The following is a 57,671-nucleotide window of genomic DNA, read 5'->3' as shown; positions in this document are numbered from 1 at the left end:
GACGACACCAGCGTGCCATCCAGATCGAAAACCAGAACGGACATTTGACCCTTCCAAAAACAGAAGCGGAACGGCGCAGATGCATTCATGCTAGCCAGCATGACGGCGGGCGGGAAAGCCGGTTCCGGAATATGAGATCGGCCTGCATCCGAACCAACGCAGGCCACCCTCAATGCCTAGCTGCATCGCCGTAGCGCCGCAAGGCATCGGCAATGCCTTCTTGTTCTAAAGTTTGTAGGCGGTGCGGAAACCACCCCAGTGACGGCCTTGAACGATGATCGGTGCGTCGATCTCCTTCATCCAGACGATGTTGCCGCCGCCCATGTCCCGTGCGTAGGACTGGATCAGGAAGGGGCGTGTGTTGCGTGCGGCGCTAAGGCCGGCGCGATCGTCGAAGATCCGTTTGTTGCGGCAGTTGGCGGTGTTCCAGGCCACATCGTCCGGCTTCTGCGGTTTGGAGTAGAGCAGATTGTGCACGGGCAGATAGCCGTTGCGATCGACCGAAGCGCAAAATGCCATGCCCTGGCCTTGACCATGAATCTCTTCCTGGATCGCGGGAAGGATTTTTTCAAGATGCGGGAGCGCGCGCGTGGAGACCTGTTGCGGATTGGTTCCGGCAATGTGCTGGTAATCAGTGTCGAAGAGGTCGTCCATGCTGAGCTGACGTTGGCTGATAAGCTCTTCCATTGCAGCGGCAATTCGTGAGGCCCCCGTCTGGACGCGTTCCACTTCAACGGCGTGGCTCGCATGAATGTCGGCAATCTTGCGCTCCAGCGCGGCCTGAAACTCTGCGTCCTTGTTGACAAAGCAACCGTGGCAGCCGTGTTCGGAAACCGCAACGATGCGCACGTCCACCTGACCGATGCCGGCAAGATCGAGACGGGCATTCATACCGGGCTTCAGGTCGGCGTCGCCTTCCGGCCTGAACAGTGTTCCGCCTTCCGAAATGTCGTGCGTTTCGATTTGTGCAGACCTGCCACCCGCAGTCACCGTTCCGGACAGTTTGATCGGAAGTCGGTCATGCTGACGGCGGTCGCCGATTTCGGTCTGCCGGATCATCATCGTGAAGCGGGATTGCAGCGCCTTGGAGGCCGTGCTCATTTCCGCTCCGGTTTCGCGCGCAAGCATGCCGCCTTCTTCTGCCTCGGCTGCAGAATCAGTAATCGTGCGCGCGGTGCGTAGCACCTCCTGAACGAAGTCTGCCGTCTGCTGTGCCTGATCCCCAATTCTACCTGTGGTTTCCACCTGGGTTTGAACGGCGTTCTCGACAGCGGCGAAGCTTGGACGGATTTTTCCGATAACCTCGATGATCTGGTTGACCGATCCGAGGCTGTGTTCCGCAGACTGGTTGAGGCGGTCGATATTTGCGACGATCTGCTCTGTCGCCGATTGGGTCTCCACCGAAAGCGCTTTCACCTCGCTGGCAACAACGGAAAATCCACGTCCGGCCTCTCCCGCACGGGCTGCTTCGATGGTGGCGTTGAGGGCCAGCAGATTGGTTTGTTTGGCGATATCCGAAATCAAACTGACGACATTGGCTATGGCGTCGATAGCGTTTTTGAGCTCCAGGACACCCTGATTGACCTCGTCAGCAACGTCACGCGCCTCCTGGGCCAACTGGTTGGAAACGCTGACCTGCACTCCAATTTCGCTGCTGGTGTTGGTCAGGTCCTGAATGGAAGCCGCCAGACCGGAAGCGTTTTCATTGGCGACGGCCGACTGGTCCACGAGAGACTGGCTGTCGCTGCGGATGGTTTCCAGTTTGTCCATCTGACCGATCAGCCGGTCCTGAACCTTTTCCGCCGCAGCGTTGATTGTCTTGGCCGCGACTTGCAGATCGTCTTCCAGACTATCGAGAACGAAGCTCGTCTGGTTGGCCTCCGGCGGTACATCCGTTCGGATTTCGGAAACATTAGCAGTTTCCTCAAGGGTAGGTATCTCTTTGTTTGAATTATTGTATTCGTAATTCTGCCGTGTTTTCAGTCGAAAAATGTTCATGAGATTCCGTGCTTTCCACACCCTAGACATTTGATTGTATTATCTATAGCTCGTCTGAAATGATGGTTAACAGAATCCGAATAGGGGTGGAGGCAGAGTGTTTACCCGTTGAAGAGGGGGAATGTCACTGGACCGGCGGATACCGGCCATGTTAAGCACCCGGCGGCCGGATGGAGATGATTGGACAGTCTTCTCCCCCATCAGGTTGGCCCTAGGAACGGTATATGAGCGACCAGTACAAGAAACTGGCGGCGGAACGCGCTGCCGACGATGTTACATCCGGAATGCGTCTTGGAATTGGGACCGGTTCGACTGCCGAGTTTTTCGTCCACGCTCTTGCGCGCCGGGTGCAAGATGGTCTGGACGTTATTGGCGTGCCGACATCCGAGCGCACACGGGAGTTGGCGTCGAGCCTCGGGATTCGCCTGACCACGCTCGACGAGATGCCGGAACTGGATCTGACCGTCGACGGAGCGGACGAACTGGACCCTCATCTGTCGCTCATCAAGGGCGGCGGGGGGGCACTGCTGCGCGAGAAGATCGTCGCGTCGGCTTCAGCCAGCATGATCGTCATCGCGGACGGCAGCAAGGAAGTCGCGACGCTTGGCCGCTTTCCCCTGCCGATCGAGGTTGTTCCTTTCGGCCTGGAAGCAACGCGGCGTGCCATCCTGAAAGTGTTTGAAGGCCTTGGCCTGCCGCAGAACCTGGCATTGCGCGGCGGATCGGAGCAGCCTTTCGTCACGGACGGCGGGCACTTTATCCTGGACGCGCAGCTTGAAAGCATACCTGAGGTCCAGACTCTGGGCGACCGGTTGGTTGCCATTCCGGGGGTTGTCGAACACGGCCTCTTCGTTGAAATTGCAACAAAAGCTTACGTGGCTGGCACAGATGGGGTAAAGACCGTCTTGCCCATCTAAGTGGTGTGGAGTTGGCTTTCCAGACTAAGATGAAAGCCGCCTAGGAGTAGAAAAATGAAGCTTATCAAATCTATCACGCGGGGAGCTGTATTGGGCGCAGCAATGATGGCCGCGGGTTTTGTCGCCTCCGGCGCGGCTGCACAGGATGCCGTTTCGGAAAGCCACCTTGCCGCAGCCAAAAAGGTTGCCGTCGTGACCAAGGTTCTGGAACCGTTCGACGACATCCTGCCGATCCTTGCCGAGCAGACCCGGACCGCTTTCATCCAATCCGAACCGACGCGCGCCGAAGAGATCGTAGAAGTCGTGCAGAATGTTGCGCTGACACTGGCTCCGAAGCGGACTGAGCTCAACAACCTGGTTTACAAGGCCTGGGCCGACAACTTCACCGAGGAAGAGTTGAACCAGCTTGCCGAGTTCTACAGCACCGACCTTGGCCAGAAGCTGACCGAAAAGATCCCGACCATCACGCAGTATTCCGTGAGTGCTGCCCGTGAGTGGCAGGACAAGATCTCCACCGAAATGGTGACCCTGGTTCAGGAAGAGCTGGCCAAGATTAACGCTGCTCAGTAAAGGCGGGGTTTCCGCATTGGCCATGCCAATGGCTGGGAACACGCTTTTAACACGAACAAGTGAGACCGGTGTCATGACCGGCTATTGGGCCGCGCAAGCGGCCCAATTCTTTTGGAATGAACCCGGACATCCCGGGCTCTGGCGTTCACTCCAGGCAGGCTTGCACACTTGTACCGCGGCCGACGTTGCCTATCTGCGGGGCTGGCGAAACTTTGCCGGACGGCGGCAGGCGGACTTTTGATCACGATGAGGCATTGATGACCGACTACGATTACGATCTTTTTGTTATTGGCGGCGGCTCCGGCGGTGTCCGTGCTGCCAGAATTGCCGCGACGCACGGTGCCCGGGTCGGTATTGCCGAGGAATACCGCTATGGTGGCACCTGTGTCATCCGCGGGTGCGTTCCCAAAAAGCTGTTCGTCTATGCCTCCAAGTTTTCCGAAGAATTCGAAGATGCGGAAGGTTTTGGCTGGACGGTCGGCGAACGTGCCTTCTCGTGGGAAAAGCTCGTCGCGGCAAAGGATCAGGAAATCACCCGCCTCGAAGGCATCTACCGGGGCAATCTCGAGCGGACCGATGTGAAGGTTCACGACAGCCGAGCGGTGATTGAAGACGCCCACACCGTGCGCCTGCTGTCCACCGGACAGACCTTGACCGCGAAATACATTCTGGTGGCGGTCGGCGCATCTCCGAACGTCGACAAAAGCCTGCCGGGGGCAGAGCATGTCATCAGCTCCAACGAGGCCTTTCACCTTGCCGAGCTGCCAAGCAAGATCGTGGTTGCCGGCGGCGGATATATCGCGGTCGAGTTTGCGGGCATCTTCAACGGCCTCGGGGTCGACACGACGCTGATTTATCGCGGCGAGGAGATCCTGCGTGGTTTCGACCGCGAACTTCGCACCGCGGTCCGGCAGGAAATGGAAAAGAAGGGCATCAAGGTGGTGCTCAACGACACGTTCTCCAAAATTGAAAAAACGGATGACGGCAACTTGATAGGTCACACCAGTGGCGGGCTTCAGCTGGAAGCGGGGCAGATCATGTTTGCCATCGGCCGCAATCCGCATACAACAGACCTCGGCCTGGAAAAGGCCGGTGTCGAAATGGACAGCGCGGGCGCCATCAAGGTTGAGGCAGACTCCCGCACGAGCGTTGAGTCCATCTATGCCGTCGGCGATGTGACCAATCGCGCCAATCTGACGCCGGTTGCCATCCGTGAAGGCCATGCCTTTGCCGACACCGTCTTCGGGAACAATCCCTGGACCGTCGATCACAGCCTGATCGCAACAGCGGTGTTCTCGCAGCCGGAAATGGGCACTGTCGGTCTGACACAGGACGAGGCGCTGCAGCGCACGCCCAATCTCGACATCTACAAGTCCAGCTTTCGCCCGATGAAACACACCTTGTCCGGACGTGACGAGAAGATGCTCATGAAAATGATTGTCGACGCGGATACCCAGAAGGTTCTCGGCGTTCACATCATGGGGCCGGACGCCGGCGAACTGGCGCAGATCCTCGGTGTTACGTTGCAGATGGGCGCGACCAAGGCCGATTTCGACAGGACGATTGCCGTTCATCCGACTGCCGCGGAAGAACTCGTCACCATGCGCGAACCAACCGAGCGCCTGCGCGGTTAATCCGTCCTATAATCCGAAGTCGCCGCGGGGCACAGTGTTCCGTGGCGGTTTCATTCTGCAGGCCCGGATGCGGCGCGTGGTTCCCGAACGTTGCCGGAAGAAGCCAACATGCCGTCCGTCCCGACCTCCATTTCCAGAGAATCCGAATAGAACGAATACCGGCCCCGACCCAGTTTCTTGGACTGGTAGAGGGCTGCGTCCGAGCGGGTGACGAGCAGCTCGGCTGTGCTCCCGTCCGTGGGCGCAATCGCGATGCCGATGCTCAATCCGATTTGCACAGTTTCTTCGCTTGAGATCGGCACGGGCAGCTCACCCGCGGCAACCAGTGCCCGGCATAGATCGCTCAGACTTTCCCGGACAACGCTGCCCCGATAGATCACCATGAACTCGTCGCCGCCGATACGGCAGACCAGGCCGGGTTTACCGACCGCCTGGGTCATGCGTTCGGCCATCGTTTTGATGACGATGTCGCCAGCAGCATGGCCATGGGTGTCGTTTACCGCCTTGAATTTGTCCAGGTCACAGTGAATGACCGCGAAGGGTTTGCCGGGAAGGTTCTTGACCGATGTTTCCAGGACGCGGTTGAATTGCAGGCGGTTTGCGAGGCCCGTCAATGTGTCGTGCAGGGCCAGGTATCTGTTGTGGCGTTCACTTGCTTGCAGCGAGGTCGTCAAATGGCCGATTCGCCAGGCAATGCCGAAGGCAAGGATGCCGAGAGCGGCGCTCAAGATCACTATAACAGGGACAACGGTCGGCCAGACGGATTCCCCGACGGTCTGACTGTCCCAGTGAAATACCCCCAACGGGTTTCCGTTTGGGTCTGTGACGAGATGATGCGGCGCACTTTCAACGGTGTCTGTCTCGGTGTCGAACCCGAAATTTGCGAAATTGAGTTGGGCATTAAGCTGACTGAGCAAAAAATCGTCGATGTAATGCGCCGACAAGAGCATTGTCGGCGGGCCATCCGGCAATGTCTCCTGATAATTGTCCGGAATGATCGGCATCGCTCCGAAAATGGCCGGCTTGCCATCAATGTGGACAAACCCCATCACCGCGTATTCGCCAGGATCTACACCTTGAAGGGACTTGTGCCCGAAACCGCCCGGCACGCGCACCCGGTTTTGCAGGTAGAGCGCCTTCTGTTTTTCATGGATGACCTCAAGCTCCGGCGTTTCGGAGATCGGACGCCGGATGACATGGGTGTAGCTGGCGAAAGATTCTGCAAGGACATGACCGTCTCCAGATATGAGCACCACTTTGCTGTGGAGATAGGTCGACCACAGGGTGTCGAAGCTGCTGCGGACGTAGTCGGGATCGAAATTGCGCACGAGCTTGTGCACCGACTCGTCCGATGAGGCGATGGCGATCTGTTCGCGAACAATGGTGCGCAGATGATCGGCGAGGGCGCTGCGGAACAGGCGTTGCTCGTTGGCAATCGCTTGTTGTCTGGACGCCTGGGAAGCAACATACCCGACGAAAAGCAGCGAAACGGAAGTCACGGCAATCAGCAAGCTGGCAAGCAGAAATGCCAGCCGGGAAATACGCTGCCGGGGAATTTTCGCGTTTTGGTCGCTATATCTACGCCGGAACTCGGTCAAGTTGCGATCCCGATTGGGTCTCTATAGGTTATTTTGTATTTTTAACACCCAAGAGTAAAGTGATCGTAATGGCGAATACATAAGAAAGACGAAAGAATATTAAACTTGAAGTTTTTTGTAAGGTTAGATTTCTGTCGATTTCGCAGAAATCGTATAAATTACAATGTCATTTAAGGCTGATGGGAGCGCGGTGTCAGCGTGAGACGTCAGCGACTTTCGGCTCCAAATGTTCGCGAAGCTTGGCTGCTTCAAGACCGTAGGGGCCGGAGAACTCAAACGTATTTCGGCCTTTTTCCTTGGCCCGGTAGAGCGCCATATCGGCCCCACGTATAAGGTCCTGCTCGTTCATGCCTGATTCCGGCGCGCTGGCGATACCAATGCTGACACCGACACCGACTTTCTGACCAGAGCCGATGTCTATGGGCTCGGCAATCGATCGGCAGATGTCGGCGGCCAGCGCAGCGAGCCTGTCTCTGTCCGTTTGCCGGGTCAGGAGGATGATGAACTCGTCGCCTCCGATCCGGCTGACAACGCCAATCTTGCTGACCAGAAGCTTCAACCGGTCGGCAACCGTGCAGATGACCTTGTCTCCGGCTTCATGCCCGTAGGTGTCGTTCACGGGTTTGAAGCGGTCGAGATCGCAGGCAAAAATCGCAAACCCGCGATCCGGCAGACCGTCCAGGGCGAAGGCCAGAGTATCGGAAAAATGATGCCGGTTCGGCAGCCCCGTCAGGGCATCGTGCCGTGCGAAGTAGCGGTTCTTTCGCTCGCTTTCCTCCAGTGAGGCGGACAGGCGGCTGATCTTCGTGGCAAGAGCAAAGGCAACGATGGCGATAAAGGATGCCAGCAGGACGATCAACGGCAAGGCCATCATCCAGATTTCGCGCCCGGGTTTGGAGTGGTCCCATCTGAAATAGCCGAATGTGGAGCCGTCCGCCGCCTGTAACAGATAGTTCGTCGGTTGCCTGCGTTCAGGCTCACCCGGATAAAACCGGAGATCCTTGTAGCCGAGCTGTTCTCTCAGACCGCTGAGCCAGTCTTCATCGATGTAAGTGGCATTGATCAAGATTGCCGGGTACGGCTCCTCCAGTTGGACGACGCCTTCGTCGGGAAGGATCGGCATGGTACTGACGAACGCCCGGGTTCCATCAATCACGGCAAAGGCGGATTGAGACGTTTCCAGCAGAGCGGACTGAGGCACATACCAGTCCGCCAGAACCGAGTTCGAACCGTTCTGGTGTCTGCGGAACGCGGCGGTGGTTCGTTCAGCAAGTTTCCGGATCGGATTGCCGGACTTCAAGTGCCTGTTTTCAAACAGAACATCATCCTTGAACGCCTGTGCGATCAATGTCCCGTCCGGTGTCACCACAAAAGTTCTGTCGAGATTGAAATCGTCCCAGAGGTCACCGACCAGGTTTTTTGCGATGAACTCGCGGTCGAGAGGGGCCTGAAGGGCGTTGAAAGTCTCATCCCACTGAGCCACCGTTATCTGATCCCGCGCAATCTGCCGGTGGAAGTCGTTCAGGGTGCGCGTGAGCTGCAGTTGTTCGGCTTCAAGGGCGCGCCTGTCGGCTTCGCCCCAGGCCATTTGGGCGATGAAGGTGAGCGAAGCTGTCGACAGGAAAATCAGGAGAGCCGCAAAGCTGTAGATCCAGACGGTAATCCGTCGGCCAGCCTTTGGCGAGTCCAGCTCTGGAGGCACCGCAGCCGGTGTCTTTTTCTTCCGATGGAACAAAAACAGTCATCCCCTCTTTCCCGGATGGGACGACTGTCTAGTGCAAGAAATTTAACACCGGGTGCGGGAAGCGTTCCTTCCGGCCTTCACCTAGCGAAAACTACCGAGACACTTAACAAAGCGTTCAATTTCCTCTTCGCAGTTGAAAGCGTGAACCGAGGCACGTACCACTGCCTCAAGGCCCCGAAGCGGCAGGTCGATGCGGGCTGAACTGGCCTGGCTGACCGAAACGTTGATGCCGGACTGACTGAGCCTTTGCTTGGTCTGTATCGGGCTCTCACCTTCCCACGTGAACGTCACGATGCCCCCCTTGCGCTGTCCCTTGTCGTGCAGGGTTGCCTCGGCGCGCGCGGATAGCTCCGACCTCAACAGCGCGCCGAGCCCGCAGATGCGTTCCCCCAGTCGCTCCATTCCGAAGCCGATGGCATAGCTCACCGCAACACCGAGACCGATCTGGCCGGCGACATAGCGCTCCCAGGTTTCGAAGCGGCGGGCATGGGGGACGAGTTCATAGCGATCCTCATCGATCCATTCAGCGGCCTGGAGATCCACAAACGGCGGTTCCACCTGGTCCAGCACGGCATCGCTGACGTAGAGAAATCCGGTTCCGCGCGGGCCGCGCAGATATTTGCGGCCCGTTCCGGACAGCATGTGGCAACCGATCTCTTTCACGTTCAGCGGGATCTGCCCGGCGGATTGGCAGGCGTCCAGCAGGTAGAGCACACCGGTCTTCCGCGCGATCTCTCCAACATCTTCAGCAGGATTGATCAGCCCGGAAAACGTTGGAACGTGGGTGAGCGCGATGAGCCTTGTTCTGGGGCCAATGGCTGCCTTCAGGGCTTTGAGGTCGATTTGCCCGAACGCATCGTCCTCCACCACATCAATCTCGATACCCTTGCGCCGTTTCATCTGCAGGAGGGCAACATAGTTGGAGACATATTCCGCACGGCCCGTCACAACACGGTCTCCCTCACGGAAGTCGATGCCGTAAAAGGCCATGTCCCAGGCGCGGGTGGCGTTTTCGACATAGGCAATTTCGTGTGGTTTGCTGCCGATCAGGGCCGCAAGGGAGGTGTAAAACGTATCCATGGCGGTGTTGGCGGCCGCTGCGGCCTCGTATCCGCCGAGGCTGGCTTCAAGGTCCAGGTGCTGCTTGACGGCGGCCAGAACCGGGGCAGGGGCCAGGCCGGTTCCGGCATTGTTAAAGTGAATGAGCTGACGTACACCCGGAGTGTCGTCCCTCAAGAGGTCGACATCCTGCTGGGAAAGAGGCGGAAAAATCATGACACCCTCGGGAACAGTTTAAGAAAGACAGCCAGGCACTAGAACAAGCACCTGATGACGATCACATATTTTGGATATGGCTCTCTAGTCAATGTTGACACCATCCCTGCCGGCGTCGAGGTGACGCCCGGCACCCTTCATGGCTGGGTGCGTGAGTGGAAGGTGTGTGGAGAGGCGGAGAACGGCCAGGGACGTTGCGCGCTGACGGTTCGCGAGCAGGAAGGCTCGCGCATCATGGGTGTGATGGCGCGTGAACCGAAGACGCGCCTGGCGGAGTTGGAGCTTCGCGAAAAACGGTATCTGAAAGTCGAGGCGGTCGGCAGCGCATTTCGATGCGATGCGGCAATGCAGCCCGGACCGGACGAGCTGTTTCTTTTCCGGGCGGCTCCTGAAAACTGTCGTTGGGGCACCGACACCCATCCAATCCTGCAGAGTTATCTGGATTGCGTTCTGGCCGGGTTCTTCCGGTTCTGGGGCGAGGCCGGGATCGATCATTTTCTGGAAACAACCGATGGCTGGCACGTGCCTGTGTTGCCGGACCGGGCGCAGCCGCAATATCCGCGCAAGATCGTTCTGGATCCGGAGCTTGCGGATCTGATCGACAGCAAGGTCAAAGCGCTCGGCGTCCGCTTTCTTACGCCTCTCGGCTAGCTGTCAGGAAGGGGTCAGCCAAGCAGCGCCTGCAGTCCGTACCCGACACCGAAAGCGATGCCCGCGGCAACAGTGCCGATTGCGGTCGTTTCCAGCCCGCAGGAAATCCAGTGGCGTTGCGACCAGCGCGCCCGCAGGGATCCAATGGCGAAGAAGGCAAGGATCGTGAGAGCGGTGGCGGTTATAGCACTGGCTGGCACAGGAAAGACGAACGGCAGCAGCGGGATCGAGCCGAAAAGAACGAAAGCCGCAAAAGTGTAGAGAGCTGCCTTGAGTGGTAAGCGCGCGGAATCCGTGAGGCCGTACTCTGCCTGCATCATGGTTTCGATCCAGATGGATTTTTTGGACGAAACCAGATCGACCAGCGTGTCCAGATCAGAGCCGTCATATCCCTTGGCACGGAATATCTGCCGGATTTCCTCGCGTTCGCCTTCGGGCGCCACGGCGATGTGTTTTTCCTCCACGGCCTTCAGACGCGCGTAATCCTCGATTTCGGATTTGGAGCCAGTGTAGTTGGCTGCCGCCATGGAGAAGCCGTCCGCAAACAGGTTGGCAGCGCCCAGGATCAGGATAACCGTCGCGGAAAGATCCGCACCGATTGAACCCGCCACGATGGCAAAGGTTGTGACGGTGCCGTCAATACCGCCATAGACCCAGTCTCTGAGGTAACTTGCGTCCGGTCCTGACGCGAGCCGGTTCGCGATGTCGTCGGGCCTGTGGCTGTGCTCCAGACGAGGTGTCGGCATGAGGTCTTCCTCTGTTGTTTCCTCCACGATGCAGCCCCTGATCCATGCGAGCAATGATCCGTCTCAAAGGCGCGGTTCTCGTGTCCGGCGAAACAGAGCGAAAATGATCCTGAAAACTGGACCAAATTTGGAGGAATGCCCTGTGGCCTTGACGGCGCATGAAGTGTATAAGGCCGCACGTTTGCCTTGAAATGGCAGGCTCAAACGAACGAAAATGTCGCGGACCGCGCGATCATGGGTGATATACACCTGCGGGTCCAGTGAGGAGTAGGAAGTATGGCGGAGAAGTGGAGCCCGGAAAGCTGGAGATCAAAGCCGATCTTGCAGGTGCCGGAATACCCGGATCAAGAGGCTTTGGCGGATGTTGAACAGCGCCTGTCGACTTATCCGCCGCTGGTTTTTGCAGGTGAAGCGCGTGCGCTGAAGAGCCAGCTTGCAAATGTCGCGCAGGGCAATGGTTTTCTGCTGCAGGGTGGCGACTGTGCCGAAAGCTTTGCCGAGCATCATCCTGACCACATCCGTGACTTCTTCCGGGTCTTCCTGCAGATGGCGGTCGTGCTGACCTATGCTGCCAGCCAGCCGGTCGTGAAAGTCGGCAGGATTGCGGGACAGTTCGCCAAGCCACGGTCTTCCAATTTCGAGAAGAAGGGCGATGTCGAGCTGCCGAGCTACCGCGGCGACATCATCAACGACATCAATTTCACCCCGGAAAGCCGCATCCCGGATCCGGGCCGCATGGCCATGGCGTACCGTCAGTCCGCTGCAACGCTGAACCTTCTGCGCGCTTTCGCGCAAGGCGGATTTGCGAACCTTGACCAGGTCCATCGCTGGATGCTCGGCTTCATTTCCGATAGCCCGCAAGGCCATCGTTACAAGGAACTGGCCAACCGGATTTCAGAATCGCTGAACTTCATGAAAGCCTGCGGCATCAACGCTGATAGCGTGCCGCAGCTTCGGTCGACCGATTTCTTCACCAGCCACGAAGCTTTGCTGCTCGGTTACGAGGAAGCCCTGACGCGTATCGATTCCACGTCGGGCGACTGGTACGCGACCTCCGGTCACATGATCTGGATTGGCGACCGCACGCGTCAGCCGGACCACGCGCATGTGGAGTTCTTCCGCGGCATCAAGAACCCGATCGGCCTCAAGTGTGGTCCGTCGCTTTCGCCGGACGGCCTGCTGGAACTGATCGACATCCTGAACCCGGAAAACGAACCGGGCCGGTTGACGCTGATCGCCCGTTTTGGCGCCGACAAGGTATTCGACCATCTGCCGCAACTCGTTCGTGCTGTCGAGCGCGAAGGCAAGTCGGTTGTCTGGTCCTGTGACCCGATGCATGGCAACACGATTTCCGCCGGTGGCTACAAGACCCGTCCGTTCGACCGTATCCTGAAAGAAGTGGAATCCTTCTTTGAGGTTCACCGAGCGGAAGGCACTCATGCCGGTGGTGTTCACATCGAAATGACCGGCCGGAATGTGACCGAGTGCACGGGCGGGGCACGCGCCCTGACCGAAGACCAGCTCGGCGACCGCTACCACACCCATTGCGACCCGCGTCTGAATGCGGATCAGGCACTGGAACTGGCCTTCCTCATCGCGGAGAACCTGAAGAAGGAACGCGACGACCGCCAGGTCGAGCCGCTTGCGGCAAGCGCCTAAAAGGGCAGCCTATTGAGAGCATTGATTGAAAGGGCGGCAGTTGCCGCCCTTTCGTATTTTTACGTATTTTCCAAGCAAATTTGCCCTGAGGTAAGCCTAGCTTAACGCTCACAGCGCATACATTCTGATGAGGAAAGCAGGTGAAGCGGGGAGAATGAGTTTTGCGTGATAGGTGGGATCTAACCAGGATTTCCTGTCTGATTGCGGAAGACAATCCCCACATGCGCTCCATTCTCCGCTCGGTTCTGGCCGGTTTCGGCATCCGCTCAGCCTATGAAGCCACAGATGGTGCGGAAGCGCTTGAAATGGTTGTCGACCGCAAGCCGGACATCGTCTTGTGCGACTGGATGATGAATCCTTTTGGCGGCAATGAATTTCTTCGCATCCTGCGTGCCGACAGGGATCTCGTGATCAGTACCACACCGGTGCTGATCGTGACGGCTCACGCCAAGCGGGCCACGATCCTGGAAGGCATCGAGATCGGCATCCACGGGTTTGTCGCCAAACCAATTGCACCCGCCATTCTGTATCGCCACATCGGCGAAATCCTGGAACGGCAGGACATGTATGGACGGTCTAAGGGGATTCTCGGCCCCGGTCAGCAGCCGCCGCTGCGCAAGCTGGACGCGACCGGCTCCGATCCTGTCGCGCCGCCGGCCCCCTCGGCCGAAGTGGACGGCCTGGCCTTGCTGTGAAGCAGCCCAGCGATAAACCGTTTGCGGCCACACATCTGGCAGAGCGTTGGCAAGCAACTTCTGGACGGGTGCAAATTCCGATTGGACGTTCACCGATCTAGCGGCTACACCAGAAAGCAATGTCACTTCCTGGTAATTTTCCGATGATTTCAGACCGTTTCAGACTGGCTGTCGCGCAGCTAAACCCGACCGTTGGCGATGTGGCCGGGAACGCAGACCTGGTTCGCAAGGCCCGGCAGGAAGCTGCCGCGCAAAGGGCGGACCTTGTGTTGACCTCCGAGTTGGTGCTTGCCGGGTATCTGCCCGAAGACCTTGTCCTGAAACCGGCCTTCGTTGCGCGCTGCATGGAAGCGGCCGAAACGCTGGCCAGAGAAACCGCCGACGGCGGCCCGGGCCTGATCCTGGGGTCTCCGTGGCGAAGCGAAGAGGGCAAGGTCTATAACGCCGCTTTGCTTCTGGACCAGGGCGAGATCAAGGCCGTTCGCTACAAATACGACCTGCCCAACTATAGCGTCTTTGACGAAAAGAGGGTGTTTGCCGCTGGTCCCTTGCCAGGGCCTGTCGACTTCCGCGGCGTGCGCATCGGCCTTCCCATCTGCGAGGACATCTGGAACGACGAGGTCTGTGAGTGCCTGGAAGAAACAGGGGCTGAGCTGCTTCTGGTTCCCAACGGCTCTCCTTATTGGGAGCACAGGGCAGAGCATCGCCTGCAAGTGGTCGTCTCGCGGGTGGTCCAGACCGGTTTGCCGCTGATTTACTGCAACCAGCTTGGCGGTCAGGACGAACTGGTTTTCGACGGCGGCTCCTTCGCGCTTCACGCGGACAGGTCGCTGGCGTTCCAGATGCCTCAGTTTGAAACGGCTCTCGGCATCAGCGACTGGAAACGGGACGGCGAGACCTGGGTCTGCGAAAACGGTTCTGTGGCAAAGCTGCCGGACCTGGATGAGGCCAACTGGCGCGCCTGCGTCATGGGGCTTGGCGACTATGTCACCAAGAACGGCTTTCCGGGGGTAGTGCTTGGGCTGTCCGGCGGCATTGACTCCGCCATTTGCGCGGCCATGGCCGTTGATGCGCTGGGGGCCGACAAGGTTCATGCGATCATGCTGCCGTATCGCTACACCTCGGAAGAAAGCATCGCAGATGCAGCTGCTTGCGCCAAAGCCCTCGGCATCCGTTATGACACCGTGCCGATTTCCGAACCGGTCGAAGGATTCCGGTCTGCACTCGGCGAGCTTTTTGCCGGCACCGAGGAAGACACGACGGAAGAAAACCTTCAGTCGCGCGCACGCGGCGTGATCCTCATGGCGGTGTCCAACAAGTTTGGCCATATGGTCATGACAACCGGCAACAAGTCGGAAATGTCGGTCGGTTACGCCACGCTTTATGGAGACATGAACGGCGGCTACAACCCGATCAAGGACCTCTACAAGACCCAGGTTTACCACCTGGCAGCATGGCGGAATGACAACCAGCCTGAAGGTCTGCTGGGGCCGGGCGGCGAGGTGATCCCGAGCAATATCATCACCAAGGTGCCAACCGCCGAACTGCGCGAAAACCAGACCGATCAGGACTCCCTGCCGCCCTACGATGTTCTGGATGACATTCTGGAATGTCTGGTGGAAGACGAGATGTCGGTGGGCGACATTGAAAAGCGTGGCCATGACCGGGCGCTGATCCATCGCATAGAACATCTTCTTTATATTGCCGAATACAAACGCCGGCAGGCGCCTCCGGGGGTGAAGATCACCGAGCGCAATTTCGGCAAGGACCGGCGATATCCCATCACCAACAGGTTCCGGGATCGCTCCTAAGGGGCCTTGAAAGGCGCTTCCCTGACGGGCGTTTCGCGGCAACTGACCGATTGAATTTGAATGGGCGCAGCAAGGAAAGTCGCCCTTATCCTTGATCAGGCGCGCCACCGCTGTCTCGAAGAATAGGCTGCTTGCCCAGACAACTGCCGCATGTTCTTCGAGACGGGCGTGATGGTTTTCCTCAGGTTGAGGATGAAATCCGATACCGCACATCGCTTTTTTATCTGCCTGCCCTTGAAAGGCTTTTGGCTCAATGCCCTATTTTTCGTTCGTGCGTGAAAACCTCCGCTGGCTTGCTGCCTGTTACCTGCTGGCGGTGTTTTCCGGCTTTGGGCAGACGTTTTTCATCTCGCTGTCGGCGGGCGACATAAGGGCGGAGTTCGGTCTCAGCCACGGTGATATCGGCTTGCTCTATATGGTTGCGACGCTCGGCAGCGCGCTGACCCTGGCCTATGTCGGCCGCAGCCTTGACCACTTCCCGGTGCAGAAGATCGCAGCCGTGGTCATGATTGGCTTGGCCTTGTTCTGCCTGGCGATGGCCAATACGTCTTCCGTCTGGATGGTCGGGCTAACCTTCTACGGTCTTCGCCTGTGCGGACAGGGCATGATGACCAACACGTCGATAACCGCAGCCGGCCGCTGGTTCACCGCGCAACGCGGCCGGGCGGTTTCAATCGCCGTTCTGGGCTTTCCCACCGCCGAAGCCCTGTTTCCGCTCTGCTTCGTTGTTCTGGCCAATGCCTTTGGCTGGAGGGGCGCCTGGACGGTATCGGCCGTGGTGCTCGCAGTCGTCGCCATGCCGGTGTTGCTGACGCTACTGGCAAAGGATCGCATACCCTCCGCATTGGAAACCGCGTCGGCCAAAGCGGAAGGCCGTCAGTGGACGAGGGGGGAAGCACTTCACGACGTTCGCTTCTGGCTGGTCAATAGCGGCGTCAACGCACCTGCCTTCATCGGCACGGCGATCTTCTTCCACCAGGTTTACCTGGTGGAACTCAGAGGCTGGACGCTGGAACTGTTTGCAAGCGCCTTTCTGCTGATGGCTTCCGGGGTGGTTTGCGCTTCTCTGGTAATTGGCCCCTTGATCGACCGGTTTTCCGCCCGTCAGTTGCTGCCCTTCGCATTGGTGCCCCTGACGCTGGCCTGTTTCGTGCTCGCCAATTTCCACGCACCGGCGGCCGCCTTTGTCTTCATGCTGCTTGTCGGCATCTCGAACGGGTTCAACAGCACGCTGGTCGGGGCGTTGTGGCCGGAGGTCTACGGAACCAGGCACATGGGGGCCATTCGATCCGTGGCCTTCTCCGTCATGGTGTTTGCTTCTGCTGCAGGCCCCGGTCTGGTCGGCTGGCTGATAGACAGGGGCGTCTCGTTCGATCTTCAGGTCACGATGATGGGACTCTACTGCCTCGTTTTCTGCGGTGTCCTCGGCTTTGTGTCGCGAACCTACCGGTCTGGAGAACATTCTTCCTAAGGTCAGATAGTTTGGGGTTGCCGTCCGGTTCATCCCCGGCTAACTCATCGCCATGACTGTCACCGTACGCTTCGCGCCGTCGCCGACCGGCCACATCCACATCGGCAACATCCGTCCCGCACTCTACAACTGGCTTTTTGCCAGGAAGATGGGCGGCAGGTTCATCCTGCGTTTCGATGATACGGACCTTGTCCGTTCGAAGCAGGAATACGCCGATTCCATCGAGACCGACCTGCAATGGCTCGGCATCGAGCCGGACTTGAAAGAACGGCAGTCGGACCGGATCGCAAATTACGATGTGGCAGCCCAGAAGCTGAAAGACGCCGGGCTGCTTTATCCGTGCTACGAAACGCCGGATGAACTGGAGCGCCGCCGGGCACGTCAGCGAGCGCTTGGCAGACCCCCGGTCTATGACCGTGCAGGCCTGAAACAGACGGCGGAAGAACGCGCCGCCCTTGAGGCGGAAGGCCGCAAGCCACATTGGCGGTTTGTTCTGCCGAACCACGACGGCAACCCGTTTGAAACCAGACGGACTGACGTTGCCTGGTCGGATCTGTGCCGGGGCGACCAGACTGTCGATCTGGCGTCCATGTCCGATCCGGTTCTGGTTCGGGCGGATGGGTCGTATCTCTACACTTTCACCTCCATTGTCGATGATATCGACATGGACGTGACCCACATCATCCGCGGCGAGGATCATGTCTCCAACACTGGTGTGCAGATTGCCATCTTCGAAGCGATGGGCGCCAAACCACCGGTGTTCGGTCACCACAACCTGCTGACGACGATCGATGGCGAAGGCCTGTCGAAACGCAAGGGTGCGTTGTCCATTGGCTCTCTGCGCGAGGACGGGCTGGAGCCGATGGCGGTCGCTTCCCTGGCTGTTCTGACCGGGACAAGCCAGGCGGTCGAGCCGGTAGCGACCATGGATGCGTTGATCGAGAAATTCGATCTGACCAGCGTCTCGCGGTCCTCCGCCAAATTCGATCCGGAAGAATTGAAATCTCTCAATGCCCGCCTGGTGCACGACTTGCCTTTCGAAGCGGTCCGGAAACGCCTTGCTGACATGGGCATTGATGCTGGAGCCGAATTCTGGGACACCGTGCGCGGCAATTGCGAGACCGTTGGCGATGCCCGTTCCTATTGGCAAGTTGTCACCGGCCCGGTCGAAAGCCGCATCGAGGACGAGGACCGGGATTTTGTCTCAGGAGCGAAGGCCTTGCTGCCGGATGGTGAAGTAACCGGGGAAACCTGGGGCGAGTGGACTTCAGCTTTGAAGGCGGAAACCGGCCGCAAGGGGCGTGGCCTGTTCATGCCGCTGCGCCGGGTGCTCACCGGCATGGATCACGGTCCGGACATGAAGGCCTTGCTGCCGCTTATTGGGCGACAAAATATTCTGGACCGACTACCCTGACAGAGGCCTTTCGGTCCGGCGCCTCGTGGTAGCCGTCGTCATCGTCCTTGAACACAGGGGAAAAGGCCGTCAGTTCCTCCTCGTCCGGTTCCTCGCGGGAACGGATCGAGAGGACCGGGAAACCGTCCTTGAACCCGGAACTTGAGGCAACTTTGTTCTCGCCGCTCTCAACTCGTGTTGCGGCGAGGTCCAGTCGTGCAGAGACGTCGAAACCCTTTTCCATGTTCATGAGGGTATCGGGATCCTCAAAACGCGGTAATTGCGTTCTATCGAGCGGAGTTCTTGCAAGCGGAGAGGGGAGGTCCTCTTCGTGCTCGAAGGTGCCGCCACGGCTCGGCTGAAGCGTTCTGCGCGGCAGGCCGGCGCTGATATCGGTGAAAAACACCCTGTTTCCAGAGCTGGTGCTGAGATCCGTCCAGGCAGACTGCGCTTTTGACTGACGGGTCTTGCGGCAGCTGCAGCCTTCCACGAATTCACTCTTGTAACGGTAGGCGAAAGGCTGTTCGGAGTAGAGATTGCCGGCAAGGGACATCATCTGGGACTGATCCCCGCCCGGGTTGCGATAGACATAGAGCTCGGTTTCGGCGGCAGGACAGATTTCCGAACACCGCGCCTCATCGTAGGCAAAATGGTTCTTGCCTGTCGAAAAGCTGACCGGGAAGAAATAGCCGTCGCAGGTTCTGACGCAAACGGTCCGGAAAGCTCCACCCGACGGAAGGGAATAGCGTTTGGTTTCGCTGCGGGTCTGGCGGCGCACGGCGGCAATTTCGCGGTCGCCCGTCTTCGCGGAGGTGCGTTCGACACGAGGCTGTTCGGCGTGTTGCTGCGGGTTGAAAATACGGGCCAGAAACGACTGCGGCCTGGTTTCGGCGCCCGTATTGCGTTGCTGGGCTTCGCGGGCCGGGGCGTTGCAATTCTTTTTGGCGAGCGATGCCTTGATCTGCCGAACGCGTCTGGTGTTTTTCGACGATCCTCCGCCTGATTTGGCAAGCTGCCGTTCAATTGCAGCGAGGTTGGCCTTCATGCGTTTGATCTTGCCGTTGAGACCTTTGCATTTGGACGAAGCGGTAGAGGCACATCCGAAATAGGTCGCGTCCCGTTCCGCCGCATTGATCGCTTTTTGCTGCTGGGACTTCGCGGTGCTCCATTTGCGGGCCGCGGGGGATTGTGCGCTGGAACGCTGTTCGAGCCGCTGAAGCTCGGCTTTCAGGCTGGAGCAGCTGGCGGCGCTTGCCGCTTGTGCGCCCAGCATCAGTCCGGCAGTGAGCGCAACAGCGCGTGCCAAAACCTTTGACCTGCCAGACCAACAACGTCTCATCACCCAACCCCTGCAGCGTGTTTTTCACGCCGTATCGGCTCCCGGCCGATCACCTGTACTATCGCTGCCGATCATATCAATAGCAACGAAAGCTCTCACGTTAGGTTAATGGCGAAACGGCAGAACCATGAAAAGTTTCAGTCGCTTTGGCCGGCTCGGGCAGCTTCGTGAAGACGTTCAAAAACCTCGTCCAGGACGGATTTCTGTTCCTCGGTCAATGCGTCTTCCAGGTTTTTTGAGTAGGCGAGCGCTTGCGGAACAATGTCTTCGTACATGGCGTTGCCTTTTTCCGACAGGCTCAAGCTCTGCTCCCTCTGATCGTTCCTGTTCTTGTCACGCACGAGAAGATCGCGTTTTTCCAGCGCTGCGACGGCCCGGCTGACCTTGGTCTTGTGCATGGACGTTGCCTGGCTGATGTCCCGGGCTGTCATGGCCTTGTGTTCGCCAAGTGTTGCAAGCACCCGCCATTCGGGAATGCCAATGCCGTATGTGTCTGCATAGATTCTGGAAAGGGACCTGCTGACGGTCTCCGCCAGATGGTTTAGCCTGTAAGGCAGAAAAGCGCCCAGCTTCAGGACTGGTTTGGCAGGTTCCTTGCCGGAGGGGGCAGCGGATTTGGGCCGTTGCTGATCGCACATGTATAAGTCGACGCCTTGGAGCTTCGTTATGCCCGATTGAGCAGGCAGATGAACAATGCCGTTATCCGGCCATTTTCTTTGACTAGCAAGTATATCCTAATGAATAATGCTGGAAAGACACCCGGGCCAGTTCCGAAAAAGTAACAGGATAGAAAGCAAGCGTGACGGAGAGCTTTATCAAGCGCAGTCAAAATAGGGCGAATGAGCCGATCTATCTGTTGATAAAGAAGGAATATTTAAGGAATTGGTAATTGAAAAATTGCGAATCAGACATCGAAACTGAGACGCTGCAGTCAACAGGAAAATGCGCGGCAACATTGGCGCAGGCCGATATATGCAGTCAGGCATCTGGCAGGAAAGCGAGACCGCAATGGTAGAGATGACAAACAGATCCGAAGTTGTTCCGGGCGAAAACGAACGGTTCGAGGAACTTGGACGCGGCTGTTATGCCTATAGTGCGGATGGCTGTTCAAACACCGGAGTTGTCATCGGCAGCAAGGGTGTGCTGATTGTCGATGCGCAGGCAACCCCGGCACTTGCCGAGAAGGTTCTGAAGAAGGTTCGCGAGCTTACGGACAAGCCGGTCAAGCAAGTCGTTCTGACCCACTTCCATGCCGACAATACGCTTGGGGCCTTGGCGTTTGAGCCCGAAGAAATCATCGCGTCCGATCTTACCAAGCGGATGATGGAAACGCGCGGCGTTGAAGAGATTCGCGTGGCGCGGGAGCGGGACACCGCGTTGTTCAACGGTCTCCCTGTACGGGCAGGCGTGAGCAAGCCGTCCATGACCATAGCCTCGTCGATGACTATCGATCTTGGCGGGGTGGAGGTTCGGCTGATGCATCTGGGCCGGGCTCATACGATGGGTGATCTGGTGGTCTGGGTGCCGCAGAGCGGCGTGATCTTTGCTGGTGATCTGGTGCAGAAAGCCGCCGTTCCCTATTGCGGAGACGCGCATCTGGCCGACTGGCCCCGCGCGCTCGACCGTATCACGGCCTTCCGGCCAACCGCGCTGATGCCGGGCCGGGGGAAATCTGCAGTCGGCGCGCAAGCCGTTGCGACCGCAGTGGAAACAACCCGCGATTTTGTTATTACCCTCCGGGATGCCGCCGCTGCATGTGTTGAGCGGGGCCTTGGGCTGAAAGAGACCTTTCAGGCGGTTTACGACGCATTGGCCGGTCGCTTCGGGTCGAGGACCGACTTTGAGTTCCATCTGCCAATCAGCGTCGCACGGGCTTATGACGAGGCGCTTGGCCTGGACCAGCCGCAGGTTTGGACGCGGGAACGGATCGTCGATCTGTACGACGCGCTGGACGGAGCGGTTGCCACTGCGGATGCCACGTCTAATCAGACTGTAGAAGACACTGCTTCGAGCGATGCTCCGTCGCAGGAAGCAGATGCCGAGGCACCCCTTGCCGGCAGCGAGGCAAAGGCGTCCGATCTCGTGTCGGACAGCGAGTTTGCCGCCTCGCTTGCGCTTGGTTCTGAAGAAGACGTTGCGGCAGATGACGAAGACATGGAACTTTCGGCAGGCGACATCGTTGAAGATGATAAGCCGTCAGACAAAGCTGAAACCGCGTCATCTGACAAAACCTCTGCCGACAAGGTTCTTGAAGACGCCCGCTAACAGCGCTTTGAAAATCCGGTAAAGACAACTCGTAAGACGCGCGCCATCTGGGCGCGCGTTTTGTTTTGTGCTCAACGCTTGATCGCGCGTTCGTGAACCCCACATGTTCTGGCGGTCGAAAATCTGGAGGATTTCTAATGCGTTTTCTGGTTGCTGCCGCCCTTGGCGCCTCTTTGCTGCTGCAAGGCATGGGCGCTGCCCTTGCGGCGGACGAGCCTGACCTGATCTTCAAGAAGTCGACCGTTTGGAAGTTTCTCACGCCCGACCACAAGCTGGCGACCTACGCGATAGACGACCCTATCGTTGACGGTGTCGCCTGCCACTTCACCGTTCCGGAGAAGGGGGGCGTTTCCGGTTGGCTGGGTGTCGCGGAAGAAGTTTCAGACGTGTCTCTGGCCTGCCGTCAGGTGGGTCCGATCACGATCAAGGAGAACTTCGAACAGGGCGAGGAAATGTTCCGCCAGCGCCGTTCGTTCATCTTCAAGAAAATGCGCATCGTGCGTGGCTGCGACGCCAAGCGGAACGTTCTTGTCTATCTGGTCTATTCCGACAAGCTGATCGAGGGTAGCCCGAAGAACTCGACTTCGACCGTTCCGTTGATGCCCTGGGGCGATCAGCCACCGCCCAAATGCGGTGACTTTTTGAAGGACTGAGGCTGAAGACTGATGTCTCTGAGGGGCGCGGATCAATCCGCGTCCAGCGTTTCCATTTGCTGGGGGCCGGGCAGTTCTGTATCCGCGCAAAAATTCTTGTAAAGCACGGACATGATGTCCCGAACCGGTTCGCTGGCGAGCTGGTAATAAATAGTTGTGCCTTCGCGGCGGGTGGTGACGAGGCCCTGCGCCCTGAGAAGCGCAAGCTGTTGCGAAACGGTTGGCATGCGCATGCCGGTTTTTTCCGCCAGTTCGCCAACACTACGTTCGTTGTCGAGGACAAGACACATCAACAGCAATCTCGGCGCGGATGCCATCATCTTTAAGAAATCAGCTGCAGCTTGTGCTTTATCTTCTAGTGCTTTGTAGTCCATGGGAAGACCTTGCCAAACATCGGAGTAAACTGCAAGCAAAGAGGCTGGAACTTCCTCTGCGTGATTGGTTGCGAGTAAGATTCCCACTGATTTCAAGGTGTCTCAACTTTAAAGATACACCCTTTGCCAGGGCAACTTGTACCGGTCTCATCAACGCTCGCGAACGTGCTTTTATATCCGACCGGCCACTGTGACAATAATATTTCCGTTGCCGCAGCCGGTGCCGGTGGTCAGGCACATGCCTTTCTGCTGAGCTTCCTGGCCAAACGCCTTGGTGCCGTCGGTGATCGCGATGATGGCCGCAAACGGGCCGCCCAGGATGATGGCGAGGAACATGAGGACGAAAAGGCGGTTCAGCATGGGGTAACTCCAGATGGCAATCCGTATCGATTGACTGGAGATTAGTGGGGCCGCCTTGAACCCATGCTGAGTGTCGTATTCAGCTAACGTTCAGATACGTAAACAGGGATAAAATTGTTATATAACAAGGGTTTGTCCTGTCAGAGGTTCTGTGTCATCGCTTCACGCAGTGCCTTTAGAAGCACTTTGTCGCGGTTGTAGATGTCTTTTCTGAAATGGGTCGATCCGTCCTTGTTCATCCATGCGGTCAGATAGGTCAGATGAATGTCTATCTCGACCTTCGGCTTGACGACTGTGCGCTCTCCGCTGTCGCGGATGGCTTCCCAGTGCCCGGGTTTTGCATCTGAATCGACCAGGAGAATATCCGCCAGGGCAAAAGGATCCGAGACGCGAATGCAGCCGTGGCTGAAGGCGCGCTCGGCCCTGGAGAACAGGGATTTGGAAGGGGTGTCGTGAATGTAGATGTTGAACCGGTTCGGGAACATGAACTTGACGCGGCCGAGCGCATTGTCCGCCCCCGGATCCTGGCGCAGGCGGAACGGAAAGTTGCCACCGGAATAGCTGTTCCAGGCAACCTGTGTCGGCGCGATTTCATTGCCTTCCTGAAAGATCCGAATACTCTTGCTGTTAAGCGCTGTCGGGTTCTGTTTCAGTTTCGGAAGGTATTCCTTGGTGGCAATGGAGTAGGGCACATTCCAGTAAGGGTTGATCTCCACATATTCCAGCCGATCGGAGAACACCGGCGTCGCATGGTAGGGCTTGCCCACGACGACCCGCGCTGTGTGAATGGTCTTGCCGTCGCGTACCACTTTCAGGTTCTGGTCTGCCAGATTGACGAAGACATAGAACTCCCCTGGATCGTCCGGCATCCAGCGCCGCCGCTCCATGTTGAGTTCCATCTGGATGAGCCTGTCCTGAATGGGGATGTTGAGCTGGGCAATCGTGTCCTTGCCGATGACGCCGTCGGTCGCAAGGCCGTGATATTCCTGAAACAGCTTCACGGCTTCCACCAGCGCACCATCGTAGATGTCGCCGGTATGGTCGGCTGCGCCTGGAATGTCCTCTTCCATCAGCCGGGTTCGCAGAACGGCAAGGCGCGGATCGCTCATGCCAGGTTTCAGAACTTCACCATCAGGCACCGACGTAAAGCCGCCGGCTGCCGCCTTTTCCCGGTATTGCGCAAGCCGCCGCTTCAGGCGGGCGTAATTGTCGGTCTGTGGGGCAAGGCTCTCCAGAAACGCTCCGAAATCCACGGCCTGTTCTGCATTTTCAAACAGGACTTTGGGATCTGGTCGGTCGGGAAACAGGTTCAGGGCCTTGTTGACCTTGTTGGGCTGGACGCGGCCTGAGGAAAGATGGGTCGCATAGCGGAGGAACTGAACGGACAGGTCCAGATCGAACTGGGCCCATTCTTCCTCACTTTGAGAGGTTTCCGAGCGCTTGATAAAGCCGAGGGGATCGTAATTGTTGGGGTTGAGTGCGTGGTCGTTCGCCGCTGCCATTGCGGCGATCGCCAGGTGAGCATCCTCCGTCAAGCCGTTTTCAGTGAACCAGATGGGGGCAAATGCGCGTTCGCCATAGTAAAGCGCCAGGCCCTCGGGCACGTCCGGCGACATCTGCGCCTGAATTGCCTTGGCAATCGGGGTTTGCGGCTCGTTGACAGCAGGGGACGGGACGACTTGAGTCTCGCTCGCCACAGGAGCCTTGGTCTGGGCTGGGGCCTCGGCGGCGGATGCCGAAAGTGGTCCTGACAAAAACGCTGTCAGTGTGAAAAGAAGACCGACATATCTGTTACGGCACGTGTAAATCATTCCCATCGGAAATGCCCCCTTTGATTCCCAGCCGGCAAAGTCTAGTGCATCTTGCGAGCAATTGAACTCAGTTCAGCTACTTTGTCCTTCTATAACGGTTCACAATTGTTTCCGTTGCAGGAGATGGTGTGCCGGTTTCGAAAATTGTCTGCCGCGGTGACGTACCTGCGCCACAACACAGGGAAATTGGTGTTCTGGCGGCAACAGCAGCCTTGACCGGGTTCTGTTTTCCGGTCCATAAAGCGCACCATGATGACGGCCACACGGAACATCATTTCGATCACCATTATTTGCAGCTAGCGACACCGCTGGCTGTGGCCGTTCCCTCTTGGCAAAATTTCCTTTGAGACGGACCGCCCGGCCAGCCGGCCAGGAGACCGTTTGACATGAGCGCCGCTGAGACAGAGATATCCGGCACTTTCAAGGGCTTGAAGCTCACCAACACATTGACGCGCCAGAAGGAAGACTTCCGGGCGATCGATGACGGGAATGTGCGTCTCTATGTCTGCGGACCGACCGTCTATGACTTTGCACATATCGGCAACGCGCGACCGGTCATTGTCTTCGACGTGCTCTTCCGGCTTCTACGCCATCTTTATGGTGCGGAGCACGTTACCTACGTGCGCAACATCACCGACGTTGATGACAAGATCAACGCACGGGCCCTGCGCGATTTTCCCGATTTGCCGCTCAACGAAGCCATTGCCCGGGTGACGCAAACGACGGCCGACCAGTTCCACAAGGACATCAAGTCTCTTGGCGTACTGGAGCCGAGCATCGAACCGCGCGCGACCCAGCATATTGGCGGCATGGTTGAGATGATCGAGGCACTGATCGAGAAAGGCCACGCCTATCGGGCAGGCGGTGAGGTGCTGTTCGACACCCAGTCCATGCCCGACTACGGCGGCCTGTCAAAGCGCAAACTGGACGAGCAGCTTGCCGGCGCCCGCATCGCGGTGGAAGCGCACAAGAAGAACCCTGGCGACTTCGTACTCTGGAAACTTTCTTCCGAAGAAGAGCCCGGCTGGGACAGTCCGTGGGGCAGGGGCCGTCCTGGCTGGCACATCGAGTGCTCGGTCATGAGTGCGCACCATCTGGGTGAAGTTTTCGATATCCACGGTGGCGGGCTCGATCTGATCTTCCCGCATCACGAAAACGAAATCGCCCAGTCCCGCTGCGCGCATGGCACCAAGGTGATGGCCAACTACTGGATGCACAACGGCTTCCTGCAGGTGGAAGGCCGGAAGATGTCCAAGTCCGAGGGCAACTTCTTCACCATTCAGGAGCTTCTGGAGACAGACAGCTTCGGCGGTCGCAAGTGGCCGGGCGAAGTGCTGCGCCTTGCCATGCTGATGACCAACTACCGTGAGCCGATCGACTTCTCCAAGCGCAAGCTGGAAGAAGCGGAAAATCTGCTGGCGCGCTGGCCCGATCCGGTCGAAACGGACGCAGCTCCCGCCGCCGAAGTGCTGGACGCCCTTCTGGATGACCTGAACACGGCAGGCGCGATCCAGGCACTCCACGCGCTCGCCGGCGAGGCTTCCAAGGATCCCGCCAAGCTGGAGGTTTTCTCGGCATCCGCTGCGCTCCTCGGCGTTCATCCGGTCAAGGCGGATCTCTCGGGGGTTGATGAAGCCGGTATTCAGGCGGCTATCGAAAAACGCCTGGAGGCCCTCAATGCCAAGAACTGGGCGGAAGCCGATGCGATCCGGGACGATCTGACGTCTCAGGGAATTCTTCTAAAGGATTCAAAAGACTCAGAAACCGGTGCTCGCGTGACCACCTGGGAGGTAAAGCGGTGAGATTGTGCCGGGCGGAAAGACGGGATACCCCCCTCTGTCCGCTGGCGCGGACATCTCCCCCGCAAGGGGGAAGAGGGGCGTATGCCGCCCAGCTTCACTCTGGCACCCGACGCTACAAGGGGCAGACGGGGAAATCTCTGAAAGTCGGACTGAGTCAGGATCTCACTGTTTGGCTCCGAGGTGCCTCACATACCTGTCTCCCCCCTTGTGGGGTAGATGTCCCTGCAAGGGACAGAGGGGGGGATGTGACCTTCGCGACATATGCCGGGTATCGATCTCGGCAAGGGGCGCGCTACATGCCGCACCAGTCTGCTTCCAAGCAACTTGGATCAAACGCCAAACGCCTGCGCTCGCAAATGACGGACGCCGAAAAGAGGCTCTGGCAGGTGATCCGGGCGCAGCGGCTGGAGGGGATTTCCTTTCGCAGGCAGATGCCGATCGAAGGGGTTATTGTCGACTTTGCGGCGCCTGCCAATCGATTGATCGTTGAACTCGATGGTTCCCAGCACGGGGAAACGCGGGGTCTGGCATGCGATGCCGCCCGTGTTCGCAAACTTCAGGCTCTTGGCTGGACGACCCTGCGCTTCTGGAATGCGGAGGTCATGCAGGACCTTGACAGTGTCTGCCGCAAGATCCTGAACGCTTGTGACAAGGAGCACCTCTGATGGCTGGTGGTGTTCACAAACTGAGCGGCGGCTGTCAGTGCGGGGCCCTGCGGTTCAAGGTCGAAGGGCCTCTGGGCGAGGCTTCCATTTGTCATTGCCGCATGTGCCAGAAAGCCCTCGGCAGCTTTTACGCGCCGCTGGTCAGCGTGCCGGAGACCTCCAGGTTTGTTTGGACACGCGGGTCACTGAAGCATTTCCAAAGCTCCAATCACGCGTACCGGGGCTTTTGCGCCGAGTGTGGCACTCCGCTGACCTACGAGGCGCCGGACGGCATCGCACTGGCTATCGGAAGTTTTGATGATCCCTCGCAGATCCCGCCGACCATTCAGTTCGGGGTAGAAGCGAAGCTGCCTTACACCGACCGCATGGGGCAAATTCCCGAACGGGTGACGGAAGACGATTTGGAGGCAGCACCTTTTCTGGCGTCGCTGGTCTCTTTCCAGCACCCCGACCACGATACGGACACCTGGCCTCCGGTTCGCACCGGGGCTAACGACAACGAATAAAAGACAGCTCAACGCTGCTCAGGAAACGGATATGACCAAGGAACGGCTTTTTCTTTTCGATACGACACTGCGGGACGGTGCCCAGACCAGCGGGGTCGATTTCTCCGTCAACGAGAAGGTTGTTGTCGCTGAACTGCTGGAGCGTCTTGGCGTCGACTACGTTGAAGGCGGCTATCCGGGCGCCAACCCGACCGATAGCGAGTTCTTCAGTGAAAAGAGAACGCGCAGGGCCACCTTCACCGCCTTTGGCATGACCAAACGCGCTGGCCGGTCGGCCGCCAATGATCCGGGGCTTCAGGAAATACTGTCCGCCAGTTCAGATGCCTGCTGCTTTGTGGCCAAGGCGTGGGACTATCATGTGCGGGTCGCGCTTGGCTGCAGCAACGAGGAAAATCTGGATTCGATCCATGAGACCGTCACCGCGGCGGTAGCTGCCGGCAAGGAAGCGATGATCGATTGCGAACACTTCTTCGATGGTTTCAAGGCCAATCCGGACTATGCGCTCGACTGCGCCCGCACCGCCTACCAGGCCGGAGCCCGCTGGGTGGTTCTGTGCGACACCAACGGCGGCACATTGCCCGACGAGATTTTCGACATCGTCACCAAGGTCCAGGAGGTCGTTCCCGGAACGCACCTTGGCATCCATACCCACGACGACACCGGCCATGCTGTCGCCAATTCGCTGGCAGCGGTGGACGCAGGCGTGCGCCAGATCCAGGGGACTTTGAATGGCCTTGGTGAGCGCTGCGGCAACGCCAACCTGATTACCCTGATTCCGACGCTCAAATTGAAACCGGCATTTTCCGACAGGTTCGAGATCGGCGTCAGCGATGAGCAGCTGAAGGAGATCACTGCGATCTCCAACGCGTTCGACGAAATCCTCAACCGGTCTCCGGACCGGCAGGCGCCCTATGTGGGCGAGACCGCCTTTGCCACAAAGGCGGGCATTCATGCCTCGGCGATCCTGAAAGATCCGCAGACCTATGAACATGTCACGCCGGAAAGCGTTGGCAACCACCGCCGGGTGCTGGTGTCGGACCAGGCTGGCAAGAGCAATCTTCTGGGCGAACTGGCCCGGGTCGGCATCGACGTCGACAAGGCCGACCCGTGTCTCGACCTACTGCTGGCAAAGGTCAAGGAGCGCGAAGCCGAAGGCTATGCCTATGAAGCTGCCGACGCCTCTTTTGAGCTGCTCGCCCGCCGGGAGCTGGGCGAGGTGCCGCGTTACTTCGTGGTCGAATCCTTCCGTGTGATGGTGGAGCGCCGGTTCAATGCAATCGGTGATCTGGTCACCGTTTCAGAAGCCGTGGTCAAGGTGGATGTGGATGGCGAGACCCGGATGTCGGTCTCCGAGGGCAACGGCCCCGTCAACGCCCTCGACATGGCGCTGCGAAAGGATCTGGGGAAATATCAGTCGGCTATCGATGGTCTGGAACTGATTGACTATAAGGTGCGCATCCTCAATGGTGGCACGGGCGCGGTTACACGCGTTCTGATCGAAAGTCAGGATACCGTCACGCACCGGCGCTGGTTCACGATCGGGGTATCCTCCAACATCGTCGACGCCTCGTTCCAGGCCCTGGTCGACTCCATCACATTCGCGCTGATGAAATCCAACGTGACCTGACCCCGGCCACGGGTTGTTCAGGCACCAGAAAGGCAATGCCATGTCGCAGACGGTGACAAGCACCGAAGCGAGCACCGAACTCCGTCACGGCCTCCTGTTCGGCCTGGCGGCTTATGGCATGTGGGGCTTTCTTCCGGCCTACTACAAACTGACGGAGACCGTTCCGGCAGACCTGGTGGTGTCGCATCGCATTCTCTGGTCGGTGCTGTTTGTCGGCCTGTTTCTCTATGCGCGCGGCCGCTGGCATGAAGTGTACGATGTTTTCCGCCAGCCGAGGGTGCTGATGGGGCTGACGGTGTCGGCCACCTTGATTGCCGTCAACTGGCTGACCTTCGTCTGGGCCATCGCTCAAAATCATGTGCTGGATATTTCGCTCGGATACTTCATCAATCCGCTGGTCAGTATTCTGGTTGGCCTGTTCGTGCTGAGGGAAAAACTGACAACCTGGCAGGGCATTGCCGTTGGGGTTGCTGCCGTTGCCGTGGTGTTGCAGGCGATCCTGGCCGGTGGCTTGCCCTGGGTGTCGCTTGTGCTGGCGTTTTCCTTTGCCGGCTATGGCTACGTGCGCAAGGTCACCCCCGTTAAGGCAACGACAGGGCTGTTTGTGGAAACCATCGTTTTGTTTCCGCTCGCAGCCGGTTACATGCTGTTGAGCCTGAGCTGGGGCGAGGATGCGCTGGTGTTGAATGATCCTCCGGTTCTGCTTGCCCTCGTGGGCACGGGGATCGTCACGGCCTTGCCCCTGATCTGTTTTTCAGCCGCCGCCAGACGCCTGCCGCTCTTCATGCTCGGGCTGATGCAATATATGGCTCCGTCCATGCACTTTCTGATGGCCGTCTATCTCTGGGGTGAGCCGCTGGACTCGACGACGCTGATGACCTTCGGAATGATCTGGGCTGCTCTTGCCGTGTTTTCCTACGACAGCTGGCGCCGCTACCGGCACTGAACCAGCGTTTGCGGGGGCAGGGTGTGTGGCCTATCCCTCAGTTGAAGCAAGACTTGTCTCTAGTCAGTGTAGACCAAGCGTCCGCGGCCACTGCGTTTGGCGGCATACAGTCTGTGGTCGGCGGTTTTCAGCGCATCGCCGAACTTTCCGCCTTCCAGCTGCGCTGCTCCGATGCTGGTCTTCATCAAGTGTTCGTCGCCGTCCTGCCGGACGGGTGACGTCTGAATAGCGTCCAGAAGGTTTTGCAGCCCTTCGATGACCTCAGTCTCTTTCTTGTCCCGGAAAACGATGCAGAACTCGTCGCCGCCGAGCCGCGAGACAATGTCGCCGTCGCCGGCGAGCTTCATCAGATGTCGGGCAAAGCTGACCAGAACCGCATCGCCGAAATCATGCCCGAGTGAATCGTTGATGGCCTTGAAGGAGTCGAGGTCCAGCAGGGCCAGCCAGTGCGCGCGCCCTTCGGAAGCCGGCCAGGACTCAATCGCCCTGGTTGTTTTCTCCAGCAGATAGCGGCGGTTGTGGAGCCCTGTGAGAGCATCCCGCATCGCCATGTTGTTGAGTTCTTCGATCCGGTAGATGTAATCGAGGTTTTGCGATACCCGCAGCAGAAGTTCTTCCGGCGGGCAGTTCTTGTCGACGAAATCCGCCGCGCCGTATTTCAGGAACCTCACCCGGTTGTCCGGATTGGCATAGGACGACATGCCGATAACGCCGACTTGTTCCGGGGCATGTACCCGGCGAGCTGCCTTCAGAAAGGTAAAGCCGTCTTTGTCCGGCATGAAATAATCCGCCAGAACCAGCTTGATGTCCTTGTGTTCCTTCAGGGTTTGAAGAGCTTCGTCGGCGGAGGCCGCCTGATAGATCTTGTAAAGATGCTTGCCGACGATGTTCGAAATCAGCTCCCGCTCGACTGCTGAATCGTCCAGAATCAGAATGCCGATCTTCGGGTTCTGAGCCAGCTTTCTGATCAGGTCCGTGACATAGTTCAAGCTGCCGGGAGAATCTTTCAGAACATAGTCGATGACGCCCTTTTCCATAAACTTGCTTCGGGTTTTCGGGTCGAACCGGCTGGTGAAAACGATGGTGGGAATGTTCCACTTTTCGCACAGGTCGACGATTTCGCCATCCGGCGCGTCCGGCAGGGTCAGGTCGACAAGAGCGAGGTCGGGTTCGCCAATCGGCAGATTGAGGCAGTTTTCGGCTTCTTCGTAGCTTCTCGCTACCATGATTTGATTGCGGCCAACTTCATGCAGTTTCTTGACGATTGCCTTCTCGAAAAATGCTGCGTCCTCAACAACAAGGGTAGTTTGCATCGAGTAGCCTGTTCTGCCAGCGTCTTACACAAGGTTCCATTCTACTTCGAGAGCTGTAACTCGAAGTGGTTCCGACAATCACAGTCGCGCGAAAGTATTACAATACATTATACATTGTAGGGTTTTACAGATCGGTTACCGTCGCGCAGGCGTCTTCTGCAGGCAGGGGTTCGCCGTTGATGGCCCGGCGCAACATGGGCAGGATATCGTCTACGGACCGGGCAACAAGATAGGGAACTTCCGTGTCCGGACGGATGTATCCCTGCGCCCGCATGTGATCCAGAAGTTCCAGCAGGGGAGACCAGAAACCGTTGATGTTGGCCAGTGCCACCGGCTTGCGGTGCTGGCCCAACTGAGCCCAGGTCATCATTTCGACAGCTTCTTCCAGCGTCCCGACGCCGCCGGGCAAGGCGATGAAGGCGTCGGCTTTCTCGAACATCAGATGCTTGCGTTCATGCATGTCCCGCGTGACGATCAGGTCTTCCAGCGTGTCGAGCATCACCTCGCGTTTTTCAAGGAAACGCGGAATGATCCCCGTCACCTTGCCGCCGGCTTCGAGCGCGGCGTTCGCCACCGTTCCCATGAGGCCGACAGATCCGCCGCCGTAGACAAGTCGAAGACCAGCCTCGGCGATGAGCTGTCCCAGACGCGTGGCGGAGGCTTCGTGTGCCGGGTCGGACCCAAAGCTGGACCCGCAATAAACACAGACGCTTGTAAGCTGATTTTGAGAAACCGTATTCATGACGCAAAGATGTGGCATTCAGACCGGCAAAAGGTCAAGCATTCTGTTTGAGCGGCCCTGGTTCTGAACCAGGTTTTCTTGCCGCGCCCGGAAAAGACGGTTATGCATGAAACGGGATCTGAAGATGGCCGGTAACAAAGCAAAACAGGGCTGGCAAAGCCAGGGGATCTGCTGAGACAGGCAGCACCCGGAAGGGTGTAAACAGGGGAACGGATTTGGAGAGCGCCGCATCAGCTGGCAGCTTTCCCGGCGGGACGCAAAATGAACAACAAGACACTCATCTGGACTTTGATCGTAGCCGTGCCCGTAGGCCTGGCTGCCCTGGTAACAGGGTATATTTACCGCGACACAGGGCATCTGCCATTTCAAAACGGCGCCGACATCGCCGCAACGCCGACCGTTTCCGGCGACAAATCGACTGCGCAGCAATCCGATGGGTCGCAAACAAACGCAGATGACACGGTAGAGAAAACCGCTCAGGCGGACACCGCGAAAGACGAGCCGGCTGTGGACGCTGCAAAAGCCGGTCCGCATTTTGACGTTGTCGGGGTGGAGCCGACCGGGGAAACGGTCGTGGCCGGCCGCTCTGTTGCAGGTGCCATTGTTGCCCTGACCGCAAACGGCAAGGTAGTCGGCAAGAGCATCGCCAACGAAGTGGGCGAATGGACCATCATTCTGGATGAGCCGTTGAAGCCGGGCGACTATGACGTTGGCCTGGAAGTGCATGACGACACCGGAAAGGCGATTGCCACCTCCGAAGAACGGCTTGCCGTTTCGCTGCCCAAAGGCGGCAAGGAACAGCCCCTCGTGGTGCTGAACACGCCAGATGGTCCGTCCGACATCCTGCAGAAACCTGCGACCGAACAACAGGTTGCCTCGGCAACGACTGCAACATCTACAGAAGAAGGCACCGCCGCGCAGGCAGAAGGACAAGCCTTAGAGACTGAATCTGCTGCCGGCAAAACACCGGCAGAAACAGCCGCGAGTGTGGCTAAAAACCAGCAATCAGCTTCCAAGGCGCTGTCCACGGCACTGAACGAAAAAGCCGCGGACGTCCAGGACCAGACCGCAGTTGCGTCTGCCGAAACGAAAACAAACGGCATCACTGCTTCCGCTTCCTCGGCTGAAGCCCAAGGCCAACCAGCCACAGATACGCCAGCTGGAGCGACAGAAGTTGCGTCAGCGCCAGCGGCGGGTGCAGCTCCATCTACCGACGCCCGCCAGCAGGCAGCGTCTGACACGGCTGATGCTGGCGGGCAGCAGGGGAGCAGCACCGTCGTTGCCTCTGCCAGCAAGGATGAAGCGGCTGCCGTTCCCGAGGCGGCTGCTGACGCCCCGACCGTGACCGTCGAAGCTGTGGAATCCGAAAAGGACAAGGTCTTCATCGCCGGAACCGGAGAACCAGGCTCATCCGTCCGCGTATATGTCGACGACGATTTTCAGGGTGAGGCCAAGGTCGGCTCGAGCGGCAAATGGCTCGTCCAGGGCGGCAAGAATGTTGACGAAGGCAATGTCGAGATTCGCGCCGATCTGATTGGCGAGGATGGCAATTCGGTCGACGCTCGTGCAGCCGTTACCTTCGAGAAGGAAGAAGACAAGCAGATTGTGCTGACAAAGGTCATCGCAAGCGGCGAGGGAGCGGGGGCTGAAGGCCAGGGGGCGGAAGTCAAGAAATCCCTGCCGGTGGTGATCATCCGCAAGGGCGACAATCTTTGGCGCATCTCCCGTCGTCTTTATGGCGAGGGCTTCCGCTACACCACGATCTACAAGGCCAACCAGGAGCAGATCCGCAATCCGGACCTGATCTATCCGGGACAGGTGTTCCTGACACCTGAGGGCGATCTGAACTGGCCGAAGCCGAAAGGAAACAACGGTTGAGAGCCGGCGGTTCCTGCTGAAGACATCGCATCACGCGACGGGACGACATTTGCCTGGCCTGACCGAACGCCGGGAAAATCGCCTAAGTCCTTGGATTATTTCTAATCTTCCAATTGAAAACCTGGGAAGGACCGGCATCGGTGCTCTTCAGACAGGGCTCGACAGGACGCCTTCGCGAAACATGAGCAACAAGGGTCGGGGGTGGAACGAGCCTCGGCCTTTTTGCCGCGGCCCCTTGTCTTTCTTGCCTTTCATCGCATATCAACGATGAAACAAATAATTGTAATGAGGAAACCGCCCCATGAGCGGGACGGATCTGCCGGCGGGTGGAAACAGCAAGGACGAAACGGAAGATCTTGCAAGCTGCGAGAAACTTGCGGCTATTTTCCGCGCGCTTGGACATCCGGCCCGGCTGGCAATCATCCAGCAGCTTGCAAGTCAAAAGGGCGCTTGCTGCGGTGAGATCGTCAGTCATCTGCCATTGGCCCAGTCGACTGTGTCCCAGCACCTGCAGGTCCTGAAGGACGCAGGGCTTCTGTTGTGTGACACGCGGGGCAGAAACTGCCACTACGCGCTCAATTGGCAAATGCTCAGGCAGGCCGAATGCCGGACGAGTCATTTCTGGGAGCGCCTGAATGCGGCGCAGCCTGAAGAGACAGAGCAGCCAGCCGGCTCACATTCGGTTTCCACGACAGACTAACCCGAACGGCCACCTTCTGTGGCCTGGAGATTTTATGTGAACGATCAGTCAGCGACCACGCCGCAAAAGCCTACGGCTGCGGCTTCCGGCAGCCAATCCGCTCAACCGCACATCCGCAAGCCCGTCAATGCAGACGATGGCAGTATCTTCGCGACGCTGGCCAATCTTTGGCCCTACATCTGGCCGTCAAACCGGCCGGATCTCAAGCAGCGTGTCCTGTTCGCCATCTTCGCATTGATCATTGCCAAGATCGTGACGGTCCTGTCGCCATATTTCTTCGCCTGGGCAACGGATGCGTTGACGGGGGAAGACTCAAACCTGCCTGCTTTTCTTGTGGCTCCGGTCATGCTGGTGCTTGCCTATAACGCGGCCCGCGTCATGGCGGTGGCTTTCAACCAGTTGCGCGATGCCCTGTTTGCCCGGGTCGGACAGCATGCCGTGCGCCAGCTGGCGATTCTGACGTTTCGCCACTTGCACCAGCTTTCCCTGCGCTTTCACCTTGCTCGGCGGACAGGCGGGCTCAGCCGGGTTATCGAACGCGGCGTCAAGGGCATTGAGTCGATTGTCCGCTTCACCATCTTGAACGGCATTCCGACGGTTCTGGAATTTGCCATCATGGCGGCGGTGATCTGGTACCAGTTCGGCTTTTTCTATGTTGTCATCGTCGCGGTGATGATTGTTGCCTATGTCTGGTTCACCATCAAAACCTCGAACTGGCGCATCAGCATTCGCCGGGAAATGAATGACAGCGATACGGATGCCAATTCCAAGGCCATCGACAGTCTGCTCAACTTTGAAACGGTCAAGTATTTTGGCAATGAGAACATGGAAGCCGAGCGCTTCGACGTGTCCATGGCAAGATACGAAAGTGCCGCCACGAAAACCTGGACGTCCCTTTCCTGGCTCAATTTCGGCCAGGCGGTCATTCTCGGGATTGGTATGGCGGCCTGCATGGGGCTGTCTGCACAGGCCGTGTTGGCGGGCGAGCAGAAAATTGGCGACTTTGTCCTGATCAACGCCCTGCTGATGCAGATTTCCATTCCGCTCAATTTCATCGGCTTTCTCTACCGGGAAATCCGTCAGGGCCTTGCGGACATTGAATCGATGTTCGACTTGTTGATGGTACCGGCCGAAATCGAAGACAAGCCGGATGCCAGCCCGCTGAAGGCTGTTGAAGGCAAGATTGCCTTCAAGAACGTACACTTTCACTACGATGCCGACCGACCAATCCTCAAGGGGATCGATCTTGAGGTTCCAGCCGGCAAAACGGTCGCCATTGTTGGGCCTTCCGGGGCAGGCAAATCGACGATTTCCCGTCTTCTGTTCCGGTTTTACGACGTCACCGATGGCGCCGTGGAGATAGATGGTCAGGATGTGCGCGACGTGACCCAGGAAAGCGTGCGACACGCCATCGGGATGGTTCCCCAGGACACCGTGCTCTTTAACGACACGATTGCCTACAACATTCGCTATGGCCGCCCGGATGCCAGCGAAGAGGAAGTTCGGGAGGCCGCGCGCATGGCGCAGATCCACGACTTCATCGAGCGGCTGCCGCAGGGCTATGACGCAGAGGTCGGCGAACGCGGACTGAAGTTGTCGGGTGGCGAAAAGCAGCGTGTCGCCATCGCCCGGACGATCCTGAAATCGCCACCGATCCTTATTCTTGACGAGGCAACCTCGGCGCTCGACACCCACACGGAACGTGAAATTCAGTCGGCCCTGGACGAGGTTTCGCAGGATCGGACGACGCTGGTTATTGCTCACCGCCTGTCGACCGTGGTGAACGCAGATCAGATCATCGTTCTGGAAGCCGGCGAGATTGCCGAGCGCGGCACCCATCAGGAACTGCTGGCCAAAAACGGTCTTTATGCGTCCATGTGGGCCCGCCAGCGCGAGGCCGACGAAGCCGAAGAACGGCTCCGGGCGGCGCGTGAAAACGACGAACTTGGCATCGTCACTCGTGGCCAGAGGGCAGACTACGTTCCGGCAAAATAAGGTGGTGGTAATACCGATGCGTCGTCATCGCGGCCAGGCAAAGCGCAGGCCGAGTTTGAGAAAGCATACGCGCCCGCAATGATGTCGATCTGTTTACGAGATGTCAGGGCTCAGCGAGCCCTCTGGTCTGTGTTTCGTTTTGTGCTGAATGACAAGCCAGGAAATGGCGGTGTCCGCTCAGGCCACTCGAACTGTTGCCTGTCTCAGGTCATTGTCACAAGCTGCCTGGTCTGTTGAAGGCATTTGAAGAGCAGGGGCAGTCGCTGCCCTTTTGAAAAACAGGCTTGAGATTGCACCTGCCAGGTGACGCAGTTCGGCGTGGCGAGCCGCGCGGGCACGGGCTTCGAAAATATCTCCTGTATGTGTCATGGCGCTCTCCATCGCTAAGGGTGTGAGCCTTTGTCTCATATTGCCAACTTTCGAAGAATGAGGCTTACATAAAAGTAATTCTTCGAAAGGGTGGGATAATGAGGCTGGAAGACCTGCAATTTTTTGTCCGTATCGCGGAACTTGGCAGCATGGCTGCGGCCGGGCGGGAAATCGGCCTGTCTGCATCGGCGGCCAGCACACGCTTGACCGGTCTCGAAAAGGCTTTCGGATCCCAGCTTTTTGCCCGCACCACCCGGCGCACGACACTGACCGAAGCCGGGCGTGTGTTGTTGCAGCACGCGCGTACTGCGGTTGGCGAAATCGAGCAGGCCCGCTCCATACTGGAAGCGTCAACGGAAGCTCCACGCGGTACGCTCCGCTTCTCCTGCAACACCTTTTTCGGTCGCAAACACATTCTGCCCTATCTGGTGGAATTCCATGACCTTTATCCGGACATTCGTCTGGAAATGGATTTTTCCGACCGGATCGTGGATGTCATCGAGGAAGGCTACGACATGGCCGTGCGGGGCGCGCCGCTTACCGATTCCTCGCTGCTCGCCCGCAAGCTTGGCGGTAATCCCCGGGCCTTGTGCGCCTCTCCGGACTATCTGGCCCGCAAAGGCGTGCCGCGCACACCGGAAGATCTTGCCAATCACGATTGTATCGCCATGGCATCCATGCCGTACTGGTATTTCAACGGACCGGACGGAGAGATTGCCTTTGAGGTCCACAGGCCCATCATGAAGGGGGACAGCGGGGATCTGACCTACGATGCCGCGCTTCACGGCCTTGGACTCAGTCTGAAATCGCTGGCGCATGTCTGGGAGGATCTGCGCGACGGGCGGCTGGTCGCCGTGCTGCAGGATTATACGATCGCCCGCACAGGGGCGATCTGGGCTGTCTATCCGCCAAGTCAGTTTGTCCCGCCCAAGGTGACGGCTTTTGTAGATTTTCTGATTTCCAAATACGGACGGCCACCCTATTGGGAGAGTGACTACCGAACGGCTTCAGCCACTAAAAACGGGTCGTAAACCGTGTGGTTTTCAAGAAAAGCCGGTTCTCTTTGCCTTGAAAAGCCACTAGAAGCGGGGCAGAAGCTAACGCGCAAAGGGTGCGTTTGGCTCTTCGCCGCGACCGCGCCTGCCGGCAGGCAGCAACCGAAAGTGAAGATAACAGTATGTCGATAGTCGATTCCGTCTCCAAGGCCATGGTGCCGATCCATCGTGAAGGCTGGCCCTTCATTGCGATTGCTCTGGTGGCGACACTCGTTATCGGCTGGTTCATCGATCCCCTGTTCTGGATCGGGCTTTTGCTCACTGGGTGGGTCTGCTATTTCTTCCGCGATCCCAAGCGGGTGACACCGGTGGGAGAAGGACTGGTGATTTCCCCGGCCGACGGTGTCGTAAGCCTTGTCGGCCTCGCACGTCCGCCTGCGGAGCTGGAACTGGGCTCCGAACCGCTGATGCGGGTCTCTGTTTTCATGAATGTGTTCAACTGCCATGTGAACCGTGCGCCCGTGGGTGGACGGATCGAACGGGTGGCTTATCGCGCCGGCAAGTTCCTGAACGCCGAACTGGACAAGGCCAGCGAAGACAACGAGCGAAATGGCCTGGTTATCGACACGGGACATGGCCGCATCGGCGTCGTTCAGATTGCCGGTCTGGTGGCCCGCCGCATCGTCTGTTTCGTGCGCGAAGGTGAAGATCTCTCTGCGGGCGAGCGGTTTGGTCTGATCCGCTTCGGATCACGTCTCGATGTCTATTTTCCGGCTGACACCCAGCCAAAGGTCGCCTTGGGCCAGACGATGATTGCCGGGGAGACCGTGCTGGCCGATTTGTCCGCGCCGCAAAGCCCGGCGCAGTCCCTGACCCGAGTAAGCTGAGGCTATCGTGAACGAAACGCCCGAGCATGGCCAATCCGAAGCCCGCAGGACACCGCGTTTCCGGCGTGTGCCGCTGCGTCTGATCATCCCGAACATGGTGACCTTGCTGGCTCTGTGCTCCGGTCTCACAGCGGTCCGCATGGCCTTCGAGGAGCGCTGGGAATTTGCGGTGGGTGCCATTCTGGTGGCTGCCGTGCTGGACGGGCTGGACGGCCGTGTAGCCCGAATGATGAAGGGCACGTCGCGTTTTGGAGCAGAACTCGATTCCCTGTCCGATTTCGTCAATTTCGGCGTAACGCCGGCCTTGATGCTCTACCTGTGGATCCTCAAGGATGCCGGCAACATGGGGTGGATCGCGGCACTGATCTTCGCAATTTCAGCGGCCCTTCGCCTGGCACGTTTCAATGTGGCGCTGGATGACCCGAACAAGCCGGCCTGGGCGTCGCGCTTTTTTACCGGGGTTCCGGCACCTGCCGGGGCGCTGACAGTGCTCCTGCCGCTTTATCTGGACTTCCTTGGCCTGTTTCCCCACTGGTTTGCAGATGATGCTTTCGTTGCGGTCTACACCATCTGCGTTGCTTTCCTGCTGATCAGCCGTTTGCCGACCTATTCCGGCAAGACGCTCGGAACGAGGGTACGCCGCGACTTTGTGCTGCCGCTGTTCCTGGTCGCCGTGCTGATCGTGGCCATGACTGTCTCCTATCCCTTCCGCATGCTTGCCGGAGGCGCGGTGCTTTATCTGCTGACCATCCCGTTCTCCTGGCGGGCGCACAGAAAACTCATTCTCGCCGATGCTTCCCTGGGTCTCGATGACGATGGCGACGAATGCGATACGGATCTCGACAACATCGCCGACAGGGACAAGGACCACGGTGGCTGACGCGCTCCTGATCGCAAATCGGGTTTGAGCGAACGGTTTTCTGGTTCAATTAGGCCTCCTCACCAAATGAGGAGCCTTCTCATGCTTGATGGAAAGACAATTCTGATAACCGGCGCCAGCAGTGGCATCGGAGCGGCTGCCGCGCGTCTTCTTGCCGACGCAGGTGCGAACCTGATGCTGGCTGCACGGCGGGGAGACCGTCTTGAAGAGGTGCGGTCGTCATTGCCTCATGCCTCAAACCGGATCGCACTGTTCGTTGGCGATGTCTGCGATACCACATTTTCCGAAGCTTCTGTGAAAGCGACGCTCGATGCTTTTGGCGGTCTCGATGCTGCATTCAACAATGCAGGCACACTTGGAGAAATGGGGCCAGTGCCGGACATGAGCCTTGATACCTGGAACCATGTCGTTGCAACCAATCTCAACAGCGCCTTTCTGGCTGCCAAATATCAGATCCCGGCCATGCGAGAGCGGGGAGGCGGTTCGATTGTGTTCACCTCGTCTTTCGTCGGCCATGGCATCGGTTTCCCGGGCATGGCCGCCTATGCAGCAGCGAAGGCGGGACTTGTCGGCCTGACGCAGGTTCTGGCCGCAGAACACGGACCGGAAAACATCCGCGTCAATGCGCTGCTTCCTGGCGGCACAATGACGGACATGGCTGGCAACGACCCGGCTTTCCACGAGTACATTGCCGGTCTCCATGCCCTCAAGCGGATGGCAGAGCCTGAAGAGATCGCCGGGGCGGCTCAGTTCCTGTTATCGGACGCCAGTTCCTTCGTTACCGGCTCAGCGATGTTGTGTGATGGCGGAAATTCCATCTTCAAAGGCTGAATGGACGCATGAAACGGTTCGGGCGGTGACCCGGACCGTTCGTTGTCGCTGACAGGTTGAAATGCGCTCAGTCGCAGGGAACATCCGCGAGCGGCACATTCACTTTGGACGCACCCTTATGAATTTCTGTTCCGTGACGGACTTACCCCACTGGTCACCGACGTATTCCTCAGCAAGGGTGAAGCCGTTTTTTTCGTAAAGCATACGCGCCGCGTCGAGACCCTTCAGCGTCCACAGGTGGATTTCGTCGAACCCGAGGCCGTCCGAATGATCGAGGGCTTTCTGGAGAAGGGCTCTTCCCAGTCCCTTACCACGCAGGCGTTCCGACAGGATGAACCAACGCAGATGGGCGATGTTGTTGCCGAGATCTTCACCGTCAATGGTGATCGATCCGATGACAGCCCCGTTCTCCAGCACGCTCCAGCTGTTGTTCATGGGATTGTCGACCCGCGGCATGAATTCGGCCATGGCTTTTGAAACCACGCTTTCAAAGGTCGGGCCCATGCCGATGATGTGGCCGTGGGTGCGGGCATGCATGCTGGCGATGTCCCCGATCATCCCGGTTTGATAGCCCTCGGCGATGGAGAATTGCGGCTGATGTTCGGCTTGCGCTTCCTGCGGGATGGCAAGAGCCTCAGCATAGGCGGACATGGCGTCGCAAATTTCCTGCGCCTTGTCGCCATTGATCCGGCCGAGAGCCCTTCGGGCTTGAGCGTCGCCATAGCGGTCAATTTTTGAAAAAGTCGCCTTTCCGGCTTCCGTCAGGTTCAGGCCAAACGATCGGCCATCACTGTCAGACCGCGTTTGCGTGATTTCGCCGCGTGCTTCCAGTGACTTCAGCAAGCGGCTGATTGTCGATTTCTCGAGTTTGAGTCTTGTCGAGATTTCCTTGGCGGTAATGCCGGGGTTCAAACCGATCTCCATCATCGCATGGACGCCTGAGCCTGACAGGTCGGTGCCGGCGATGGTCTTGTCCAGAAAACCGAATTCGCGGACCAGTTGGCGGGACGCTGCACGGATATCGCTGACAAGGGTGGGGGAATGCTGGGACATGCGTAGACCTATATAGTTGTATGTTGCAACTATATGACCGCGAAAGCAGAAGTTCAAGGGGAGACGGTTTGTTCGGACTTTGAAACCCGGATTTTCCGTCAACGAAAAAGGCCGCCAGAAACCGGCGGCCTTTTGACGAAGGTTCTTGGATCATTCCGCTGCGTGCGGAAGATCCTCCTGCGGAGGAGCTTTCGGCTGCGAAGGCGATGGCATGGACACCACCTTTGCTGCCGGGCGCTGTTCGGCCTGATCGCCGAAAGCCACCGGTTCCGGAGTTTCTTCCGCTGTGCCTTTTCCAGACTTGGACCGGAAGTAGGCGACGGTTTTGCGGAAGACGCCAGCCCACACACTCGGCACTGCGATCATGACCGGGATCATCAGCAGCGTCAGCAGCGTAGAGAAGGCGAGACCGGAGATCACCGCTGTTGCGAGCTGCACCCACCAGACCGCCGTGATGCCGCCGAATGAGGTCACCTGATTGAAGAAATCGAAGTTGATCATGGTGGCCATGGGCACCAGGCCGGCAATGGTCGTGATCGTTGTCAACAGGATCGGACGGATACGCTGGGCGGATGTTTTCAGGATCGCATCCACGGGTTCAAGGCCATCTTCAAGAAACCTGTTGTAGGTGTCGATCAGGACGATGGCGTTGTTGACCACGATGCCGGCAAGCGCAACAACCCCGGTCCCGGTCATGATGATCGAGAATGGCTGATTGGTTACGAGCATACCGAGCAACACACCGAACACCGACAGGATCACCGTCGAGAGCGTCAGGATGGTCTGGTAGAACGAGTTGAATTGGGTCAGCAGGATCAGGAACATCAGGAACAGTGATGCCACCATCGCCTTGACCAGGAACTCGCCAGATTCCTGCTGGTCCTCATCCGCACCGCGGAACTTCAGGAAGACGTTTGCAGGCCATTCCTGCGTATCCAGCCATTTCTGGAGCGCGGCAACCTGTTCTGTCGGGTTGGAACCGCTTTCCGGGTTCACTGCCGCCTTCACGAACATGGAATAGAGCCCGTCGCGGCGCACGATCTCCGACACCTTCTGGGCCGGTTGGCGGCTGATGAAATTCGCCAGCGGCACAAGCCCGAGCGGCGTCTGCAGGCGAAGCTGGTCGAACCGGTCAATGCTCCGCTCATTTTCCGGCAGGCGCACACGAATGTCCACCTCGTCCTCGCTGTCACCAGGACGATAGGTACCGATCAGGACGCCGTTGGTGACAAGCTGAACCATGTTGCCGACGGAGGCAATGCTCGCCTGGTAGCGGCCGGCCTGCTCCCGGTCGATGGAGATCTGCCATTCGATGCCGGGCAGGGGACGGTCGTCCTCCTGGTTCATCAGCGTGTCCATGCCGTTGACATGCTCGCGAATGCGGGCGACAGCGGCAACCATGTCGTTGTAGTCGGTCGACTTGATCTCCAGCTGGACGTCCTTGCCCGTTGGGGGACCGCCTTCGATCTTGCGGGTCTCCACCTTGATGCCGGGGAGGTCGCTGGTTGCGTCACGAATGTCGGCGAAGATTTCCTTCGCCACCCGGCGGCAGCAGAAGTCTGCAAGTTCGATGTTGATCTCGCCCATCACGTCCGCGGGCTTGTCCTGAACGTCGCCGACGGACGGGCCGCCGGAAGAGCCACCGGGTGTGAACGCGTTGGTGATGACGTTGTCGACACCCGGAATGGACAGGACCCTGTCTTCTACCTGCACGACGAGATCGCGGGCTTCCGCAGCCGACATGTTGCCGCGACCGGAAACCAGAACCACTGCCTGTTCCGGTTCTTCATCAATGAAGAACTGAACACCGGTCGGGTTTGCCGCGAACGCAAGGAAAATCGCCGCGCAGCTGCCGATCAGCAGCGCGATGGCGGCGATGTTTCCGAACGGATTGCCTGCAAACATCTTCAGGATGCGCACATAGACACCCGTAAATCCGCGCACCTTCCTGACGTCGAACGCTTCGGAGCCGGAAAGCGTGGCTGCCTCGGCCCGGTCGAGTGCAGCCCGTTTGGCAGCACGCGCCTGCGACCAGCGCACATAGGGGCGCAGCAGCTTGTAGGAGACGAAGGCGACGAGGACGAGGGCCACCAGCCCGCACGCGATAGCAATGCCGAAAGCAACGCCTGCGGGCACGGCGCCTTCCAGGACCATCGGAACGAACGGACCGAGTGCCACGATGACGCCGACCATGACACCAAATGTTAGCGCCAAAAGCACTGCGGCATATCGGTCGAGGAAATGCGATAGCTGCGCCAGGATGCCACCTGTCACCGGCAGGAACACCATTGCGGTGAACAGCGAGGCCGTCAGGACGATGATCACCATGATCGGCAGGTAGCTCATGAACTCGCCGGCAACACCCGGCCAGAGCAGCATTGGCAGGAACGCCACCAGCGTGGTCGCCGTCGAGGAGACGATGGGCCAGAACATCAGCTTAGCGGCGCGGATGTAAGCCTCGCGGTCCTCCATGCCTTCCTGGATCTTGCGGTCCGCATATTCGGTCATCACGATGGCGCCGTCGACCAGAAGCCCCACGGTCAGCACGAGACCGAACATGACCATGTTGTTGACCGTATAACCGACCCCGCCGAGGATCAGGAAGCCGACCATGAAGGAGGTTGGGATCGCCAGCCCGACAAGCAGGGCCGACCGCATTCCAAGCGCCGCCAGAACCAGGATCATTACCAGGAAGATCGCGGTCAGGATCGACGACTGCAGCGAGCCGAGCACTTCGTAGATGTTGTTGGACTGGTCCAGCATCATGTCGACGCGAATGGTTTCCGGCCAGTCCTTGGAAGCATGTTCGACAACTTCACGGACTGCCGCGTTGTTCTCGATAATGTTGGTTCCGATACGCTTGACGACCTGCAGCGCGATGGCCGGGTTGCCGTTGACGCGCGTATAGGCGTTGGGGTCCTTGAAGGTACGCCGGATCTCGGCGACATCCGCAAGCGTCACAACACCTTCACCGCTTTGTTTCAGCGGTAGCGTGTAGACATCTTCCGCCGTCTCGACGAGGCCGGGAACCTTCACGTTGAACCGACCCTTGCCACCGTCGATAAATCCGGCGGGAACAAGCTGGTTGTTCAGCTGCAGGGAGTTCAGCAGCTCCTGCTGGGTGATCGAGTACGATTCCAGTTTCTGGGTGTCGATCAGGACTTCCAGCAACTCTTCGCGGTGTCCGGTCAGATCCGCAGACCGTACGGTGTCGATGGCCTCGATCTCGTCCTTGAGTCGCCGGGCATGCTTGTAGAGCGTGCGTTCCGGCACGTTGCCGGACAGCGCGATGATCATGGTCGGCGCAAGCGCGAAGTTCATCTCCGTGATCGTCGGCTCTTCGGCCTCTTCCGGCAGCTTGCTCTTGGCCTGGTCGACCTTGTCTCGCACGTCCGCCAGCGCCTCGTCCTTGTTGAACGAGATGTCGAACTCCAGCACGATGCCGGCATGACTTTCGGCGGCGATCGCGGTGATTTCCTTCAACCCGTCAAGGCCGCGCAATTCCGTTTCCATCGGCCGCACGAGCAGGCGCTCGGAATCTTCCGGAGAAATGCCCTGCTGGGTGATCGAAATATAGAAGATCGGCAGATCAATGTCCGGACTGGCTTCCTTCGGGATCGAGATATAGGTGGCCACACCGGCGACAATCAGCGCCAGCATCAACACGAATACCGTCTTGGGGCGCCGAAGGACGCCTTCGAGCATGTCTATCATTGGCTCACCTCTGCCGTCTCAAAGACCGGTTGAACGAGCTCTCCATCCGAGACGTATTCCTGCCCAACAGTGATGGCGACGACCTCATGGGGAAGTCCGCCAACCCACATTCCGTCCTGATCTCCGCCCAGCACCTTGACCGGGTAGAAGACGGTCTTGTTGTTTTCGTCGACTGCGCGAATGCCCACCTGGCCCGCATCATTGAGGGTCAGGATGGCGGGCGAAATCTTGTGCGCCTTTTCTGCCGCCAGCTCCAGTTTTGTGACCGCCGTAACGCCATCCCTGGCCTTGCCGTCGGGATTAGGCAGCTCGACCTCGATGCGGAAGGTTTTCGTATCCGGATTTGCGGTCGGCGAGATGTAACGAACCTTGCCGCTGAGCGTTTCTCCCGTCACGAGGGTAACCGTTGCCGGCATGTTCAGCGTAATTTCGGAGATATTGAGTTCCGAGACTTCGCCGATGGCAATCATTGGATCAGAATCGACAACGGTCGCGCAGATGCCGCCTTGCTCTAGCTGGCCACCGATTTCAGCCATCGGGCTCTGGATGACACCGCCAATCGGCGAGCGAATGACCGTGTGCTCCAACTCCTGTTCGGCTTCTATGAGGCGTGCCTTGGCGGCATCGAGCTGAGCCTGCAGGGCCGCCACACGGGTTTGGGCGGTAAAGCCCTTGCTGTTCAGCTGCGTTGCCGCCTCATGATCCAGTTCCGCCTGAGCCAGCGCTGCCTTGGCCTCCAGAATGCGCGACTCCCGCGAGCCCTTGTCGAGGACGCACAGCACATCCCCGGCAGCAACATGAGCGCCTTCCTGTGCCGGGCGTTCCACGACATCGTCCGTTGTCTTGGACCTGACGGCGACCTTGGCTTCCGCCTCGGTGCGACCGCGCACCTCCAGAACGGCCCGCCGGTCCTGCGCTACAAGACGCTGAACCTGAACCCGAAACGTTTCATCGGTGGCCTGGCTGACCCGTAGGGCAGGCGGCGGGGTTGAGTGCTCGCTGTCGCCGACACCGCCGACAACAACCGTGCCGCTATACATCCAGAATCCGATACCCGCAGCAATGCCGGTCGCCAGGAGGTAGGAAAACTTTACTCGCATTTATCTAAAGCTCCGAAAGGTCTCGCTTACTCAGCGGCCGCCGCAACCGGCTGTACCGCTTCTTCGGCAATCTTGATCAAGGTCTCGCCATGGTCTTCCAGATAGGCGAGATTGAATTTCATGCAGGCAATCCCGTAGTCACGCGTCCATTTGGATCCGGGGTGGGCGATTACCTGGTCTTTTTCGTTGTCTGTCAGCAGGCGCAACTCGGCTTCTACCTGCGCCTTTCGCCGCTCGACCGCCCGGCGGATCACCTCGGGAGGTAGCTGCGCGGCATTGAGAGCTATGAGCAGAAAGGGAGACTTGAAGGTATCCGGAGCCTGGGGATCGCACAGGGAGTGGATGAAGTCCTCACGGCCGGCATCGGTTATGGAATAGACCTTCCGGGCGGGCTTGCCTGCTTGCGGTTCCTCGCGCACGGTCACGAACCCTTCAGACTCCAGGCGCGCCAATGCCGGATAGATGGAGCCGAAGCTCGCATCGTCGAAATAGCTGAACCGGCCTTCGGTTGATTCCTTCCGGATTTCGTATCCGGTGGCATCTCCAAAAGACAGGATCGCAAGACAGAGGCTGCGTACACTCATTCACCACTCCGCGCCTGGAGGGCGTCCTCCTGGCATGACAGCCTTCCTACGAGCCTGGTTGCGATCTGGATGATACAAGCAGCTTCGTGAGAAGTCATATGTTGGTCCGATATATCGAACAAATATATGCTTCCCTATTGGTAATCAAGAGTGCGCTGCACAATTCCCGGCTTGAAGATGAACAAACCATGAGCTGACCTTCAAATTTATCCAATTCGGTCTATTTGACAGCTTGTTGCCAGGTGACGATCGACGCTAGGCTGGCATGACAACGCAACTGAATTGGAACCACAGGGAGTGTTCGGCATGAAGACGTCAATAAAGGCCCTGGTTCGCCCGAAGCTTCCGCGTGACCCGCTGTTCCGTCTGCTTGCGGTCAATGGCCTCGCAGGAACGGCAATAGCCGGACTCGTTCTCGGGGGCATCTTTCTTGGCAATATCGGTAATCTGAGGGTTCTGGTAATGTCTGCTGAAGATCCCGTGCTGCCGGTAATCATGCTGGCATTCGGTCTGTTCATAACCCTTGGATCCGTTGTCATGGGCTCAGCTATCATGCTGCTGGGCCAAGGCGGTCAAAATGGAAATGGCAAGGGTGGGGGCGCAAGGCGCAGACCGCCTGTGTTATTCACCGGACAATTGAAGCCCGTGCCGGTTCCCGCAAAAGCCGGATACAGGCACGATCTGCGTCGGTGAACCGTTTCAGGCGGTTCGACACCTTGCGTAAACGGTCAATGAGCAAGTTGCTGGTAGACTGACGTCGTCTTGGCAGACGCCGTTGGCTTTGATCCAAGATCAGCAAACAAGGTCATGGCCGCAGCTGCTAGAAGTAGCAGCATCCCGAGGGATGAGAGCCTCATCTCACCGGTCCTTTCGATCATGACATCCTCCGTTTTGATGCAGAGGCTATACAGCCGCAGGGTATAAAGCCCCGGTAATACGTCTTGTAAAATTTTACATACATTCAATTACCTACATGAAAAACGGGCAGGGTCTCATTCCTCTGCTCCCGATGCATCCGTCTGAAGTTGCAATCAACGGACCTGCGGTGCCTCCTGAGCCATTAAACGACACGAAATCGAGGAGGCCAGCGCAAGTCCCCGCGACAGACGCCGCCATTAACCATCGACAGCGAAAAACATGTCATTTCTGCAAGGTCAGGTTGCAGCCCTCTGAGGTTTCTTATACGACCAATGGTAGTTTAACGCTTTGTTAATCAATTGTTGGGGTTGTAATGCGATTTCTGGTTCGGAACTTGCACATATTTGTTTTCACAAGTCTTTCAGCGTCTGCTGCCTTATGGGTCGCAAGCAACCCGCAAAGGGCAGCAGAGTTGGCGCGCCCTCTGGTTGAAGATGCTGTCGAGCTTCAGGTGATGGCGAAAAATGCCTATCGCGAAATCCGTGAAGTGGATCTGCGGGAAGCCGCGGATGAGGCTGTTTCCTACTATGTTGCGACGCTGCGTATGCCCAGTCTGCTATTCGAGCGGCTGGCCGATCAACTCGACGACGTCAATGACAGGCTGGAGCAGCGGACGCAGGCGGGACATTCCTCGCGCACAGGGCTCCCGACCGACCAAGATCGTCCAGTCCCGGTCAGGTCTGGCCCGCACCCGCGTCCGGGAGAGGGCCATCTCGTTTCAATATCGATCTGATTTCGAAACGAAAGGCTTCAGGCAGCCGCCAGGGCCAGCGCAATGCCCTGACCGACACCGATGCACATGGTCGCAAGCGCCAGGTTTCCGCCACGCTTTTTCAGTTCCAGTGCCGCTGTTCCGGTAATTCTGGCACCAGACATCCCCAGCGGATGGCCGAGGGCGATCGCCCCGCCGTTCGGATTGAGGATATCGCTTTCCTCGGGCAGACCAAGGTCCCGCATCACGGCAATACCTTGTGCGGCGAAGGCCTCGTTGAGTTCGATCACGTCGAATTCCGGTAGCGCAATGCCCAGGCGTGCGCAGAGCTTGCGCGTCGCCGGAGCCGGACCAATGCCCATGATTCGCGGTGGTACACCGGCGGTTGCCCCGCCAACGACGCGGGCAATCGGCGTAAGATTGTGTTTTTCCACCGCAGCTTCAGAGGCAATAAGCAACGCGGCTGCGCCATCATTCACGCCCGAGGCGTTGCCTGCGGTCACCGAGCCGTTTTCCCGGAACGGTGTCCTCAACGCTGCGAGTGACTCCAGTGTTGTGGTTCTGGGGTGTTCGTCCTTGTCCACCAGGATAGGATCGCCCTTGCGCTGCGGGATCATGACCGGCACGATTTCTTCTGCGAAACGGCCGGATTTCTGAGCCGCGGCAGCCCGCTGCTGGCTGCGCAGAGCGAAGGCGTCCTGGTCCTCGCGTGAAATCTGAAACTGTTCGGCAACGTTCTCTGCCGTTTCGGGCATGGAATCGATCCCATACTGGCGTTTGAGAAGTGGATTGACGAACCGCCAGCCGATGGTCGTGTCGAAAATGTCAGCTGACCGGGAATAGGCTGCCTCGGCCTTCGGCATCACGAAGGGCGCACGAGACATGCTTTCCACACCGCCGGCAATGGCCAGATCGATTTCGCCTGCCTTGATTGCCCGTGCCGCAGTGATCACCGCATCCATTCCCGAGCCGCAAAGCCGGTTGAGTGTCAGGCCCGGAACGGTGTCTGGCAGACCAGCCAGCAGTGCCGACATGCGCGCGACGTTGCGATTGTCTTCACCGGCCTGGTTGGCGCAGCCATAAAAAACGTCGTCTACCTCCGCCCAGTCCGTATCCGGATTGCGCTCCATCAGCGCATTGATCGGAATTGCGCCAAGATCGTCGGCGCGGACTGAGGACAGCATGCCTCCATAGCGTCCGATGGGAGTGCGGACATAATCGCAGATGAAGACATGGTGCATGGGTGAATTCCTGTCCGTGGCAGTGAGAACGGCGTTTGGAGAAAGTCCGATTTGGATGAAATCTTGCCGTAAAGCATTTATCAAGGCAAAGACACATCACGTAAATATGTGAGGAATAGCTAAGTTTGTGATGTTTCCGAATGGCGCCGGATATCGTCTTCCTGCAAATAGGTTCCGGACTGCACCTCGATCATCCGTACCGGGATCTTGCCTGGATTATGCAGCGTGTGTCGCGCCCCGAGGGGCACATAGGCGGACTGGTTTTCACTCAGCAGCCTGGTTTCTCCGTTGATCGTGATTTCGAGTGTACCAGACACCACCACCCAGTGCTCTGTCCGGTGAAGGTGACTTTGCAGGCTCAGCCTCTTGCCTGGCTTGATCATCATGGACTGCACGGCAAAACGGTCTCCGGCGTTGATCCGTTCCGTGTAGCCCCACGGGCGGTAGGACCGTGGATGCCGGTCAACCTCGTGCCTGCCTTCCGCCTTAAGCTGTTCCACCACGGTCTTGACGTCCTGAGCGTTGTCCTTGTGGGCAACAAGGACGCTGTCGGTGGTTGCGATCACCATCACGTCTTCAAGCCCGATGACGGACACAAGGCCGCGTTCGGCGTAGGCCAGGCAATTGTCGCTGTCGAGAAAGCGTGCATCACCCAGTCCGGCATTGCCCTGGGCATCCTTGTCCAGCACCGTCCAGATGGCAGACCAGGACCCCAGGTCGTCCCATTGCGGTGAAACCGGGGCGCAAACAACGTTGTCGGCCTTTTCCATGATCGCGTAGTCAATGGAAATATTATCCATCGCTTCGAAGGCTTCCTGGTCAAGCCGGGTGAAATCGAGATCTCCGTGCCGTGTCTTCATGACGTCGACGATTTGCTCGTAGAGGTCCGGCTGGTGCTGCTTGAAAGCGTCGACCATGGTCGTGGCCGCATAAAGAAAGATGCCGGCGTTCCAGACGTAACTGCCATCCTCCAGGAAGGCATCGGCCCGCTCCTGATCTGGCTTTTCGACGAAGGCCTCCACTGGCCTCACGGGCTCCGATCCGCCCGCCACTTTGATATAGCCGTAGCCGGTGTTGGCTTCGCTGGGCTGAATGCCGAAGGTAACGATCTTGCCCGCCCGGGCTGCTTCCTGGGCCTGCTGGACGGCCTGCAGGAAGACATCTTCCTTGCGGATCAGATGGTCGGACGGCAGAAGCAGGATAAGGGCGTCGGGGGCCGTTTCAGCGGCGATCAGAGCGGCGATCAGGGCAGGCGGGGCGGTGTTGCGTCCGACCGGTTCCAGCAGGATTGACAGGGCTTCCAGTCCAAGTTCGTTGAGCTGTTCCCCGATGAGAAAACGGTGCGCGTTGCTGCCGATAACTATGGGAGCGGCAAAATCAGGATGGTTGACCCGCTTGCAGGTCTTCTGAAAGAGACTTTCCCCGCCAAAAAGTGGCAAAAACTGTTTTGGCCGGTCGGTGCGTGACAGCGGCCACAGCCGCGAACCGACACCGCCAGACAAAATACAAGGGAAAATCATGTTTTGGTTCCTGTGCTGCTTCTGTAAATGAGGCTCTCGCGGGCAAATCACGCTTGCACTGAGTGATATTCAGCCGAGGGACAAGTTGCAAGCAAGTGGCTTGAACGCTACATACGTAATAACGTAACGCCGGGGCGTTGGTTCCCATTGAGCGCAGCAGGCTTTCAGGACTATGACAAATTCAGACACCAGGCTTGTTCAGCTGGACCGTGCCGGCATTCGCAAGGGCGGTGATTGGCTCGTGCGCGGTGTTGATCTTTCAGTCTCGCCCGGTGAAATCGTGACGCTGATCGGCCCCAACGGCTCCGGCAAGTCGACCACGGCCAAAATGGCCCTCGGTATCCTGAACCCGAGCGAAGGCCGCGCTGACCGCAAACCCGGTCTGACAGTCAGCTATGTGCCCCAGAAACTCGCCATAGACTGGACTTTGCCGCTGACAGTTGCCCGGTTCATGCGTCTCACCAATTCCTTGTCAGACGCCGAGTGCCGCGCGGCGCTGGCCCGCACGGGTGCCGAAAGGCTGATGACATCGCAGATGCGCACGCTCTCCGGCGGAGAAATGCAGCGCGTCATGCTGGCACGTGCGATTGCCCGCAATCCCGGCCTGCTGGTGTTGGACGAACCGGTGCAAGGTGTGGATTATGCCGGCGAGATCGCGATTTACGATCTCATTTCCGAAATCCGCAAAACGCTCGGCTGCGGCATTCTAATGATCTCGCACGATCTTCATGTGGTGATGGCGGCGGCGGATCAGGTCATTTGCCTCAACGGCCATGTCTGCTGCCGTGGGACACCCTCGGATGTCAGCCGCGACGACCGGTATCATGCGCTGTTCGGCAACCGGCGCAATGCAGCGATTGCGGTGTACGAACACCATCACGACCATGTGCATCTGCCCGACGGAAAAGTGCGTCACGCCGATGGTTCCGAGTGTTCCTCCTGTTCTGGCGAGCACCATCACCCTTCGCACGGCGACGCGTCGGCGGAAAAAGAGGGCGGCATTCGAAATGCTGGATGATTTTTTCACCCGTGCGCTGATCGCCGGCATTGGTGTAGCCCTTGTTGCCGGTCCTCTTGGCTGTTTCATCATCTGGCGGCGAATGGCCTACTTCGGCGATACACTGTCCCATGCGGCTCTGCTGGGAGTGGCCCTGTCGCTGCTCCTCAACGTCAACACCACCCTGGCGGTTGGAGCCGTTTCGATCCTTCTTGCAATCGTGCTGATGGCCCTGCGGCGCAGCGATACGCTTTCTTCCGACGCGTTGCTTGGCCTGTTGTCCCATTCCGCGCTGGCTCTGGGCCTGGTGTGCCTTGCCTTCATGACCTGGGTGCGGGTCGATTTGCTGGGCTTGCTGTTTGGCGACATTCTGGCTGTAACACCTTTGGACATTGCCATGATCTACGGCGGCGGCGCGCTGGTGCTTGCCGTTCTGGTGATCATCTGGCGCCGCCTGTTCGCCGCAACCGTCAGCCCCGACCTTGCCGCGGGGGAGGGCCTTAAGCCCGAACACACAGAGCTCATCTTCACGCTGCTGACGGCCATCGTCATCGCCATCTCGCTCAAGATCATAGGGGCGCTGCTGATCACCGCGCTTTTGATTATTCCGGCTGCTACCGCGCGCCGCTTTTCAGCATCACCGGAGCAGATGGCCGTCATCGCCGCCTTGATCGGAGCTGCCGCCGTCGTCGGCGGGCTCTACAGTTCACTGAACTACGATACGCCGTCGGGGCCCTCCATTGTCGTTGCGGCAATGGCGCTTTTTGTCGTCAGCCTTGTCCCGGGTGTGCAAATCGTGAGAAGGGTGACATCAAGTACGAAAGGAGATCGTCCGTGAGCGTTGAGACACATCCCGACCTGACCAAGAACCAGGCCCTGGTGTTCGGCTCATTGTCGGACGCTGGCGGACCTCTGACGGCTTATGCGATTCTGGATCTGTTGCGCGACAGCGGGTTCCGTGCGCCGCTCCAGGTCTACCGGGCACTCGACAAGCTGGTGGAATACGGAATGGTCCACCGCTTGGAAAGCCTGAATGCTTTCGTCGCCTGTTCGCACAAGGGCTGCTCAAGCCATGGCACGGCAGCTTTCGCCATCTGCGAAAAATGTGGTGTCGTCAGTGAGTTTACGCCGGACAAGGCCATGTCCCTGCTAAGGGACTGGACAAAGAGCGAAGGCTTTCAGCTGTCCCGGACGACTATCGAACTGCGCGGCACTTGCAGGCAGTGCGCCGTACCGAATTGATCCGCGCCGCACGTCCCGGCATCCAGTCGATTTCCTGGACACGGTCTTTGCCCTAGGATGTCTGCATCGATTCTTGGGAGATGTTCATGGCAGACAGTTTGGGCATCGGAATTATCGGATGCGGCACTATCTCAAAGACCTACTTTGAGCTGGCGCCGAGGTTCAACGGCCTTGAAATCAGGGCCTGTGCGGATTTGAACCGCGACGCAGCGGAAGCACGTGGGTCTCAATATGGCGTGCGTGCACTCACCGTGCACGATCTGCTTCTTGCTGATGACATTGATCTGATCGTCAATCTCACCGTTCCTGATGCCCATTATCTTGTGTCCCACGAAATTCTGGCGCACGGCAAACACGTCTATTCCGAAAAACCACTGGCCTTGTCGATCAAGGACGGACAGGCGCTTGCTGATATCGCCCGCAAGAAACACCTCAAGGTCGGATGCGCGCCGGATACGTTTCTGGGCGGGGCGCATCAGATTGCCCGCAAGGCGGTGGACGAGGGGCTGGTTGGCGAGATCGTCGGTGGAACATGTCATGTCATGAGCCACGGCATGGAGCACTGGCACCCCAATCCCGATTTTTTCTACAAACCCGGTGGCGGCCCGATCCTCGATCTCGGACCGTATTATATCGCTGCACTTCTCAATCTGATCGGTCCGGTCAAGCGCGTGTGCGCCATGGCGGGCATGCCGTTCAAGACCAGAACGATTGGGAGTGGTGCTCGAAAAGGCGAAAAGATCGACGTCACCACCCCGACCACGATCCATGCCATCCTGGAATTCCAGACAGGTGCCAAGGTGACGCTGACGGCCAGTTGGGATGTTCTGGCACACAAGCACCAGCCGATGGAGCTTTATGGAACCAGGGGCTCTCTCTTTCTTGCGGATCCGAATTTTTTCGGCGGGGAGGTAAGTCTGGCTGCCGAAGACGGAACATCAAGGCCACTCGATGGCGAGATGCATCCCTTCGGATCGGCGAATGTCAATGACAACGGCACGCCGCGCGCCAACTACCGCTCGGCAGGTCTGGCTGATATGGTCCAGTCGATCCTCAAGGATGACGAGGGCGAGTTCCGCTGTTCTCTCGAACGGGCCCAGCACGCGGTTGATGTCATGGTGTCCATTCTGAAATCGGCCGAAACAGGAACTTTCGTGGGCATTGAGTATCAGGCCAGCCGCCCGCAAGCCCTTGGGGCCGCAGAGGCAGGCAAGTTGCTTGCCTGAAGCCGGTTGCGGCGGCTTCGTCAGCCTCCTATCTTCGCGGCGAGGGACGCCTGGATATCGAGGGCGAACGCCCGTCTGTGGGCAAAAGAGGGAGAGCGGGTATGGCCTTGTTGATCGCCGGCCTGGTGCTGTTTTTGGGAATTCACACGCTGCCGATGTTTCCGGCAACGCGCAACCGGCTGGTCTCCGGGCTTGGCGAGGTCCCCTACAAGGGGCTTTACACGCTCTTGTCGTTCGTTGGTCTGGGCCTGATCGTCTTTGGCTATGGTGCGGCCCGCTTCCAGGGGCCTCCGCTGCTCTATGACCCGCCGTTCTGGCTGCGTCACGTCACCATGCTTTTGATGGTGCCCGTGTTCATTTTCCTGGTGGCGGCCTATGTGCCTTCCCGGATCAAGACGGTCATGAAACATCCGATGCTGGTGGCGGTTAAGCTGTGGGCGTTTGCTCACTTGCTCGCCAACGGGGATCTGGCGTCGGTGCTTCTTTTCGGCAGTTTTCTTGCCTGGGCAGTGGCCGACCGGATTTCGGTCAAGCGCCGTGGGCCGGGGGCAGGGCAGATCGGTGCATTGGCGTCGGCAAAGCCTGGAAAATACGCCGACGTTGTTGTGATTCTGCTGGGTCTCGTTCTCTACGGACTGTTCGTCTGGAAACTGCACGCGCTGTTGATCGGCGTACCGGTGATGTGATAGCCGCCGCAGTGCTTGAAATTACGTTAGAAATCCGGCATTTCCTGCCGGATTGCCCCACTTGCGCCACGAAGGGCCGTTTAAAGCCCCTTCAGGGAATTGCCCGAGCCGGATCAAATGGATAATGTGCGCCACTCATGAAGGGGCCACGCTCGGCCAGACGTGCCGGGCCGCAGAAGTGAATGCAGGAAATAGACACGCATGTCTGACATTTTTCGTGAAGTCGATGAAGATATCCGCCAGGAGAAATACCGTCGGCTTTGGGACCGGTTCGGTCCGTGGGTGCTTGGCGTTGCGGTCTTGATCGTTGTAGGCACCGGCGGCTATCGCGGCTGGCTCTACTGGCAGGAACAGCAGTCACAGACCGCGGGCGATAAGTTCTTCGAAGCCGTGAAGCTGTCCGAAGCCCAGAACTACGAAGAAGCAGCAGCTCTCTACGGAGAACTGGACGATGCTCTGGGCGGATACCCCGCTCTTTCGAGACTGCGCCAGGCCACCGATCTGTCCAATTCCGGCAAGACTGAAGAAGCACTCGCAGAGTTCGATGCCATGTCACGCGACAGCAGCATCATGGAAGCCCTGCGGGATGTCGCGGCCTTGCGCGCCGCTTACCTTGCCGTCGATACCCAATCCTATGGCGATATCGCCGACCGGATCGAGAAACTGACCGGTGATGCCGGTCCGTTCCGTGCAGCGGCACGTGAACTTCTCGCTCTAAGTGCCTGGAAGTCAGGCGATATCGAGACTGCCAAAAATTGGATTTCAGCAATTGAAGAGGATCCTGAAACGCCTGCGGACGTAAGTCGGCGCGTGTCGATCCTTGGTGATGTCATCCGGTCCAGCAACGGCGAAGCCAAAGCGGACAGTGAAGGAAACAACCAGTGAGTTTTGTAACCGTTTCTTTCCGCAGACGCGGTGTTTTTGGCGCAATTGCGCTGTCTCTCCTCCTGACAGGGTGTGGGTCGGTCAGCGAGTTTACCGAGAATATCAACCCGTTCTCCCGCGAGAAGATCCTCAAGGGTGAGCGTCAGCCTGTGTTCGACGGCGCCGATCCGGCAGCCGAAGCACTTGGTCAGACTGCCAAGATCGGCGCGGCGACAGGCGGTCAGTCTTGGACAACGGCCGGTGGTGGCCTGACCAACGATCCGGGCAACGTCGCCATATCCGTTTCCGGCAACCGTGCCTGGCGTGCCCAGGTCGGCTCGTCCGGCGGTGGACTGACGACATCCGCACTCCGGGTGTCGTCCCGCCCAGTCAGCGATGGCAGCCGCATCTACATCTACAAGCCCAATGGTGAAGTTGTTGCCCTTTCGACGGGTGGCGCGCGCCAGTGGACCCAGAACCTGCGTCCGGAAGGCGAGAGGGATGTCGGGCCCGGCGGCGGTGTCGCGGTTGAAGGCGGCGTTGTCTACGCGGCTACCAGCTATCGCCAGGTCGCGGCGCTTGAAGCAGGCTCCGGCCGGGAAATCTGGAAGGTCGACATCGACACACCGGCGCGTGGCGCACCTGTTGCCGGCGCCGGGCATGTCATTGTCGTGACCCAGTCAAACGAAGTCTATGCGCTGAAACAGTCTGACG

51 protein-coding genes (2 of these 51 only partly in view) are annotated in these 57,671 nt (G+C 58.5%); 32 read left to right on the top strand and 19 right to left on the bottom strand.

All coding sequences use genetic code 11. From position 1 onward, the window contains the following. A protein-coding gene (gene gph / locus FMN63_RS12285) for a phosphoglycolate phosphatase (protein WP_162855026.1) crosses the window boundary here: on the bottom strand, positions 1-44 show its beginning. The gene continues 619 nt to the left of window position 1, outside the view; the window shows 44 of its 663 coding nt (coding positions 1-44); its start codon is at positions 42-44; its stop codon lies beyond the left edge, outside the window. A 181-nt stretch (positions 45-225) separates the two neighbouring features. Continuing rightward, positions 226-1,998, bottom strand: coding sequence for a methyl-accepting chemotaxis protein (locus FMN63_RS12280; protein WP_209001099.1), 1,773 nt, complete (start codon positions 1,996-1,998; stop codon positions 226-228). A 224-nt stretch (positions 1,999-2,222) separates the two neighbouring features. On the opposite strand from FMN63_RS12280, the gene rpiA reads away from it, so the two are divergent. The 3 genes from rpiA to gor all read left to right on the top strand — a co-directional run bounded on the left by rpiA (position 2,223) and on the right by gor (position 5,119). Then, the gene (gene rpiA / locus FMN63_RS12275; protein ID WP_148584259.1) at positions 2,223-2,915 is read left to right on the top strand and encodes a ribose-5-phosphate isomerase RpiA; all 693 of its coding nucleotides are present in this window, start codon (positions 2,223-2,225) and stop codon (positions 2,913-2,915) included. A gap of 54 nt (positions 2,916-2,969) precedes the next feature. Next, positions 2,970-3,485: a DUF2059 domain-containing protein gene (locus FMN63_RS12270; protein WP_209001098.1), complete on the top strand. Its 516-nt coding sequence runs from the start codon at positions 2,970-2,972 to the stop codon at positions 3,483-3,485. Between the two features lie 257 nt (positions 3,486-3,742). Beyond that, positions 3,743-5,119: a glutathione-disulfide reductase gene (gor, locus tag FMN63_RS12265; protein WP_148584258.1), complete on the top strand. Its 1,377-nt coding sequence runs from the start codon at positions 3,743-3,745 to the stop codon at positions 5,117-5,119. Positions 5,120-5,169: 50 nt separating this feature from the next. Here the strand turns inward: gor and FMN63_RS12260 are convergent, their stop codons facing one another. The 3 genes from FMN63_RS12260 to FMN63_RS12250 all read right to left on the bottom strand — a co-directional run bounded on the left by FMN63_RS12260 (position 5,170) and on the right by FMN63_RS12250 (position 9,736). After that, positions 5,170-6,717 (bottom strand): sensor domain-containing diguanylate cyclase, encoded by a 1,548-nt coding sequence (locus FMN63_RS12260; RefSeq protein WP_209001097.1) that lies wholly within the window; start codon positions 6,715-6,717, stop codon positions 5,170-5,172. A gap of 193 nt (positions 6,718-6,910) precedes the next feature. Beyond that, positions 6,911-8,452, bottom strand: a complete 1,542-nt coding sequence (locus FMN63_RS12255; protein WP_148584257.1) for a diguanylate cyclase domain-containing protein — start codon at positions 8,450-8,452, stop codon at positions 6,911-6,913. A 90-nt stretch (positions 8,453-8,542) separates the two neighbouring features. Continuing rightward, positions 8,543-9,736 (bottom strand): aminotransferase class V-fold PLP-dependent enzyme, encoded by a 1,194-nt coding sequence (locus FMN63_RS12250; protein WP_148584256.1) that lies wholly within the window; start codon positions 9,734-9,736, stop codon positions 8,543-8,545. Positions 9,737-9,790: 54 nt separating this feature from the next. Between FMN63_RS12250 and FMN63_RS12245 the strand changes: the two genes are divergently transcribed. Then, on the top strand, positions 9,791-10,387 hold the full coding sequence (locus FMN63_RS12245; protein ID WP_148584255.1) for a gamma-glutamylcyclotransferase family protein: 597 nt from the start codon (positions 9,791-9,793) through the stop codon (positions 10,385-10,387). Between the two features lie 14 nt (positions 10,388-10,401). Here the strand turns inward: FMN63_RS12245 and FMN63_RS12240 are convergent, their stop codons facing one another. Then, complete coding sequence (locus FMN63_RS12240) at positions 10,402-11,133, bottom strand: VIT1/CCC1 transporter family protein (protein ID WP_162530036.1); 732 nt, start codon at positions 11,131-11,133, stop codon at positions 10,402-10,404. Between the two features lie 276 nt (positions 11,134-11,409). Between FMN63_RS12240 and FMN63_RS12235 the strand changes: the two genes are divergently transcribed. The 5 genes from FMN63_RS12235 to gltX all read left to right on the top strand — a co-directional run bounded on the left by FMN63_RS12235 (position 11,410) and on the right by gltX (position 18,183). Further along, the gene (locus FMN63_RS12235) at positions 11,410-12,792 is read left to right on the top strand and encodes a class II 3-deoxy-7-phosphoheptulonate synthase (RefSeq protein WP_148584253.1); all 1,383 of its coding nucleotides are present in this window, start codon (positions 11,410-11,412) and stop codon (positions 12,790-12,792) included. A gap of 161 nt (positions 12,793-12,953) precedes the next feature. Beyond that, the gene (locus FMN63_RS12230; RefSeq protein WP_148584252.1) at positions 12,954-13,487 is read left to right on the top strand and encodes a response regulator; all 534 of its coding nucleotides are present in this window, start codon (positions 12,954-12,956) and stop codon (positions 13,485-13,487) included. A gap of 143 nt (positions 13,488-13,630) precedes the next feature. Beyond that, positions 13,631-15,298: an NAD+ synthase gene (locus FMN63_RS12225; RefSeq protein ID WP_148584251.1), complete on the top strand. Its 1,668-nt coding sequence runs from the start codon at positions 13,631-13,633 to the stop codon at positions 15,296-15,298. Positions 15,299-15,551: 253 nt separating this feature from the next. Continuing rightward, complete coding sequence (locus FMN63_RS12220; RefSeq protein ID WP_148584250.1) at positions 15,552-16,769, top strand: MFS transporter; 1,218 nt, start codon at positions 15,552-15,554, stop codon at positions 16,767-16,769. A 52-nt stretch (positions 16,770-16,821) separates the two neighbouring features. Beyond that, complete coding sequence (gltX, locus tag FMN63_RS12215; protein WP_148584249.1) at positions 16,822-18,183, top strand: glutamate--tRNA ligase; 1,362 nt, start codon at positions 16,822-16,824, stop codon at positions 18,181-18,183. Here gltX and FMN63_RS12210 read toward each other — a convergent pair. Next, complete coding sequence (locus FMN63_RS12210) at positions 18,146-19,468, bottom strand: DUF2865 domain-containing protein (RefSeq protein ID WP_209001095.1); 1,323 nt, start codon at positions 19,466-19,468, stop codon at positions 18,146-18,148. The genes gltX and FMN63_RS12210 overlap by 38 nt on opposite strands. 170 nt (positions 19,469-19,638) lie before the next feature. Next, positions 19,639-20,139 (bottom strand): MarR family winged helix-turn-helix transcriptional regulator, encoded by a 501-nt coding sequence (locus FMN63_RS12205; protein WP_148584247.1) that lies wholly within the window; start codon positions 20,137-20,139, stop codon positions 19,639-19,641. A gap of 370 nt (positions 20,140-20,509) precedes the next feature. Between FMN63_RS12205 and FMN63_RS12200 the strand changes: the two genes are divergently transcribed. Further along, positions 20,510-21,766 (top strand): MBL fold metallo-hydrolase, encoded by a 1,257-nt coding sequence (locus FMN63_RS12200; protein ID WP_209001094.1) that lies wholly within the window; start codon positions 20,510-20,512, stop codon positions 21,764-21,766. Between the two features lie 137 nt (positions 21,767-21,903). Then, positions 21,904-22,419, top strand: a complete 516-nt coding sequence (locus tag FMN63_RS12195; protein ID WP_148584246.1) for a CreA family protein — start codon at positions 21,904-21,906, stop codon at positions 22,417-22,419. Between the two features lie 32 nt (positions 22,420-22,451). Here the strand turns inward: FMN63_RS12195 and FMN63_RS12190 are convergent, their stop codons facing one another. The 3 genes from FMN63_RS12190 to FMN63_RS12180 all read right to left on the bottom strand — a co-directional run bounded on the left by FMN63_RS12190 (position 22,452) and on the right by FMN63_RS12180 (position 24,970). Continuing rightward, complete coding sequence (locus tag FMN63_RS12190) at positions 22,452-22,793, bottom strand: ArsR/SmtB family transcription factor (protein WP_148584245.1); 342 nt, start codon at positions 22,791-22,793, stop codon at positions 22,452-22,454. A 171-nt stretch (positions 22,794-22,964) separates the two neighbouring features. Further along, positions 22,965-23,153, bottom strand: a complete 189-nt coding sequence (locus FMN63_RS12185; protein ID WP_148584244.1) for a sugar transporter — start codon at positions 23,151-23,153, stop codon at positions 22,965-22,967. A gap of 140 nt (positions 23,154-23,293) precedes the next feature. Next, positions 23,294-24,970, bottom strand: a complete 1,677-nt coding sequence (locus tag FMN63_RS12180) for a L,D-transpeptidase family protein (RefSeq protein WP_209001093.1) — start codon at positions 24,968-24,970, stop codon at positions 23,294-23,296. Between the two features lie 380 nt (positions 24,971-25,350). Here FMN63_RS12180 and cysS point away from each other — a divergent pair, with 380 nt between their 5' ends. The 5 genes from cysS (at position 25,351) to rarD (ending at position 30,510) form a co-directional block, all read left to right on the top strand. Then, a complete protein-coding gene (gene cysS / locus FMN63_RS12175) occupies positions 25,351-26,766 on the top strand; it encodes a cysteine--tRNA ligase (protein WP_148584243.1) in 1,416 nt (471 codons plus the stop codon). Positions 26,767-27,011: 245 nt separating this feature from the next. Beyond that, positions 27,012-27,431 carry an endonuclease domain-containing protein gene (locus FMN63_RS12170; RefSeq protein WP_502706270.1) on the top strand — a complete coding sequence of 140 codons (420 nt, stop codon included), beginning with the start codon at positions 27,012-27,014 and terminating at the stop codon, positions 27,429-27,431. Further along, positions 27,431-27,937 carry a GFA family protein gene (locus FMN63_RS12165; protein ID WP_148584242.1) on the top strand — a complete coding sequence of 169 codons (507 nt, stop codon included), beginning with the start codon at positions 27,431-27,433 and terminating at the stop codon, positions 27,935-27,937. Before FMN63_RS12170 ends, FMN63_RS12165 begins: the two co-directional genes overlap by 1 nt. 31 nt (positions 27,938-27,968) lie before the next feature. Next, on the top strand, positions 27,969-29,564 hold the full coding sequence (gene cimA / locus FMN63_RS12160) for a citramalate synthase (RefSeq protein WP_148584241.1): 1,596 nt from the start codon (positions 27,969-27,971) through the stop codon (positions 29,562-29,564). Between the two features lie 40 nt (positions 29,565-29,604). After that, the gene (gene rarD, locus FMN63_RS12155) at positions 29,605-30,510 is read left to right on the top strand and encodes an EamA family transporter RarD (RefSeq protein ID WP_148584240.1); all 906 of its coding nucleotides are present in this window, start codon (positions 29,605-29,607) and stop codon (positions 30,508-30,510) included. A gap of 59 nt (positions 30,511-30,569) precedes the next feature. Here rarD and FMN63_RS12150 read toward each other — a convergent pair whose 3' ends face one another. Both FMN63_RS12150 and FMN63_RS12145 read right to left on the bottom strand, forming a co-directional pair. Further along, entirely contained in the window at positions 30,570-31,823 is a 1,254-nt protein-coding gene (locus FMN63_RS12150) for a GGDEF domain-containing response regulator (RefSeq protein WP_148584239.1), read from the bottom strand. A 124-nt stretch (positions 31,824-31,947) separates the two neighbouring features. Continuing rightward, a complete protein-coding gene (locus FMN63_RS12145; RefSeq protein ID WP_498925578.1) occupies positions 31,948-32,583 on the bottom strand; it encodes a TIGR00730 family Rossman fold protein in 636 nt (211 codons plus the stop codon). A gap of 243 nt (positions 32,584-32,826) precedes the next feature. On the opposite strand from FMN63_RS12145, the gene FMN63_RS12140 reads away from it, so the two are divergent. From FMN63_RS12140 to FMN63_RS12110, 7 genes are all read left to right on the top strand, one after another. Then, complete coding sequence (locus FMN63_RS12140; RefSeq protein ID WP_148584238.1) at positions 32,827-34,443, top strand: LysM peptidoglycan-binding domain-containing protein; 1,617 nt, start codon at positions 32,827-32,829, stop codon at positions 34,441-34,443. A 301-nt stretch (positions 34,444-34,744) separates the two neighbouring features. After that, entirely contained in the window at positions 34,745-35,143 is a 399-nt protein-coding gene (locus FMN63_RS12135) for an ArsR/SmtB family transcription factor (protein ID WP_148584237.1), read from the top strand. 111 nt (positions 35,144-35,254) lie between these two features. Next, positions 35,255-37,138, top strand: coding sequence for an ABCB family ABC transporter ATP-binding protein/permease (locus FMN63_RS12130; RefSeq protein WP_148585548.1), 1,884 nt, complete (start codon positions 35,255-35,257; stop codon positions 37,136-37,138). A gap of 467 nt (positions 37,139-37,605) precedes the next feature. Beyond that, positions 37,606-38,538: a LysR family transcriptional regulator gene (locus FMN63_RS12125; RefSeq protein ID WP_148584236.1), complete on the top strand. Its 933-nt coding sequence runs from the start codon at positions 37,606-37,608 to the stop codon at positions 38,536-38,538. 86 nt (positions 38,539-38,624) lie between these two features. Further along, positions 38,625-39,389 (top strand): phosphatidylserine decarboxylase, encoded by a 765-nt coding sequence (locus FMN63_RS12120; protein WP_286192683.1) that lies wholly within the window; start codon positions 38,625-38,627, stop codon positions 39,387-39,389. A gap of 67 nt (positions 39,390-39,456) precedes the next feature. Further along, the gene (locus tag FMN63_RS12115) at positions 39,457-40,269 is read left to right on the top strand and encodes a CDP-alcohol phosphatidyltransferase family protein (protein ID WP_148585547.1); all 813 of its coding nucleotides are present in this window, start codon (positions 39,457-39,459) and stop codon (positions 40,267-40,269) included. Between the two features lie 81 nt (positions 40,270-40,350). Beyond that, positions 40,351-41,100 (top strand): SDR family oxidoreductase, encoded by a 750-nt coding sequence (locus FMN63_RS12110; RefSeq protein WP_148584234.1) that lies wholly within the window; start codon positions 40,351-40,353, stop codon positions 41,098-41,100. A gap of 99 nt (positions 41,101-41,199) precedes the next feature. On the opposite strand, the gene FMN63_RS12105 is transcribed toward FMN63_RS12110, so the two are convergent. The 4 genes from FMN63_RS12105 to FMN63_RS12090 all read right to left on the bottom strand — a co-directional run bounded on the left by FMN63_RS12105 (position 41,200) and on the right by FMN63_RS12090 (position 47,551). Further along, positions 41,200-42,153: a helix-turn-helix domain-containing GNAT family N-acetyltransferase gene (locus FMN63_RS12105; protein WP_148584233.1), complete on the bottom strand. Its 954-nt coding sequence runs from the start codon at positions 42,151-42,153 to the stop codon at positions 41,200-41,202. Positions 42,154-42,303: 150 nt separating this feature from the next. Continuing rightward, on the bottom strand, positions 42,304-45,867 hold the full coding sequence (locus FMN63_RS12100) for an efflux RND transporter permease subunit (protein WP_148584232.1): 3,564 nt from the start codon (positions 45,865-45,867) through the stop codon (positions 42,304-42,306). Further along, positions 45,864-46,967, bottom strand: a complete 1,104-nt coding sequence (locus FMN63_RS12095; RefSeq protein WP_148584231.1) for an efflux RND transporter periplasmic adaptor subunit — start codon at positions 46,965-46,967, stop codon at positions 45,864-45,866. Before FMN63_RS12095 ends, FMN63_RS12100 begins: the two co-directional genes overlap by 4 nt. A gap of 26 nt (positions 46,968-46,993) precedes the next feature. Further along, the gene (locus FMN63_RS12090; RefSeq protein WP_148584230.1) at positions 46,994-47,551 is read right to left on the bottom strand and encodes a helix-turn-helix transcriptional regulator; all 558 of its coding nucleotides are present in this window, start codon (positions 47,549-47,551) and stop codon (positions 46,994-46,996) included. A 306-nt stretch (positions 47,552-47,857) separates the two neighbouring features. Between FMN63_RS12090 and FMN63_RS12085 the strand changes: the two genes are divergently transcribed. Next, the gene (locus FMN63_RS12085) at positions 47,858-48,244 is read left to right on the top strand and encodes a hypothetical protein (protein WP_148584229.1); all 387 of its coding nucleotides are present in this window, start codon (positions 47,858-47,860) and stop codon (positions 48,242-48,244) included. Positions 48,245-48,881: 637 nt separating this feature from the next. Continuing rightward, on the top strand, positions 48,882-49,202 hold the full coding sequence (locus FMN63_RS12080) for a hypothetical protein (protein ID WP_148584228.1): 321 nt from the start codon (positions 48,882-48,884) through the stop codon (positions 49,200-49,202). Positions 49,203-49,219: 17 nt separating this feature from the next. Here the strand turns inward: FMN63_RS12080 and pcaF are convergent, their stop codons facing one another. Further along, on the bottom strand, positions 49,220-50,422 hold the full coding sequence (gene pcaF / locus FMN63_RS12075) for a 3-oxoadipyl-CoA thiolase (RefSeq protein ID WP_148584227.1): 1,203 nt from the start codon (positions 50,420-50,422) through the stop codon (positions 49,220-49,222). Positions 50,423-50,541: 119 nt separating this feature from the next. Further along, on the bottom strand, positions 50,542-51,942 hold the full coding sequence (locus tag FMN63_RS12070) for a mannose-1-phosphate guanylyltransferase/mannose-6-phosphate isomerase (RefSeq protein ID WP_148584226.1): 1,401 nt from the start codon (positions 51,940-51,942) through the stop codon (positions 50,542-50,544). 172 nt (positions 51,943-52,114) lie between these two features. Here FMN63_RS12070 and FMN63_RS12065 point away from each other — a divergent pair, with 172 nt between their 5' ends. The 7 genes from FMN63_RS12065 to FMN63_RS12035 form a co-directional block, all read left to right on the top strand. Further along, positions 52,115-52,960 carry an ATP-binding cassette domain-containing protein gene (locus FMN63_RS12065; protein WP_148584225.1) on the top strand — a complete coding sequence of 282 codons (846 nt, stop codon included), beginning with the start codon at positions 52,115-52,117 and terminating at the stop codon, positions 52,958-52,960. Continuing rightward, complete coding sequence (gene znuB, locus FMN63_RS12060; protein ID WP_148584224.1) at positions 52,950-53,777, top strand: zinc ABC transporter permease subunit ZnuB; 828 nt, start codon at positions 52,950-52,952, stop codon at positions 53,775-53,777. The genes FMN63_RS12065 and znuB overlap by 11 nt, the downstream gene beginning before the upstream one ends. After that, the gene (locus FMN63_RS12055) at positions 53,774-54,181 is read left to right on the top strand and encodes a Fur family transcriptional regulator (protein ID WP_148584223.1); all 408 of its coding nucleotides are present in this window, start codon (positions 53,774-53,776) and stop codon (positions 54,179-54,181) included. Before znuB ends, FMN63_RS12055 begins: the two co-directional genes overlap by 4 nt. Positions 54,182-54,267: 86 nt before the next feature. Further along, positions 54,268-55,407, top strand: coding sequence for a Gfo/Idh/MocA family protein (locus FMN63_RS12050; protein WP_162530034.1), 1,140 nt, complete (start codon positions 54,268-54,270; stop codon positions 55,405-55,407). 101 nt (positions 55,408-55,508) lie between these two features. Beyond that, complete coding sequence (locus FMN63_RS12045; RefSeq protein ID WP_148584221.1) at positions 55,509-56,093, top strand: NnrU family protein; 585 nt, start codon at positions 55,509-55,511, stop codon at positions 56,091-56,093. Positions 56,094-56,294: 201 nt separating this feature from the next. Continuing rightward, positions 56,295-56,978: a tetratricopeptide repeat protein gene (locus FMN63_RS12040; protein ID WP_148584220.1), complete on the top strand. Its 684-nt coding sequence runs from the start codon at positions 56,295-56,297 to the stop codon at positions 56,976-56,978. Continuing rightward, positions 56,975-57,671: the 5' portion of an outer membrane protein assembly factor BamB family protein gene (locus FMN63_RS12035; RefSeq protein ID WP_148584219.1), read on the top strand. 656 nt of this gene lie beyond the right edge of the window; the window shows 697 of its 1,353 coding nt (coding positions 1-697); the start codon lies at positions 56,975-56,977; the stop codon falls past the right edge of the window. Before FMN63_RS12040 ends, FMN63_RS12035 begins: the two co-directional genes overlap by 4 nt.

This window comes from Stappia sp. BW2 (genome assembly GCF_008107695.1).
In the GTDB taxonomy this organism is placed as follows: domain Bacteria; phylum Pseudomonadota; class Alphaproteobacteria; order Rhizobiales; family Stappiaceae; genus Roseibium.
This window is presented reverse-complemented; position numbering and strand designations above follow the sequence as displayed.

Bases quoted from the DNA above. Each gene is read 5' to 3' on its own strand.
- FMN63_RS12150 (WP_148584239.1), bottom strand. From the start codon at position 31,823: ATGCAAACTACCCTTGTTGTTGAGGACGCAGCATTTTTCGAGAAGGCA.
- FMN63_RS12050 (WP_162530034.1), top strand. From the start codon at position 54,268: ATGGCAGACAGTTTGGGCATCGGAATTATCGGATGCGGCACTATCTCA.
- znuB (WP_148584224.1), top strand. From the start codon at position 52,950: ATGCTGGATGATTTTTTCACCCGTGCGCTGATCGCCGGCATTGGTGTA.
- FMN63_RS12100 (WP_148584232.1), bottom strand. From the start codon at position 45,867: ATGATAGACATGCTCGAAGGCGTCCTTCGGCGCCCCAAGACGGTATTC.
- FMN63_RS12085 (WP_148584229.1), top strand. From the start codon at position 47,858: ATGAAGACGTCAATAAAGGCCCTGGTTCGCCCGAAGCTTCCGCGTGAC.
- FMN63_RS12180 (WP_209001093.1), bottom strand. From the start codon at position 24,970: ATGGGAATGATTTACACGTGCCGTAACAGATATGTCGGTCTTCTTTTC.
- FMN63_RS12235 (WP_148584253.1), top strand. From the start codon at position 11,410: ATGGCGGAGAAGTGGAGCCCGGAAAGCTGGAGATCAAAGCCGATCTTG.
- FMN63_RS12250 (WP_148584256.1), bottom strand. From the start codon at position 9,736: ATGATTTTTCCGCCTCTTTCCCAGCAGGATGTCGACCTCTTGAGGGAC.
- FMN63_RS12090 (WP_148584230.1), bottom strand. From the start codon at position 47,551: ATGAGTGTACGCAGCCTCTGTCTTGCGATCCTGTCTTTTGGAGATGCC.
- cysS (WP_148584243.1), top strand. From the start codon at position 25,351: ATGAGCGCCGCTGAGACAGAGATATCCGGCACTTTCAAGGGCTTGAAG.
- gltX (WP_148584249.1), top strand. From the start codon at position 16,822: ATGACTGTCACCGTACGCTTCGCGCCGTCGCCGACCGGCCACATCCAC.
- FMN63_RS12280 (WP_209001099.1), bottom strand. From the start codon at position 1,998: ATGAACATTTTTCGACTGAAAACACGGCAGAATTACGAATACAATAAT.
- FMN63_RS12135 (WP_148584237.1), top strand. From the start codon at position 34,745: ATGAGCGGGACGGATCTGCCGGCGGGTGGAAACAGCAAGGACGAAACG.
- FMN63_RS12220 (WP_148584250.1), top strand. From the start codon at position 15,552: ATGCCCTATTTTTCGTTCGTGCGTGAAAACCTCCGCTGGCTTGCTGCC.
- FMN63_RS12145 (WP_498925578.1), bottom strand. From the start codon at position 32,583: ATGCCACATCTTTGCGTCATGAATACGGTTTCTCAAAATCAGCTTACA.
- FMN63_RS12070 (WP_148584226.1), bottom strand. From the start codon at position 51,942: ATGATTTTCCCTTGTATTTTGTCTGGCGGTGTCGGTTCGCGGCTGTGG.
- FMN63_RS12095 (WP_148584231.1), bottom strand. From the start codon at position 46,967: ATGCGAGTAAAGTTTTCCTACCTCCTGGCGACCGGCATTGCTGCGGGT.
- FMN63_RS12245 (WP_148584255.1), top strand. From the start codon at position 9,791: ATGACGATCACATATTTTGGATATGGCTCTCTAGTCAATGTTGACACC.
- FMN63_RS12270 (WP_209001098.1), top strand. From the start codon at position 2,970: ATGAAGCTTATCAAATCTATCACGCGGGGAGCTGTATTGGGCGCAGCA.
- FMN63_RS12205 (WP_148584247.1), bottom strand. From the start codon at position 20,139: ATGTGCGATCAGCAACGGCCCAAATCCGCTGCCCCCTCCGGCAAGGAA.
- FMN63_RS12110 (WP_148584234.1), top strand. From the start codon at position 40,351: ATGCTTGATGGAAAGACAATTCTGATAACCGGCGCCAGCAGTGGCATC.
- FMN63_RS12200 (WP_209001094.1), top strand. From the start codon at position 20,510: ATGGTAGAGATGACAAACAGATCCGAAGTTGTTCCGGGCGAAAACGAA.
- FMN63_RS12165 (WP_148584242.1), top strand. From the start codon at position 27,431: ATGGCTGGTGGTGTTCACAAACTGAGCGGCGGCTGTCAGTGCGGGGCC.
- pcaF (WP_148584227.1), bottom strand. From the start codon at position 50,422: ATGCACCATGTCTTCATCTGCGATTATGTCCGCACTCCCATCGGACGC.
- FMN63_RS12195 (WP_148584246.1), top strand. From the start codon at position 21,904: ATGCGTTTTCTGGTTGCTGCCGCCCTTGGCGCCTCTTTGCTGCTGCAA.
- FMN63_RS12140 (WP_148584238.1), top strand. From the start codon at position 32,827: ATGAACAACAAGACACTCATCTGGACTTTGATCGTAGCCGTGCCCGTA.
- FMN63_RS12125 (WP_148584236.1), top strand. From the start codon at position 37,606: ATGAGGCTGGAAGACCTGCAATTTTTTGTCCGTATCGCGGAACTTGGC.
- FMN63_RS12105 (WP_148584233.1), bottom strand. From the start codon at position 42,153: ATGTCCCAGCATTCCCCCACCCTTGTCAGCGATATCCGTGCAGCGTCC.
- cimA (WP_148584241.1), top strand. From the start codon at position 27,969: ATGACCAAGGAACGGCTTTTTCTTTTCGATACGACACTGCGGGACGGT.
- FMN63_RS12225 (WP_148584251.1), top strand. From the start codon at position 13,631: ATGATTTCAGACCGTTTCAGACTGGCTGTCGCGCAGCTAAACCCGACC.
- FMN63_RS12190 (WP_148584245.1), bottom strand. From the start codon at position 22,793: ATGGACTACAAAGCACTAGAAGATAAAGCACAAGCTGCAGCTGATTTC.
- FMN63_RS12045 (WP_148584221.1), top strand. From the start codon at position 55,509: ATGGCCTTGTTGATCGCCGGCCTGGTGCTGTTTTTGGGAATTCACACG.
- rarD (WP_148584240.1), top strand. From the start codon at position 29,605: ATGTCGCAGACGGTGACAAGCACCGAAGCGAGCACCGAACTCCGTCAC.
- FMN63_RS12185 (WP_148584244.1), bottom strand. From the start codon at position 23,153: ATGCTGAACCGCCTTTTCGTCCTCATGTTCCTCGCCATCATCCTGGGC.
- rpiA (WP_148584259.1), top strand. From the start codon at position 2,223: ATGAGCGACCAGTACAAGAAACTGGCGGCGGAACGCGCTGCCGACGAT.
- FMN63_RS12240 (WP_162530036.1), bottom strand. From the start codon at position 11,133: ATGCCGACACCTCGTCTGGAGCACAGCCACAGGCCCGACGACATCGCG.
- FMN63_RS12040 (WP_148584220.1), top strand. From the start codon at position 56,295: ATGTCTGACATTTTTCGTGAAGTCGATGAAGATATCCGCCAGGAGAAA.
- gor (WP_148584258.1), top strand. From the start codon at position 3,743: ATGACCGACTACGATTACGATCTTTTTGTTATTGGCGGCGGCTCCGGC.
- FMN63_RS12065 (WP_148584225.1), top strand. From the start codon at position 52,115: ATGACAAATTCAGACACCAGGCTTGTTCAGCTGGACCGTGCCGGCATT.